59 protein-coding genes and 1 other RNA gene (2 of these 60 cut by a window edge) are annotated in these 54,805 nt (G+C 57.7%); 29 read left to right on the top strand and 31 right to left on the bottom strand.

Annotation, left to right across the window (positions count from 1 at the left end; all coding sequences use genetic code 11):
* A protein-coding gene (locus ACR3FC_RS14095; protein WP_480475837.1) for a hypothetical protein crosses the window boundary here: on the bottom strand, positions 1-21 show its beginning. The gene continues 183 nt to the left of window position 1, outside the view; 21 of the gene's 204 nt are visible here — the first part of the coding sequence; its start codon is at positions 19-21; the stop codon falls past the left edge of the window.
* A gap of 650 nt (positions 22-671) precedes the next feature.
* Between ACR3FC_RS14095 and ACR3FC_RS14090 the strand changes: the two genes are divergently transcribed.
* Positions 672-1,823, top strand: coding sequence for a DcaP family trimeric outer membrane transporter (locus tag ACR3FC_RS14090; RefSeq protein WP_480475835.1), 1,152 nt, complete (start codon positions 672-674; stop codon positions 1,821-1,823).
* Between the two features lie 86 nt (positions 1,824-1,909).
* On the opposite strand, the gene ACR3FC_RS14085 is transcribed toward ACR3FC_RS14090, so the two are convergent.
* The 3 genes from ACR3FC_RS14085 to ACR3FC_RS14075 form a co-directional block, all read right to left on the bottom strand.
* Positions 1,910-2,263 (bottom strand): hypothetical protein, encoded by a 354-nt coding sequence (locus ACR3FC_RS14085; protein ID WP_480475833.1) that lies wholly within the window; start codon positions 2,261-2,263, stop codon positions 1,910-1,912.
* Positions 2,264-2,396: 133 nt separating this feature from the next.
* Positions 2,397-2,882: a DUF6497 family protein gene (locus ACR3FC_RS14080; protein WP_480475831.1), complete on the bottom strand. Its 486-nt coding sequence runs from the start codon at positions 2,880-2,882 to the stop codon at positions 2,397-2,399.
* A gap of 113 nt (positions 2,883-2,995) precedes the next feature.
* A complete protein-coding gene (locus ACR3FC_RS14075; protein ID WP_480475829.1) occupies positions 2,996-4,528 on the bottom strand; it encodes an acyl-CoA carboxylase subunit beta in 1,533 nt (510 codons plus the stop codon).
* 183 nt (positions 4,529-4,711) lie between these two features.
* On the opposite strand from ACR3FC_RS14075, the gene ACR3FC_RS14070 reads away from it, so the two are divergent.
* Both ACR3FC_RS14070 and ACR3FC_RS14065 read left to right on the top strand, forming a co-directional pair.
* Positions 4,712-5,917, top strand: a complete 1,206-nt coding sequence (locus ACR3FC_RS14070) for a multidrug effflux MFS transporter (RefSeq protein WP_480475827.1) — start codon at positions 4,712-4,714, stop codon at positions 5,915-5,917.
* Between the two features lie 63 nt (positions 5,918-5,980).
* A complete protein-coding gene (locus ACR3FC_RS14065) occupies positions 5,981-7,381 on the top strand; it encodes a helix-turn-helix domain-containing protein (RefSeq protein ID WP_480475825.1) in 1,401 nt (466 codons plus the stop codon).
* A 73-nt stretch (positions 7,382-7,454) separates the two neighbouring features.
* Here the strand turns inward: ACR3FC_RS14065 and ACR3FC_RS14060 are convergent, their stop codons facing one another.
* The 6 genes from ACR3FC_RS14060 to ACR3FC_RS14035 form a co-directional block, all read right to left on the bottom strand.
* Positions 7,455-7,694 carry an HP1242/YdcH family protein gene (locus ACR3FC_RS14060; protein WP_480475823.1) on the bottom strand — a complete coding sequence of 80 codons (240 nt, stop codon included), beginning with the start codon at positions 7,692-7,694 and terminating at the stop codon, positions 7,455-7,457.
* A gap of 255 nt (positions 7,695-7,949) precedes the next feature.
* Entirely contained in the window at positions 7,950-9,608 is a 1,659-nt protein-coding gene (gene betA / locus ACR3FC_RS14055) for a choline dehydrogenase (RefSeq protein ID WP_480475821.1), read from the bottom strand.
* A gap of 66 nt (positions 9,609-9,674) precedes the next feature.
* Positions 9,675-11,183: a choline-sulfatase gene (gene betC / locus ACR3FC_RS14050; protein ID WP_480475819.1), complete on the bottom strand. Its 1,509-nt coding sequence runs from the start codon at positions 11,181-11,183 to the stop codon at positions 9,675-9,677.
* Positions 11,180-11,752 (bottom strand): choline-binding transcriptional repressor BetI, encoded by a 573-nt coding sequence (gene betI, locus ACR3FC_RS14045; protein WP_480475817.1) that lies wholly within the window; start codon positions 11,750-11,752, stop codon positions 11,180-11,182. Before betI ends, betC begins: the two co-directional genes overlap by 4 nt.
* 83 nt (positions 11,753-11,835) lie before the next feature.
* Positions 11,836-12,744 carry a DMT family transporter gene (locus ACR3FC_RS14040; RefSeq protein WP_480475815.1) on the bottom strand — a complete coding sequence of 303 codons (909 nt, stop codon included), beginning with the start codon at positions 12,742-12,744 and terminating at the stop codon, positions 11,836-11,838.
* Positions 12,745-12,784: 40 nt separating this feature from the next.
* Positions 12,785-13,384 (bottom strand): LysE/ArgO family amino acid transporter, encoded by a 600-nt coding sequence (locus ACR3FC_RS14035; RefSeq protein WP_480475813.1) that lies wholly within the window; start codon positions 13,382-13,384, stop codon positions 12,785-12,787.
* 87 nt (positions 13,385-13,471) lie between these two features.
* Between ACR3FC_RS14035 and ACR3FC_RS14030 the strand changes: the two genes are divergently transcribed.
* The gene (locus ACR3FC_RS14030) at positions 13,472-14,365 is read left to right on the top strand and encodes a LysR family transcriptional regulator ArgP (protein ID WP_480475811.1); all 894 of its coding nucleotides are present in this window, start codon (positions 13,472-13,474) and stop codon (positions 14,363-14,365) included.
* A gap of 27 nt (positions 14,366-14,392) precedes the next feature.
* A complete protein-coding gene (locus ACR3FC_RS14025; RefSeq protein WP_480475809.1) occupies positions 14,393-15,082 on the top strand; it encodes a nitroreductase family protein in 690 nt (229 codons plus the stop codon).
* A 25-nt stretch (positions 15,083-15,107) separates the two neighbouring features.
* Here the strand turns inward: ACR3FC_RS14025 and ACR3FC_RS14020 are convergent, their stop codons facing one another.
* Together ACR3FC_RS14020 and ACR3FC_RS14015 are read right to left on the bottom strand one after the other, a co-directional pair.
* On the bottom strand, positions 15,108-16,388 hold the full coding sequence (locus ACR3FC_RS14020; protein WP_480475807.1) for an MFS transporter: 1,281 nt from the start codon (positions 16,386-16,388) through the stop codon (positions 15,108-15,110).
* 145 nt (positions 16,389-16,533) lie between these two features.
* Positions 16,534-17,274: a YebC/PmpR family DNA-binding transcriptional regulator gene (locus ACR3FC_RS14015; RefSeq protein ID WP_480475805.1), complete on the bottom strand. Its 741-nt coding sequence runs from the start codon at positions 17,272-17,274 to the stop codon at positions 16,534-16,536.
* A gap of 110 nt (positions 17,275-17,384) precedes the next feature.
* Between ACR3FC_RS14015 and ACR3FC_RS14010 the strand changes: the two genes are divergently transcribed.
* The 3 genes from ACR3FC_RS14010 to ACR3FC_RS14000 all read left to right on the top strand — a co-directional run bounded on the left by ACR3FC_RS14010 (position 17,385) and on the right by ACR3FC_RS14000 (position 21,774).
* Positions 17,385-19,157 (top strand): SLC13 family permease, encoded by a 1,773-nt coding sequence (locus ACR3FC_RS14010; RefSeq protein WP_480475803.1) that lies wholly within the window; start codon positions 17,385-17,387, stop codon positions 19,155-19,157.
* A gap of 16 nt (positions 19,158-19,173) precedes the next feature.
* Complete coding sequence (locus ACR3FC_RS14005) at positions 19,174-19,908, top strand: glutamine amidotransferase (protein WP_480475801.1); 735 nt, start codon at positions 19,174-19,176, stop codon at positions 19,906-19,908.
* Between the two features lie 204 nt (positions 19,909-20,112).
* A complete protein-coding gene (locus tag ACR3FC_RS14000; RefSeq protein WP_480475799.1) occupies positions 20,113-21,774 on the top strand; it encodes an FAD-binding dehydrogenase in 1,662 nt (553 codons plus the stop codon).
* Positions 21,775-21,787: 13 nt separating this feature from the next.
* On the opposite strand, the gene ACR3FC_RS13995 is transcribed toward ACR3FC_RS14000, so the two are convergent.
* The 3 genes from ACR3FC_RS13995 to ACR3FC_RS13985 form a co-directional block, all read right to left on the bottom strand.
* Entirely contained in the window at positions 21,788-22,525 is a 738-nt protein-coding gene (locus ACR3FC_RS13995; protein WP_480475797.1) for a YbaY family lipoprotein, read from the bottom strand.
* Positions 22,526-22,621: 96 nt separating this feature from the next.
* Positions 22,622-24,400 (bottom strand): SLC13 family permease, encoded by a 1,779-nt coding sequence (locus tag ACR3FC_RS13990; protein ID WP_480475795.1) that lies wholly within the window; start codon positions 24,398-24,400, stop codon positions 22,622-22,624.
* 87 nt (positions 24,401-24,487) lie between these two features.
* The gene (locus ACR3FC_RS13985) at positions 24,488-25,303 is read right to left on the bottom strand and encodes a TIGR00282 family metallophosphoesterase (protein WP_480475793.1); all 816 of its coding nucleotides are present in this window, start codon (positions 25,301-25,303) and stop codon (positions 24,488-24,490) included.
* Positions 25,304-25,432: 129 nt separating this feature from the next.
* On the opposite strand from ACR3FC_RS13985, the gene ACR3FC_RS13980 reads away from it, so the two are divergent.
* On the top strand, positions 25,433-25,660 hold the full coding sequence (locus tag ACR3FC_RS13980) for a putative hemolysin (RefSeq protein WP_480475791.1): 228 nt from the start codon (positions 25,433-25,435) through the stop codon (positions 25,658-25,660).
* A 3-nt stretch (positions 25,661-25,663) separates the two neighbouring features.
* Here the strand turns inward: ACR3FC_RS13980 and ACR3FC_RS13975 are convergent, their stop codons facing one another.
* Positions 25,664-26,221, bottom strand: coding sequence for a 5-formyltetrahydrofolate cyclo-ligase (locus tag ACR3FC_RS13975; RefSeq protein WP_480475789.1), 558 nt, complete (start codon positions 26,219-26,221; stop codon positions 25,664-25,666).
* Positions 26,218-27,612: a magnesium transporter gene (gene mgtE / locus ACR3FC_RS13970; RefSeq protein ID WP_480475787.1), complete on the bottom strand. Its 1,395-nt coding sequence runs from the start codon at positions 27,610-27,612 to the stop codon at positions 26,218-26,220. The genes ACR3FC_RS13975 and mgtE overlap by 4 nt, the downstream gene beginning before the upstream one ends.
* 139 nt (positions 27,613-27,751) lie before the next feature.
* On the opposite strand from mgtE, the gene guaD reads away from it, so the two are divergent.
* Positions 27,752-29,038: a guanine deaminase gene (guaD, locus tag ACR3FC_RS13965; RefSeq protein WP_480475785.1), complete on the top strand. Its 1,287-nt coding sequence runs from the start codon at positions 27,752-27,754 to the stop codon at positions 29,036-29,038.
* Here the strand turns inward: guaD and ACR3FC_RS13960 are convergent.
* From ACR3FC_RS13960 to ACR3FC_RS13950, 3 genes are all read right to left on the bottom strand, one after another.
* Positions 29,035-30,369 (bottom strand): 8-oxoguanine deaminase, encoded by a 1,335-nt coding sequence (locus ACR3FC_RS13960; RefSeq protein WP_480475783.1) that lies wholly within the window; start codon positions 30,367-30,369, stop codon positions 29,035-29,037. The genes guaD and ACR3FC_RS13960 overlap by 4 nt on opposite strands.
* Before the next feature lie 114 nt (positions 30,370-30,483).
* On the bottom strand, positions 30,484-31,275 hold the full coding sequence (gene hisN, locus ACR3FC_RS13955; protein WP_480475781.1) for a histidinol-phosphatase: 792 nt from the start codon (positions 31,273-31,275) through the stop codon (positions 30,484-30,486).
* 45 nt (positions 31,276-31,320) lie between these two features.
* Positions 31,321-31,692 carry a helix-turn-helix domain-containing protein gene (locus ACR3FC_RS13950; protein ID WP_480475779.1) on the bottom strand — a complete coding sequence of 124 codons (372 nt, stop codon included), beginning with the start codon at positions 31,690-31,692 and terminating at the stop codon, positions 31,321-31,323.
* A 340-nt stretch (positions 31,693-32,032) separates the two neighbouring features.
* On the opposite strand from ACR3FC_RS13950, the gene ACR3FC_RS13945 reads away from it, so the two are divergent.
* The gene (locus tag ACR3FC_RS13945; RefSeq protein ID WP_480475777.1) at positions 32,033-32,989 is read left to right on the top strand and encodes an NADPH:quinone oxidoreductase family protein; all 957 of its coding nucleotides are present in this window, start codon (positions 32,033-32,035) and stop codon (positions 32,987-32,989) included.
* 6 nt (positions 32,990-32,995) lie between these two features.
* On the opposite strand, the gene ACR3FC_RS13940 is transcribed toward ACR3FC_RS13945, so the two are convergent.
* On the bottom strand, positions 32,996-33,877 hold the full coding sequence (locus ACR3FC_RS13940; protein WP_480475775.1) for a LysR family transcriptional regulator: 882 nt from the start codon (positions 33,875-33,877) through the stop codon (positions 32,996-32,998).
* A 127-nt stretch (positions 33,878-34,004) separates the two neighbouring features.
* Here ACR3FC_RS13940 and ACR3FC_RS13935 point away from each other — a divergent pair, with 127 nt between their 5' ends.
* A complete protein-coding gene (locus ACR3FC_RS13935; RefSeq protein WP_480475773.1) occupies positions 34,005-34,214 on the top strand; it encodes a YjiS-like domain-containing protein in 210 nt (69 codons plus the stop codon).
* Between the two features lie 183 nt (positions 34,215-34,397).
* Positions 34,398-35,174: a Bax inhibitor-1/YccA family protein gene (locus tag ACR3FC_RS13930; protein WP_480475771.1), complete on the top strand. Its 777-nt coding sequence runs from the start codon at positions 34,398-34,400 to the stop codon at positions 35,172-35,174.
* Positions 35,175-35,359: 185 nt separating this feature from the next.
* On the opposite strand, the gene ACR3FC_RS13925 is transcribed toward ACR3FC_RS13930, so the two are convergent.
* The 3 genes from ACR3FC_RS13925 to ACR3FC_RS13915 form a co-directional block, all read right to left on the bottom strand.
* Positions 35,360-35,866, bottom strand: a complete 507-nt coding sequence (locus ACR3FC_RS13925) for a hypothetical protein (RefSeq protein ID WP_480475769.1) — start codon at positions 35,864-35,866, stop codon at positions 35,360-35,362.
* A 216-nt stretch (positions 35,867-36,082) separates the two neighbouring features.
* Positions 36,083-36,250 (bottom strand): 50S ribosomal protein L33, encoded by a 168-nt coding sequence (gene rpmG / locus ACR3FC_RS13920; protein WP_037309480.1) that lies wholly within the window; start codon positions 36,248-36,250, stop codon positions 36,083-36,085.
* 127 nt (positions 36,251-36,377) lie between these two features.
* Positions 36,378-37,085 carry a DUF533 domain-containing protein gene (locus tag ACR3FC_RS13915; RefSeq protein ID WP_480475767.1) on the bottom strand — a complete coding sequence of 236 codons (708 nt, stop codon included), beginning with the start codon at positions 37,083-37,085 and terminating at the stop codon, positions 36,378-36,380.
* A 278-nt stretch (positions 37,086-37,363) separates the two neighbouring features.
* On the opposite strand from ACR3FC_RS13915, the gene ACR3FC_RS13910 reads away from it, so the two are divergent.
* The 3 genes from ACR3FC_RS13910 (at position 37,364) to ACR3FC_RS13900 (ending at position 39,255) form a co-directional block, all read left to right on the top strand.
* Positions 37,364-37,999, top strand: coding sequence for a DUF1326 domain-containing protein (locus ACR3FC_RS13910; RefSeq protein WP_480475765.1), 636 nt, complete (start codon positions 37,364-37,366; stop codon positions 37,997-37,999).
* 14 nt (positions 38,000-38,013) lie between these two features.
* Positions 38,014-38,856: a DUF2182 domain-containing protein gene (locus tag ACR3FC_RS13905; RefSeq protein WP_480475763.1), complete on the top strand. Its 843-nt coding sequence runs from the start codon at positions 38,014-38,016 to the stop codon at positions 38,854-38,856.
* 66 nt (positions 38,857-38,922) lie between these two features.
* A complete protein-coding gene (locus ACR3FC_RS13900) occupies positions 38,923-39,255 on the top strand; it encodes a GYD domain-containing protein (protein ID WP_480475761.1) in 333 nt (110 codons plus the stop codon).
* Positions 39,256-39,261: 6 nt separating this feature from the next.
* Here the strand turns inward: ACR3FC_RS13900 and rnpB are convergent.
* The 5 genes from rnpB to gatC all read right to left on the bottom strand — a co-directional run bounded on the left by rnpB (position 39,262) and on the right by gatC (position 42,976).
* Positions 39,262-39,659: RNase P RNA component class A (gene rnpB / locus ACR3FC_RS13895), an RNA gene on the bottom strand.
* Between the two features lie 124 nt (positions 39,660-39,783).
* The gene (locus tag ACR3FC_RS13890) at positions 39,784-40,503 is read right to left on the bottom strand and encodes an N-acetylmuramoyl-L-alanine amidase (protein WP_480475759.1); all 720 of its coding nucleotides are present in this window, start codon (positions 40,501-40,503) and stop codon (positions 39,784-39,786) included.
* The gene (locus ACR3FC_RS13885) at positions 40,454-41,158 is read right to left on the bottom strand and encodes a hypothetical protein (protein WP_480475757.1); all 705 of its coding nucleotides are present in this window, start codon (positions 41,156-41,158) and stop codon (positions 40,454-40,456) included. The genes ACR3FC_RS13890 and ACR3FC_RS13885 overlap by 50 nt, the downstream gene beginning before the upstream one ends.
* Positions 41,159-41,197: 39 nt before the next feature.
* Positions 41,198-42,685, bottom strand: a complete 1,488-nt coding sequence (gatA, locus tag ACR3FC_RS13880) for an Asp-tRNA(Asn)/Glu-tRNA(Gln) amidotransferase subunit GatA (protein WP_480475755.1) — start codon at positions 42,683-42,685, stop codon at positions 41,198-41,200.
* Between the two features lie 3 nt (positions 42,686-42,688).
* Complete coding sequence (gatC, locus tag ACR3FC_RS13875) at positions 42,689-42,976, bottom strand: Asp-tRNA(Asn)/Glu-tRNA(Gln) amidotransferase subunit GatC (RefSeq protein ID WP_480475753.1); 288 nt, start codon at positions 42,974-42,976, stop codon at positions 42,689-42,691.
* A gap of 228 nt (positions 42,977-43,204) precedes the next feature.
* On the opposite strand from gatC, the gene ACR3FC_RS13870 reads away from it, so the two are divergent.
* Together ACR3FC_RS13870 and ACR3FC_RS13865 are read left to right on the top strand one after the other, a co-directional pair.
* Positions 43,205-43,363, top strand: coding sequence for a hypothetical protein (locus ACR3FC_RS13870; RefSeq protein WP_480475751.1), 159 nt, complete (start codon positions 43,205-43,207; stop codon positions 43,361-43,363).
* Between the two features lie 157 nt (positions 43,364-43,520).
* Entirely contained in the window at positions 43,521-44,084 is a 564-nt protein-coding gene (locus ACR3FC_RS13865) for a DUF4202 domain-containing protein (protein ID WP_480475749.1), read from the top strand.
* Between the two features lie 75 nt (positions 44,085-44,159).
* On the opposite strand, the gene ACR3FC_RS13860 is transcribed toward ACR3FC_RS13865, so the two are convergent.
* Positions 44,160-44,831 (bottom strand): ceramidase domain-containing protein, encoded by a 672-nt coding sequence (locus tag ACR3FC_RS13860; RefSeq protein ID WP_480475747.1) that lies wholly within the window; start codon positions 44,829-44,831, stop codon positions 44,160-44,162.
* A 59-nt stretch (positions 44,832-44,890) separates the two neighbouring features.
* Between ACR3FC_RS13860 and ACR3FC_RS13855 the strand changes: the two genes are divergently transcribed.
* Together ACR3FC_RS13855 and ACR3FC_RS13850 are read left to right on the top strand one after the other, a co-directional pair.
* Positions 44,891-45,583, top strand: a complete 693-nt coding sequence (locus ACR3FC_RS13855) for a metal-dependent hydrolase (RefSeq protein WP_480475745.1) — start codon at positions 44,891-44,893, stop codon at positions 45,581-45,583.
* A gap of 7 nt (positions 45,584-45,590) precedes the next feature.
* Entirely contained in the window at positions 45,591-46,562 is a 972-nt protein-coding gene (locus ACR3FC_RS13850; protein WP_480475743.1) for an adenylate/guanylate cyclase domain-containing protein, read from the top strand.
* 25 nt (positions 46,563-46,587) lie between these two features.
* On the opposite strand, the gene ACR3FC_RS13845 is transcribed toward ACR3FC_RS13850, so the two are convergent.
* A complete protein-coding gene (locus tag ACR3FC_RS13845) occupies positions 46,588-47,046 on the bottom strand; it encodes a nucleoside deaminase (RefSeq protein ID WP_480475741.1) in 459 nt (152 codons plus the stop codon).
* Positions 47,047-47,107: 61 nt separating this feature from the next.
* Between ACR3FC_RS13845 and ACR3FC_RS13840 the strand changes: the two genes are divergently transcribed.
* The 9 genes from ACR3FC_RS13840 to ACR3FC_RS13800 all read left to right on the top strand — a co-directional run.
* Positions 47,108-47,923: a pseudouridine synthase gene (locus ACR3FC_RS13840; RefSeq protein WP_480475739.1), complete on the top strand. Its 816-nt coding sequence runs from the start codon at positions 47,108-47,110 to the stop codon at positions 47,921-47,923.
* A gap of 175 nt (positions 47,924-48,098) precedes the next feature.
* Positions 48,099-49,013 (top strand): 5-bromo-4-chloroindolyl phosphate hydrolysis family protein, encoded by a 915-nt coding sequence (locus tag ACR3FC_RS13835; RefSeq protein ID WP_480475737.1) that lies wholly within the window; start codon positions 48,099-48,101, stop codon positions 49,011-49,013.
* A 30-nt stretch (positions 49,014-49,043) separates the two neighbouring features.
* Entirely contained in the window at positions 49,044-50,234 is a 1,191-nt protein-coding gene (locus tag ACR3FC_RS13830; protein WP_480475735.1) for a toxic anion resistance protein, read from the top strand.
* Between the two features lie 49 nt (positions 50,235-50,283).
* Positions 50,284-51,204, top strand: a complete 921-nt coding sequence (locus ACR3FC_RS13825; protein WP_480476918.1) for a DUF2927 domain-containing protein — start codon at positions 50,284-50,286, stop codon at positions 51,202-51,204.
* 21 nt (positions 51,205-51,225) lie between these two features.
* Positions 51,226-52,371 (top strand): SPFH domain-containing protein, encoded by a 1,146-nt coding sequence (locus ACR3FC_RS13820; protein ID WP_480475733.1) that lies wholly within the window; start codon positions 51,226-51,228, stop codon positions 52,369-52,371.
* Between the two features lie 47 nt (positions 52,372-52,418).
* Positions 52,419-53,522 carry a TFIIB-type zinc finger domain-containing protein gene (locus ACR3FC_RS13815; protein WP_480475731.1) on the top strand — a complete coding sequence of 368 codons (1,104 nt, stop codon included), beginning with the start codon at positions 52,419-52,421 and terminating at the stop codon, positions 53,520-53,522.
* 65 nt (positions 53,523-53,587) lie between these two features.
* Positions 53,588-54,256 (top strand): nitroreductase, encoded by a 669-nt coding sequence (locus tag ACR3FC_RS13810; RefSeq protein ID WP_480475729.1) that lies wholly within the window; start codon positions 53,588-53,590, stop codon positions 54,254-54,256.
* A 40-nt stretch (positions 54,257-54,296) separates the two neighbouring features.
* Positions 54,297-54,734 carry a D-aminoacyl-tRNA deacylase gene (gene dtd, locus ACR3FC_RS13805; protein ID WP_480475727.1) on the top strand — a complete coding sequence of 146 codons (438 nt, stop codon included), beginning with the start codon at positions 54,297-54,299 and terminating at the stop codon, positions 54,732-54,734.
* A protein-coding gene (locus ACR3FC_RS13800; RefSeq protein WP_480475724.1) for a glycerate kinase type-2 family protein crosses the window boundary here: on the top strand, positions 54,734-54,805 show its 5' portion. 1,032 nt of this gene lie beyond the right edge of the window; the window shows 72 of its 1,104 coding nt (coding positions 1-72); its start codon is at positions 54,734-54,736; its stop codon lies beyond the right edge, outside the window. The genes dtd and ACR3FC_RS13800 overlap by 1 nt, the downstream gene beginning before the upstream one ends.

Here is a 54,805-nt window from a genome sequence, read left to right as displayed (position 1 = left end):
GATGAGTTTCGAGAATCGCATTGTGTCTGCCCTTTTAGGTTTCTTGGTTCGTTTAGGGCCAGATGCGCGAAATGCGGCTTGTTATTCAATATCAATGGGGTTGCAGGCAGGTTTTGTGCGGGATTTCGCCACTTTTTGGCTCCGCGGCCCACAAAGAAAAACGCGGACAGGTCTATGTGGGGAACACAAGCCTGCCCGCGCAAGGAAGGGGTACGGAATAGTAGGTGCATGTGCGGCGCAGGCAAAGTAGAGCCGCACGGCCCATTCAGATTGCACGGCACAATCCGTTGGGCAAACACAGTATTGTTTCCCAAGGGCAACTCGGCTGGTTTCTGCCCAAGCCGCAACATGGCGCGCAACTTCGTGCCGACAGCATTCATGGGAATTACCAGCGCGATAGACCCGTTCACCGTCACAGTTTCGTGACGAAAGGGGCCGCTTCCGATGTTTTCTGCGACTGCAACATCACGAATCGCCGCTACTGCACAGGCGAAGGAATTCCCTCGCAGCAGTGCGTTAGATGACAGGTTCAAGACGCCGTGATTCAAGAAGCCGAAAAAGGCACATTTTCTTGAGAAATCAGACGGTTCTATTCTCTTTCTCGTGATTTCCAAAGATTTCTGCTGCGTGAAACGGTCCTTGGGCACACTCGCACTCAAAGGAACACCCACATGACTATGACTAGAAAAAAGGCACTCCTGCTCGCTGCCTCTGCGCTCAGTGTGACTGGCACGTTTGCTTTCGCTCAGGACGCCCAGACCCAGGCCGAACTCGACGCTTTGCGCGCACGGGTCGAGGCGCTGGAAGCCGGCAAAAGCAGCCCCGCCAACGGAGATTTCCGCATCGGCAACACCGTTCTGGACGTTTACGGATATGTGAAGGCCGATTTCTTTTATGACTTCGACTACGATCAGGGGGATACGGCGTTCGTGAATGTCATCGGCGAACCCTCGGCCGCAACCGACGGCACCTTCGGGGCAACCGTTCGCCAATCGCGGATCGGACTGCGCACCACCACCCCAAGCGGGATCGGCGACATTGGCGGACAGCTTGAGCTTGACCTGTTCGGTTCCGGTGGCACGGCTGAATTGCGCATACGCCATGCCAACATCACCATTGGCGACCAGTTCCTGATCGGTCAGTATTGGACAAACTTCCAACCATTGGACACCTACCCGACCACCGTCGAATTCAACGGCCCGGTGGGTATCGCATTCGCCCGTGTCCCGCAGTTGAGATACACTGGGCAGCTTGGCAGCAATGCACAGTTTGCGGTCTCGATCGAAGAGAACGTGAGCGGGTCGAATTCCGATGATCCCGTCCTGACGGCCTCGGCGGAGTATAACGACGGCACATATATTGCCCGTGGAGCCGTTTTGTACGGCAAAGCCAATTCCGGCAATGTCGAAGTGGATCAGACGGGCTTTACGTTGTCGGGCGGCATTCGCCCCTGGCAAGGTGGATTGTTCCAGGTCAACTACGTCACTGGTGAGGCGCTTGGGCCATACCTGATCGGTCTCGGCGATGCCATTGTCGGAGGACAGGCCAACGATGTGGATGGCTATACCGTGGAATTCAGGCAGGACCTCAGCCCGAAGTTGAACGTTGGCATTTCCTATGGTCGCGAGAGTTATGATCTGCCGACCTCGACCGGCACCCTGTCCTTCACCGAGCTGGAAACGATCCATGTCAACGCGTTCTACAAGGCGACAGACAGTCTGACGCTCAGCGCCGAGTATATCTATGGCGAGCGGAACGACGCGCCCACCGGCAGAACCTTTGATGGCAGCCGTGTTCAGCTTGCGGCGCAGTTGAACTTCTGAGACCACACACAAATCCTGCCCGGTTTCGGGCAGGATCTTCCCGAAACCGGCAGTGATTGGCTTATGTACGGCTGCGAATATCACAATCAGTCCATCCCGTCGATGATGTCCGGGAAGGATGCGCGCGCAGCGTCTACGTCGATGACAAGCAAGGCATCATAGCTGGCCGGATCAAAGGGGTCTTCTGCCGGAATGACTTCGCGCCCGAACAGCCAGCTCAAACGCCCGGCATCCAGATTGCCCCGTTCGAACGGCTGGTCACCGAAATGGGTCCAAAGGGCTTCCATGAACGCAATATCAGCGCGCTTGTCCGCAGGTTTACGATCCCGAAACCGCTCCCGCCGCGTTAACGGTGTAACGCCCTTTGGGTTGGCGCGACGAATGGTGAACTGAAAGTCTGTGCCTGAAAGGCGACCGGGAAAACCACGATGCTTCAGCATGAAAGGCCCCCTTGTGTCATACTTGCAGACAAAAGCAATTCGAGCCCGAAAAGGGATGGGTTCATGATGCGCACCTCCAAAGCCGCACAGTTGGTTTGAGATGCTTTGTACTCATGGAATCTTGCGGTCATGGTCAAAGCCCCTCCCAGATACACTTGGACTGCTCCAGCCGGTAGGCCTCAAAAAACTGGGTCGCATCAGGGGCGGCATCACCAAACTCAACCGGGCGATCGGACAAAGAGATCACGACCCGCGCCGGCTGCAATTCATGCTGCGCGACATATGGAACGGCCAGAATCTGGCACAGGTGCTCCATATCCTTCGACGCCACATCATACCCGATCCGCCCCACTGACGCGCCTATTCTGGGCGCGATAAAGCGAAAGCGCAGCCAAAGCTCGCCTGGATTGTTGTCCAGCAGGACATCGCCCAGTTGCACTGGCTGGCCCGAAGGCACCGGCAGCAACGAATCGGAGTCCGCAAAAGCCGGATGATTGAAGGTGAGAACAACCAGACAAATGGCGCAACCCCGGACCCACCAGCGGCGAGCTCCTCCTTCCGGGGTCGCGCGCGCAGTACGATTGGCCTGCGCGGTTCTATGTCTGACGGGTCGGATCATTCAACTATTTGCCGGGTTTTGTCAATTCCGCCTCAATTTGAGGGGGTTTCAGCCTCAGAACCGCTGTGACGGTCAAAGATTGAGCGGGGCAGATCACCCCGCCCCCAGAAGGATCACAGCGGGATATTGTCGTGCTTTTTCCACGGGTTTTTCAGTTGTTTGCCGCGCAAGCTGGCAAATGCCCGGGACACACGTCGGCGGGTCGAATGCGGCATGATCACCTCATCGATGAAGCCGCGCTCGGCTGCCACGAAGGGATTTGCAAATCGGTCTTCGTAATCCTTGGTGTGAGACGCAATCTTGTCCGCATCGTCCAGATCGGCGCGATGAATGATCTCGGTCGCCCCTTTGGCCCCCATGACCGCGATTTCGGCGGTGGGCCAGGCATAGTTGAAATCACCGCGCAAATGCTTCGAGGCCATAACGTCATAAGCACCGCCATAAGCCTTTCGGGTAATCACCGTAACCTTCGGAACGGTCGCCTCACCATAGGCAAAGAGCAACTTGGCCCCATGCTTAATGACACCGCCATATTCCTGGCTTGTTCCCGGAAGGAAGCCAGGAACGTCGACCAGTGTCAGGATCGGGATTTCGAAACAGTCACAGAAGCGTACAAAGCGCGCAGCCTTACGTGACGAGTCGATATCCAGACACCCGGCCAGCACCATCGGCTGATTTGCGACGACGCCAACGGTCTGACCTTCCAACCGGATGAACCCGGTAATGATGTTCTTGGCAAAATCTTCCTGAATTTCGTAGAAATCGCCTTCATCCGCTACTTTGGCGATGAGTTCCTTCATGTCGTAGGGGGTGTTCGGATTCTCTGGGATAAGAGTGTCCAGCGAAGCCTCGATCCGGCCGGGTTCGTCAAAGAACGGGCGCACGGGCGGCTTTTCGCGGTTGTTGAGGGGCAGGAAGTCCACCAGGCGCCGCACCTCGGCCAAAGCTTCGACGTCGTTTTCGAACGCGCCATCAGCGACCGAGGATTTCTTGGTGTGGGTCGAAGCCCCGCCCAGTTCCTCGGCAGTCACCACTTCGTTGGTTACGGTTTTCACCACATCCGGGCCAGTCACGAACATGTAAGAGGTGTCTTTGACCATGAAGATAAAGTCGGTCATCGCCGGGCTATACACTGCACCACCGGCACAGGGGCCCATGATTACACTGATCTGCGGCACCACGCCCGAAGCCATGATGTTACGCTGGAACACTTCGGCATAACCCGCCAGCGAAGCCACACCTTCCTGAATGCGCGCGCCGCCCGAATCGTTGATGCCAATTACCGGCGCACCGTTCTGCACCGCCATGTCCATAATCTTGCAGATCTTTTGAGCATGGGTTTCTGACAGCGATCCGCCAAAGACGGTAAAATCCTGGCTGAACACATAAACCATGCGCCCGTTGATCGTGCCCCAGCCGGTGACGACACCGTCACCCGCAGGCTTTTGTTTTTCCATCCCAAAATCGGTGCAGCGGTGGCTGACGAACATGTCAAACTCTTCAAAGCTGCCCTCGTCCAGCAGAAGTTCGATCCGTTCACGTGCGGTCAGCTTGCCGCGCGCGTGCTGGGCATCGATCCGTTTCTGCCCGCCCCCCAGACGTGCGTGATCACGGCGGGCTTCCAATTCGGAAAGAATGTCTTTCATGACGACTATCCCCTTATAAATTTGCCGGGACCCTACCTGTTTGGGCCGCTCATCCAAAGCTATTTTCGGCAAATTTGCAAAATTTCAGCAACAGTAATTTGGATAACTGCAAAACTGCGAATTTTCACGAGCAATTCTGCGAATGACTGGCAATCCGAAAATCCACGGCTATACATGTGAACCATGCAGTTCAGCTCTGACGCGGTCCACCGCACACCACCCACATTGGCGACGCTTGTTTTACTCTCGGGCCTTTCCGCCCTGAGCATGAACCTGTTTCTGCCCAGCCTGCCAAACATGGCCGAGTATTTCGAAACCGATTACAAGGTCATGCAGCTGTCGATTGCGCTTTATCTGCTGATCAATGCCATTCTGCAAATTCTCATAGGTCCAATCGCGGATCAGGCAGGCAGACGGCCGGTTTTGCTTTGGGGCCTTGGCCTGTTCCTGATGGCAACCCTGGGATGCATCTTTGCCCCCAATGCTACGGTTTTTCTGGCGTTCAGGATGTGTCAGGCGGTTGTGGTCGTCGGTATGGTTCTCAGCCGCGCTGCGGTGCGGGATATGTACGATCAGGATCAAGCTGCCTCGATGATCGGTTATGTGACGATGGGCATGGCCGTGGTTCCAATGATTGGCCCTGCCATCGGCGGCTTGCTGGAAGTGAGTTTTGGTTGGAAAGCGAATTTCTGGCTGCCCTTTGCCGTAGGTCTGCTGACTATGGCACTGACCTATTCGGACTTTGGGGAAACATCGGCAAAAAGCGGCAAGACACTTGTCCAGCAATTCAAGGAATACCCCGAACTTCTAACCTCGCCACGGTTCTGGGGGTACTCACTGGCTTGCGCCTTCTCTTCGGGTTCGTTTTTCGCCTACCTCGGCGGCGCACCGTTCATTGGCACAGAACTCTTCGGCTTGAGCGCGGCACAGGTTGGCATTTATTTTGGCGCACCTGCGGTTGGGTATTTTGTAGGTAACTTTATGAGTGGGCGGTTTTCAGTACGGTTCGGCGTGAACCGCATGGTGCTGTGGGGAAGCCTGTTCAATGCGTTTGGCGTCGCTGTATCGGCATTGCTGTTTTTAGCGGACCGCGGAACCGCACTTAGTTTCTTTGGGTTCATGACATTTGTGGGCGTCGGCAATGGCATGGTCATCCCCAACGCAACCTCGGGCGCGCTATCAGTGCGCCCTCACCTGGCTGCAACCGCCTCGGGCCTGAGTGGCGCCATCATGTTGGGCGGCGGCGCCGGGCTGAGCGCGCTGGCAGGTGCCTTGCTGACGCGTGAAACCGGCGCGATGCCGCTGCTTTGGCTGATGCTGGCAACAGCCGTTCTGGCGATCGTCGCAATTTCAACTGTCGTACGAAGAGAACGGCAATTAGGGCTGTAACCGCTTGCCCCAATGACTTTGCAAAGTTATCCTCGGCAATTGGAAAACTTGCAAAGGCACCCTATGGCCACCCAAAAGCTCTATGCGGGCGCGAAACTGCGCGAAATGCGTACGCGCCCGACTCTGACGCAGCGCGAATTTGCCGCCAAACTGGGAGTTTCACTGCCCTACCTGAACCAGATGGAGAACAACAACCGGCCGATCTCGACCACGGTTGTGCTGGCTCTGGCGCAGGAATTCGGAATGGATGTTACCGAACTCAGCACCGGAGACAGCGAACGTCTTGTTTCAGACATGCGCGAGGCGCTGGCCGATCCTGTTTTTTCGGACATTCAGCCCCCACTGGCAGATCTGCGACTGACAGCTTCCAACGCCCCGGCTCTGGCGCGGGCGTTTATCGAATTGCATAAAACCTATCGGCAGACACATGAACGCCTTGCCTCGCTGGACGAGGCTTTGGGACGCGAAGATGCGCGCATTCAGGCCAGCCCGTGGGAAGAAGTGCGCGATTTCTTCCACTACTGCGACAACTACATCGACGCCGTGGACAGGGCTGCGGAACTGTTTGCCAACCGCGCCGACGGCCCCGGCGGTATCCGGCAAGCCGCCCTGAGCAGCCTTTCAGAGCGTGGAATTCAGGTGGTTTTTTCAGATACGGGCCCCTTGCGCGCTTATGATGTCGACAGCAAAATTTTGCGCCTGTCCTCCCGTGCTGCGCCGCAGACGCAAGTGTTCCAACTTCTGTTGCAGGTTGCGCTGATCAGTCAGGACCAGTTGCTGGAGGCGACGCTGGATTTCGCCAAATTCCAAAGCGACGAAGCCCGCGCCATCGCCAAGATCGGACTTGCCAACTATTTCGCTGGTGCCTCTCTGATGCCTTATACCGCGTTTTTGACCGCCGCTCAGGAAGAGCGTCACGATCTGGAGCTGCTCAGCAACCGTTTCGGGGCGTCGGTCGAGCAGGTTGCACATCGGCTGTCGACACTACAGCGTCCCGGCGCCAAGGGTATCCCGTTCTTCTTCGTCCGGGTTGATCAGGCCGGTACGATCACCAAGCGGCACTCGGCCACACGCCTGCAATTTGCGCGCTTTGGTGGGGCCTGCCCGCTTTGGAACGTGCATCGCGCCTTTGAAACGCCCGGCCATTTCCTGCGGCAGCTGGCGGAAACGCCTGATGGTGTTCGCTATATTTCGCTGGCGCGGGATGTCTCAAAATCTGGGGGCTCGTTTGGCGCTCCGGTCAGACGGTACGCCATAGCGCTGGGATGCGAGGTCCGTCATGCCCCGGCTCTTGTTTATGCTGATAACCTCGACATCAACAATGCCAGCGCCTACGAGCCTATCGGTATTTCCTGCCGCATCTGCGAGCGGCAAACCTGTCACCAGCGTTCGGTCCCGCCGCTGGAACGCCGTCTGAGCATCGACACCCATATTCGCGGCACCCTGCCCTATGAAGTGACCTGATCTTAGTCTGATTTATTATCCCACCGGTGTAGCGTCTCTGGTCACGACGGGGGCAGAGCCCCCGTCACTATGTTTAAGCCTTGGACAGGATCGCCCAAATCTCATCCTTCAGCGCCGCGCGCTTTTTGCGCAGGTCAACCTCAGCCAATTCTTCCATGGGCTCGACATTGGTTTCAGCGCGGTGAACTTCGCGGTTGACCTCATGATATTCATCGGCCAGCCGCGCAAAATGCGCATCCGTTTGCTTGAGCTGGCTCATCAGTTCAACTTTGTCCGGAAACTCTTCGGCCAGTTCATGCGGGGTGTGAGACATCTCTGTTCGCTCCTTCATATGTCGTTGCAAATCAGTGATAGAAGCGTGACCGAGCTTTCGCTTTGACCGGGATCAACTACCCGCAATAATCCCGTGAGTTTCAATACAACGCCACGCGCCATCCTGCCGTGCAGAGGGCAAGTTGTTCTGAAACGTGGCTCAGGCTTATCTGGACAAGAACACTGAACTTTTTGCTAATATACCCCCGGCAAGCGCCGAAAATTTACGCATTCAACCGGGGGCAGTTCAGAAGGATTAACGCTGCGCGGTTGCCCAGCCCGGGTGAATCCACGGGCGGTCATTGGCCTTGGGCAACGGGTCTTTGCCCAGCAGGGAATCCGATACTTTCTCGCCTACCATGATCGAGGGCGCGTTGAGATTGCCGTTGGTGATCTGCGGGAAAATCGAACTGTCCGCGACGCGCAGCCCGTCCACACCGATGACGCGACCCTCAGGATCGACCACCGCACCTTTGTCATCCGCACGCCCCATCCGGCAGGTGCCGCAGGGGTGATAGGCGCTTTCGGCATGTTCCGCGATAAAGGCGTTCAACTCTTCATCCGTTTGCAAAGAGGCACCCGGTTGAATTTCCTTACCGGCGTAAGGTTTGAACGCATCCTGCCCAAAGATTTCACGGGTCAGTCGGATACAGGTGCGGAAATCCTCCCAATCCTCTTCGTGGCTCATGTAGTTGAACTTTATCACCGGTGCGTCTTCAGCCCTGCCCGACCGCAGTGTGACCGCACCCCGCGAGGGCGAGCGCATCGGGCCGACATGTGCCTGGAATCCGTGCCCTTCAGCCGCAGCCTGCCCATCATAGCGGACCGCAATTGGCAGGAAGTGATACTGGATATCAGGGTATTCCACCCCCGGTTTCGACCGGATAAAGGCCGCGCTCTCGAATTGGTTCGACGCCCCTAGCCCCTTTTTTGTAAACAGCCACTGCGCCCCGATCAGGCCCTTGCTGAACAGGTTCCAGTGTTTGTAAAGCGTGATGGGTTGCAGCGAGGCCTGCTGAATATAAAGCTCCAGATGGTCCTGAAGGTTCGCACCCACCCCCGGACGATCTGCTACAATGTCGATCCCATGTTCCGCCAGATGCGCGCCCGGGCCGATACCGGACAGCATCAGCAGCTTGGGCGAGTTGATCGAGGACGCAGCCAGAATGACCTCGCGCCGGGCCTTGATGATCTCTTTCTTGTCGCCACGGATCAATTCCACGCCAGTGGCGCGACCGTTTTCCATAACAACCCGAGACGCAAGGCCCCGCACGATATCGCAATTGTCACGCTTGAGCGCGGGCTTCAGATATGCATTCGCCGCTGACCAGCGCCGCCCTTTCCAGACGGTCTGTTCCATCGGGCCAAAGCCTTCCTGCTTTTCGCCGTTATAGTCGCCGGTGACCTCGTATCCTGCCTGCTGACCCGCATCGACAAAGGCCTGAAACAGTGGGTTCGCACGTGGGCCGCGCGATACGTGCAACGGGCCGTTGGTTCCGCGCCAGGCCGGATCGCCGCCATGACCACCGTCATGCCATGTCTCCATGCGTTTGTAATAGGGCAGCACATCCGCATAGGACCAGCCGTCGGCCCCCATCTCGGCCCAAGTGTCGAAATCGCGTGCGTGACCGCGTACATAAACCATGCCGTTGATCGACGATGACCCGCCGATCACCTTGCCGCGCGGGCAGGCCAGACGGCGGTTGTTCAGATGCGGTTCGGGCTCGGACTGATATCCCCAGTCATAGCGCGACATGTTCATCGGATAGCTGAGCGCGGCGGGCATCTGGATAAACGGCCCCAAGTCGGTACCACCGTGCTCGATCACCAGAACCGAGGCCCCACCTTCGCTCAGACGATATGCCATTGCGCAGCCTGCGGACCCTGCGCCAACGATGACAAAATCTGCTTCCATATTCACAACTCCCCGCCCGCCGGGAAAAACGCCTCCGGCGGGAGTATTTTCAAAAAGACGAAGAGATTACTCGCCGCGTGGGAACCGGGCGTTTTCCTCGACGATGTTCAGATCCATATGATTGCGCATGTAGCGTTCGGACGCTTTTTGCAGCGGCTGATAATCCCATGGGTAATATCCGCCTTGCCGCAGTGCCTCGTACACGACCCAGCGTCGCGCCTGACTGGCGCGGACATCCGCGTCGAAGCGCTCCAAATCCCAGCGGGCCTCGGACTTTGCCCGCAGGGTTTGCAGCGTGCCCGCATGTTCGGGACTGTCTGCCAGATTGGTCAGCTCATGCGGGTCTGCCTCAAGATCAAACAGTTGATCCGGGTCCAGCGCGCATCGATTGTATTTCCACTTGCCATAGCGCAGCGACACCAGCGGCGCGTAAGATGCCTCGGCCGCGTATTCCATAGCCACAGGCGCGGTTCGCGTGCCACCTTGCGCCAATGGCACCAGGTTTTCGCCGTCCGTCCATGGTGCGATTTCGTCCATGTCAACGCCTGCCAGAGCCCCGAGCGTGGGTGTCACGTCGATGGTGGAAACCGGCGTATCGATCCGCCCCGCAGGCAAATCCGGGGACGATATCATCAAAGGTACGCGCGCCGAGCCTTCGTAGAAGTTCATTTTGAACCAGAGGCCACGTTCACCCAGCATGTCACCGTGATCCGAGACGAACAGGATGATCGCCTCTTGCCGTGTCGTTTCGAGCACTTCGAGGATTTCACCGATCTTGTCGTCCAGATAGGAAATATTGGCGAAATAGGCGCGGCGCGACTTTCGGATATCTTCTTGGGTGATGTCGAAGCTACGCCAGTCGTTGGCATCGAAGATCCGCTTGGCGTGAGGATCCTGGTTGTCATAGCCGATATCAGCGATTTCGGGCAGCAGATGCGCGCAATCCTCGTAAAGGTCCCAGTATTTGCGACGGGCGACATAGGGATCATGCGGATGGGTGAAGCTGACCGTCACGCACCATGGGCGGTCATCCTTGCCGCGCGCAAGGTCATACAGTTTGGCCTTGGCGTTATAGGCGACCTCGTCATCATACTCCATTTGGTTGGAAATCTCGGCAATACCCGCGCCGGTCACCGACCCCATGTTGTGATACCACCAGTCGATCCGCTCACCCGGCTTTCGGTAATCCGGTGTCCAGCCAAAATCGGCCGGGTAGATATCAGTTGTCAGGCGATCCTCAAACCCGTGCATCTGGTCCGGCCCGACAAAGTGCATTTTGCCTGACAGACAGGTGTAATAGCCCGCGCGACGCAGGTGATGTGCGTAAGTTGGGATATCGCTGCGAAACTCTGCCGCGTTGTCATAGACGCCGGTGCTTGAGGGCAATTGACCGGACATGAAGCTGGCCCGCCCCGGCGCGCAAAGCGGCGACGCAGTATAAGCGTTGGCAAAGCGGGTCGACCGTTCGGCCAGTTTCTTCAGGTTCGGAGCATGAAGCCAGTCAGCGGGACCGTCGGGAAAGAGGGTTCCGTTCAGCTGATCCACCATCAGGATCAGAATGTTTGGTTTTGTCATTTTTCAGCCTCGAGCAGAGTATCGAGCACGCGCATAGCGTGGTTCACGGCCAGTTGCGGTTCTTCCGGGGCGCTGAGTGCTGCGCGAATATAGAGCCCGTCAATCAGGGCAATCATATTCTCGGCAGCCTCAACCGGATCCAGCATCCTTGGACGCAGGGCATGAACCAGATTCGATCTGATGCGCGCCTGATAGATCTGCCACAATCGCAGCGCGTCACTGTTGGTCTGCGCCAACACATAAAACGTCATCCAGGCGGCAGTCACGTCAGGTGTGAAACACGAAGGGGCAAAACAGGCGTGGATAATCGCCTCTGCCCGATTGCCCGGTTTGGCCGCTTTCAACTGGGCCCTGGCTTCGTCGCTGAAGTCGGCGAGGATCTGACGCATTGCGGCCAGAAATATCTGATCCTTTCCGCCAAAATAATGGTGTGCCAATGCGCTGGACATGCCCGCGCGTTTGGCAATCTGGCTTACGGTTACATCCAGGGATTTCTTGACACCCAGTTCAGCAATCGTCGCTCGAACAATCGCGTCCTTGCGGATCGGCTCCATTCCAACTTTTGGCATCGCTTTCCCCATACAGGTGTCATGCGACCAAGCTAGGATGTTTTTATTGACTCGTCAATCAATGTAAACACTGAGATGTCTTGTTACAGCTTCGGCGCAATACTGGGAGGCGTCAAGTCCCGCCGGTTCAACATGAACTCGCGCCATGAGATGAAGCTTACAGCGCCCAGTATCAGGGTTCCGCCAGCCACAACCCAAAGGTCGACGCTTTCGTGGAAGATTGCTGCACCCACAAGCGTGGCCCAGATCAACTGCAGGAAAGTGACGGGTTGTGTGACGGCCACAGGCGCGGCCTGCAACGCCAATGTCATGAAGTAATGACCTGCGGTCGCAAAGCTGGCCACCAGAAACAGAACCCCGAGTTCTTGCATACTGGGCCGGGTCCAGACGGCAACCGCAAAGGGGATCAAGGCTATGGTTACCCAGATGGACAGATGCGCCACAACAACCGAAGGTGGAACGTCGCGGACAAGAAGCTTGGCCAGCAAATAGGACCCGCTTAGCATCAGGGCCGTTCCGAGCATGGCAAGGTGACCTTGTGAGACTTCGCGAAACCCGGGGCGCAGGATGACCAGCACGCCCACCAAAGCGACCAGAATCGCGGCGACCCTGCGAAAAGCCAACTTCTCACCCAGAAACAGGGCTGCACCCAAGGTGACATAAACCGGCGTCATGTAGTTCATCGCAGTGACTTCGGCCAAGGGAATTTGTGTCATGGCGAAGAACCAAAGCATGACAGCAATCGCGTGTACTACACCGCGCAAACCGAACAGCGTCAGCAGGCGGGGTGTCAGCCGGGTCGCCATGATCGACCGCAAGGCCGGTAACAGAAACACCAATCCCAGCGCATAACGCAGGAATGCGGCCTGGATCGGATTCATCGTCGTGCCCAGAGATTTGACCAATGCGGTCATCACAACAAAGGACAGCCCGGCGGCAAACATCCAGAACATAGCGGCAAGCGGGCGCGACGAAACGGCAAGCGATGTCATGGCTTAGGTTGAACACCGAAACCCTGCCGGGAACAACCCTTCACATGACAACAAGTTTCAGTGCGATACCCAGCATTACGACACCGATCACTGCATCCAGCACCTGCCAGGCGCGCGGGCGCGCAAACACCGGAGACAGAACACCTGCGCCGTATCCAAGTGAAAAGAAGAAGGCAAAGCTGGACGTGACCGCCCCGATGGCAAATCCGACCCGGTCATCATACTGTGCCGAGATGGAACCGATCAGAACCACTGTATCCAGATAGACATGCGGGTTCAGCCAGGTGAAGGCGAGAACGGTAAGCATTGCGGTTTTAAGGCTGGTTCGCGGGCCGTTGCCCGTTTCCATTACCGCGCCACCCCGCAGGGCAGACCCGAAACTGCGCAGCCCATACCACGTCAGAAAAGCGGCCCCGCCAAATCGCAGTACAGGTTCAAACCAGGGGGCTGAATGCGCCAGAGTCCCGAACCCTGTGACGCCTGCAACAATCAAAACCGCGTCAGACATTGAGCAGGTCAGGCACAGAAGAAACACATGTTCACGCCGCAACCCCTGTCGGAGAATAAAGGCGTTCTGTGCCCCGATGGCGAGGATCAGACTGAAACCCAGCGCGAAACCGGCGATCATGGACGTGGGCATGGGACCTCCTGCTATTGCAAGACGTTGACTAAGATCGTCGGTGCGATCTATCAAATTAAAGATGTTATCCCGAGTTAAGCCTGACTAATGTTGCTGGATCCTCTTCACCTGTCCGCTTTGTCTGCCATTCTGCGTCATGGCAGCTTTGATGCGGCTGCGGCAGAGCTGGCGGTGACGCCCTCGGCGATATCCCAGCGGATCAGGGCGCTTGAGGATCGGATTGGAGCCACCCTGATACATCGGAGCACCCCTTGCACCGGAACGCCCGCCGGGCTGCGCATCGCCCGTTACGCGGAAGATGTCGGACTGCTTGAGGCACAGCTGGTTCGAGAGCTTACGCTGGAGCAGGAATCAAGGTCCGCCCGCGTCCGCATTGCCGTACCGGCAGACAGTCTGGCCACCTGGTTTGTTGATGCGATGGCGCAGGTGCCTGACATGCTGTTCGATCTGGTGATCGACGATCAGGATCACTCCGCAGACTGGCTGCGGCGGGGCGAGGTAAGCGCCGCCGTCACCGTTGGCGGCCAGACAGTGACCGGGTGCGACGCGATCCCATTGGGCGTGTTGCGGTACCTGCCAACGGCCAGCCCGGAATTCATCAACACCTGGTTTCGGGACAAAGTGACCGAGGCAGAACTGGGCAAGGCACCCTGCCTGGTTTTCAACCAAAAGGACGGGCTGCAAAGGGCCTGGATTGTTCAACACACTGGCAAACGTCTGTCACCCCCGTCTCATTTCCTGCCTTCTTCACAAGGATTTGTGGACGCGGCGATTGCCGGGCTTGGGTGGGGTATGAACCCCGCGGCTCTGGTGCAGGAGGCTTTGAAACAAGGGCTGTTGCGCCCCATCGTACCTGATGCGCCGTTGGATGTCGCGCTGAGCTGGCAGGTTGGGCGTGTTCTCGCGCCCGCACTCAAACCACTGACCCAGGCTGTCAAAAAAGCTTCAGAACGGATTTTGCTTCCGCCTCAAAGCGACTAAACAAACACGACATTTTCGGAGGAACCGATGTTCTCACGTGACGCTCTTAGCTATGACCCCATTCCCCTGCCGGATCGATGCGACATCAGCGATACAGACATGCTGGGCGCGGCGCAGGCATTTTACGAAAAGATGCGTCAGCGTCATACTGTACGGGATTTCAGCCCCCGCCCCGTTGCCCGTGAGGTAATCGAAACCAGCCTGAGCACCGCGGGTACCGCGCCGTCAGGCGCCAATCACCAACCCTGGCATTTTGCAGCCATCTCGGACCCTGCCCTGAAACACCGCATCCGGGAAGAAGCCGAAGAAGAAGAACGCCGATTCTACGCAGGTGGCGCCGGGGATGAATGGATCAAGGCACTGGAGCCCATCGGCACCAACGCGGTCAAAGAACATCTGACAATCGCCCCCTGGCTGATCGTGGTTTTTGCCCAGCGCTGGGGGCAATTCGAGGATGGAACGCGGTACAAGAACTACTACGTCCCGGAAAGTGTGAACATTGCCACCGGCTTTCTGATTGCCGCGCTTCATCACGCGGGCCTCAGCACCCTGACCCACACCCCAAACCCGATGCGGTTTCTGAACGACGCGCTGGACCGGCCCGCGTCGGAAAAACCAACCATGATTATCGCGGTGGGACACCCGTCAGAAGGAGCGACTGTGCCTGCTGTGGCAAAACTCAAGAAACCCCTGGAAGAGATTTCATCCTTCTTCTGAGGCTTTCGCGACGCTCGCCAAAAACTCAATTCGAGGGCTGTTCCGCCTTTTTTCGTTCTGGTTGCATCATGCGGTAGCAGTTTATACAGGACACCAGACTGGCGACGACGATGAATGCGACGGCCATCGCGACCTCGTGCATATGGGCGACAGCGGCAAGGCCCGCAGACAACAACACCGCGGTTAAACGCGCGAACGCCTTGACCGCCGCCGATCCCCGCACCCGCTGCTCTTTGGGTGCCACATCCAGAAAATAGAGCTTACGCGCACTGCTGGTCCCGGTCACAGCAACGGTGACAACGAACAGTGCAATTGCATGCAAGTGAATCTGATGGTCGATGCCCAAATAGTGGAACACCAAAAGAACACTGCCTGTTGCGGCGACCATCAATGTCCCGACCACCATGACCGCACGATGGGATTTCATGTTGATGATTTGCCACAGAGGGCCCGATACAAGATATCCCGAAGCGGAAGAGACGATCATCGCGGTCAATCCCTGTGTCGAGCTGTGATGCGCTTCGGCTGCGATGAGCGCGAAGAACGGAACGGACAGCGACACAGCAACCAAGGGCAGACGCATGATCATATAGCTCCGGAACCACTGGTATTCGAACATGCCCAGAACACCCTTGATATTCGCCTTAATCGAAATGCCCCTTTCGGACTCCTGCGGTGTCGTCGGCGCGACCTCACGCGCGGTTTCTGTTATCGCCAGCATGAACAGACCAGACAGCAGGAAGAATAAAACCGAAACGCCAATCATGACTGAATGGCGCGAAAAGGGTGGATTATCCTTGGTGATCTGATGCACCAGCAACGCAAGGCCAATGGCACATAGCCCCCCTGCACCAAGCTGTAGATATTGCATGATCATGCGCGAACGCGCCTGAACATGGTCCCCTAGCAGATCCGTAAGCATCAAGGTCTGCACTTCGCTGACAAGCCCGATCACAAGAAATACAGACAGGAAAACCACTGCGATCAATGGGACAGCCCCGGTCGCGGCCGCAGCTATTGCCAGAACCAGACAGGCGCCAATGACCGCTTCGGTCAACGCAATTGCATGTTTCTTCCGGCTTCTTGCTGCAACGGGTTGCGCCAGAAAGAAGTCGGCAATCAAGCAACCGACCATCCGCACCGACACCAGTGCCCCTGCTACAAACATCGGCAACTCGAAGGAAACGGCTAAAAACGGCAAAACAACCGACGGGCTGCCGAGCGTCCAAGCGACCTGAGACAGGATACTTTGCCCGGCCAGGACGGGCACGTTGCGCTTGGTCTGATCGGAAGTTTCGGATGTCATTCGTACTGTGTCTTCGTGTTTTCTGTATTTCCCGCACTTTCAGCCTAAGCGCATCGAATGTTTCAGCCAATAATTCAATAAGACCATCAAAAAACAAAAAACCCGGCCGTGCGACCGGGTTTCAATGAGTTGGTATTGGGTCAGCTTAAAGCTGCGCCATGACCTCGTCGGTGGCTTCGAAATTGGTCGTGACACGCTGCACGTCGTCATCGTCTTCCAAAGCATCTACCAGCTTCATCAGCTTTTGCATGTCTTCCAGGCCCAGTTCCGTCGTTGTGGTCGGTTTCCAGACCAGCTTGGTGGATTCTGATTCTCCAAGCGCGGTTTCCAATGCAGAGGAGACATCGTTCAGATCGGTATCGGCGCACCAGATGATGTGACCGTCATCCGAGCTTTCGACGTCTTCCGCGCCCGCTTCGATGGCCGCCTCGAAAATGGAATCTGCATCCCCTGCGGTCACCGGGTAAACAACCTCGCCTTTGCGTTCGAACATGAAACCGACCGAACCGGTCTCGCCCAGGTTGCCGCCATTCTTCGAAAAGGTCGAACGCACGGTCGATGCGGTCCGGTTGCGATTGTCGGTCATGGTTTCGACAATGACCGCAACACCATTGGGCCCATAGCCCTCGTAGCGGATTTCTTCGTAATCGTCACCTTCACCCGCTTGCGATTTCTTGATCGCGCGGTCGATCACGTCCTTGGGGACCGAGTTCGACTTGGCTTCTTTCACCGCCAGACGCAGGCGCGGGTTCTTGTCGGGATCGGGGTCGCCCATCTTGGCGGCGACAGTGATCTCTTTCGACAGTTTGGAAAACAGTTTGGACCGCGCGGCGTCCTGACGCCCCTTGCGGTGCTGGATGTTGGCCCATTTGGAGTGGCCTGCCATAGTGCGTCCTCGTCATCATGTTTGCGTGTTCGGCGCTCATATAGACGTTTGCGGGGGGCAGGATCAAGAGAGCGGCTTGCGACGACCTCACCGCCTTGTATGGTGACGGCATGACGACAGATCAGATCATTCTTTTCGCGCTTTTCATCACTGTCTTCGGAATGCTGCTTTGGGGTCGGTTTCGATACGACCTTGTGGCTTTTGCCGCGCTTATGATCGGTGTCGTGCTGGGTGTTGTGCCGGTCGATGATGCCTTTGCGGGCTTTGGCCACCCAGCGACCATTATCGTCGCGCTGGTGCTTGTAATCTCTGCCGGTTTGGTCAGGTCAGGTGCGGTATTTCTGATCACCCGAACTCTGGTTGATGCGTCACGGGGGCTGGGCGCGCATATCGCCCTGATGGGCGGGATCAGTGCGATTCTGTCGGCCTTCATGAACAATGTCGCGGCGCTTGCCTTGCTGATGCCCGTGGATATTCAGACCGCGCGAAAAGCAGGTCGGCCCCCGGGCCTTTCCCTAATGCCGCTAAGCTTTGCCACCATTCTGGGGGGCATGGTCACCCTGATCGGCACCCCGCCGAATATCATCATCGCCTCGATCCGGCAGGAAACGCTGGGCGAGCCGTTTCATATGTTCGACTTCGCCCCTGTTGGTGGAATAGCAGCGATCGCCGGTCTGGCGTTTGTCGCGCTGATCGGATGGCGATTGATACCCAATCGCGGCGTGCAACAAGAAACATCCGAGGTTCTGGCCGAATACATTGCCGAACTGACGATTCCGCCGGGCTCTGCCCATATCGGCAAACGGGTCAGCGAACTTTATGAAACGGCCGAAAAATCCGACGTGGCTATCATCGGCCTGATCCGGGATGGAAAACGGCGATATGGCCGGTCAACCCATGCCACACTGAACGATGGCGACGCGCTGGTACTGGAAGCGCGCCCCGAAGCGCTGGACGAATTCCGTTCTGCGCTGAAACTGGATTTCTCGGACACGCGACGGCAGGAGCTGCTGACGGCTGAAGGCGACGGGTTGGAAGTGATCGAAGTGGTTGTTCCGGAAAGTGCGCACATAGCCGGCCGTACAGCGCAGGGTATCGGGTTGGCTTGGCGCCAGAGCACCGTCCTGATGGGCATCTCACGTCAGGGTCGTCAGATCACCGAACAGGTTCGCAAGACCGAGGTTGAACCGGGCGATATCTTGCTGCTGCTTTGCCCCCGTGATCGCAGCGCCGATGTGACCGACTGGCTGGGGTGTCTGCCTTTGGCCGAACGCGGGTTGAACGTGACGGCAAATGACAAGGCCTTGTTGGCCATCGGTCTATTTGCAGTTGCCGTCTTCGCGGCCAGTGTTGGGTTGATTTACCTTCCCGTCGCATTGGGTCTTGTCGTCATAGCCTTTGTGCTGACCAAGGTCATGCCAATCACAGAAATTTATAACCATATCGAATGGCCCGTGGTTGTGCTGCTGGGCTCGATGATCCCACTGGGCAGCGCTTTGGAAACATCCGGCGGCACCGAGTTGATTGCCAATGCGCTGATTCAGCTGACCAATGGTCTGCCCGCATGGGCGATCCTGACCGTACTGATGGTCGTGACGATGACCTTGTCGGATGTTCTGAACAACACCGCCACCGCCATCGTCGCGGCCCCGGTGGGCATCCAGATGGCCCAAACGCTCGGGGTGTCGCCCGACCCGTTCCTGATGACCGTGGCCGTTGCGGCCTCGGCTGCGTTCCTGACGCCTATCGGTCACAAGAACAACACGCTGGTTCTGGGCCCCGGCGGCTATCATTTTGGCGATTACTGGCGCATGGGCCTGCCGCTGGAGGCTCTGATCATCGTGGTTTCCGTCCCCGCCATCCTTGTCTTCTGGCCATTGTGACGGGTAAAGGCTGTTCATGAAACGCTTTTTGATCCTGCAATTGCGCCCGGAAACGGATGCCTCCGACGCAGAATATGCCTCGATCCTGAACCGCAGCGGGTTGTTACCCGAACGCACGCATCGCATCCGTCTGGATTGCGAAGACCTGCCAGAAGGGCTGAAAGTCACCGATTATGCGGGGATTATCGTAGGCGGCGGGCCGGGATGCGTCAGTGATGACCCCGCGACCAAATCCGCGACGGATGCGCGGATCGAAGGAGCGATCCTGGGTTTGATGCCGCAGATTACCGCGCAGGATCATCCCTTCATGGGGTGTTGCTATGGCCTTGGTATTCTGGCCGTGCATTTGGATGGCAACGTGAGCAAAGCCCGGTATGGCGAGCCTGTGGGACCATCCAGGTGCCGCCTGACCCCCGAAGGACAACAAGACCCGTTGACCGCAGAGTTGGACGCCACCTTTGATGCGTTTGTTGGCCACAAAGAAGCGGTTCAAGCCCTGCCCGAGGGCTGCGTTCACCTTGTTGCGTCCGACCCCTGCCCGTTCCAGATGATCCGCTGGGGCCGGAACGTCTATGCCACTCAGTTCCATCCGGAAGCCGATGCCAAAGACTTTGAACAGCGTATCAACATCTACAGGAACCACGGCTATTTCCCGCCCGAAGACGCGCAGAAACTGATCGACCACTGCCATTCGGCGAAGGTCACGCAGCCCGGCGAAATCCTGCGCCGTTTCGTCCAGCGATACGAGTGACCCAACGGCGTGGTTGCCTGCGCCTTTCCGCCTCGCTTAGGCTGATCTGACGCAACTTTGCGAGGGGTTGATTGCGGATCATCAGGTTGCCATTGCCGGCCGCCCTGTTTCGCTGACCCTGCTTTCGGCCGTCTGTGGCATCATGTTGCCTGCCCTGGATCTGCCGTTCACCGCTTTGTTCCGCCGCCGCTGAAAGGAGTGTTCATGACAAACAATACTGCAGATGCGATTATCGTCGGTTCCGGGTTGGCCGGGCTGGCAGCTGCGGCGGAACTGGGCGACCGGGGCAAGAAGGTGATCATTGTCGATCAGGAACCCGAAACCTTTTTGGGCGGTCAGGCGTTCTGGAGCCTTGGAGGCCTGTTCATGGTCGACACACCCGAACAGCGCCGCATGGGTATACGCGACAGCCACGAATTGGCGCTGCGCGACTGGATGGGCAGCGCGCAATTTGACCGTGGCGAAGACGCATGGCCCCGCAAATGGGCCGAAGCCTATATTGAGTTTGCCGCTGGCGAAATGCGGCCATGGCTGCACGAAATGGGCCTGCGCTGGTTTCCGGTCGTTGGCTGGGCCGAACGTGGCGGGTCTTATGCGACGGGGCATGGCAACTCGGTCCCGCGCTTTCATATCACATGGGGCACCGGCCCCGGCGTTCTGGAACAATTTATCCGACGCGTCCGCGACCATGTCAGCGCCGGATTGATCCAGATGAAGTTCCGCCACCAAGTCAGCCATATCATCATGCAGAACGGAACCGCCAAAGGTGTTTCCGGAGAAATTCTGGCCGATGACACCGCCCAGCGCGGTAACAAAACCAACCGCGATGAGGTTGGCGAGTTCGAAGTTTATGCCCCATCAATCATTGTCACGTCCGGCGGTATTGGTGGCAATTTTGACATGGTGCGTCAAAACTGGCCCCGGGACCGTTTGGGTGAGCCGCCCAAAGATATGGTTGCAGGGGTACCCTTTCACGTCGATGGCCGCATGATCGCAATCAGCGAAAAGGCGGGCGGCCATGTCATCAATGGTGATCGGATGTGGCACTACACCGAAGGCGTGCGCAACTGGGACCCGATCTGGCCCGCCCATGGCATTCGTATCCTGCCCGGCCCAAGTTCAATGTGGTTTGATGCCAGGGGCAACCGCCTGGCACCGCCCTGTCTGCCGGGGTTCGACACTCTGGGAACTCTGCGTGAGATCCTGAAAACCGGATATGAATACAGCTGGTTCGTTCTGACCCAGAAGGTGATCAAAAAGGAATTTGCGCTGTCCGGGTCGGAACAAAACCCCGACTTCACTTCAGGTAGCTGGAAAGAGGTAATCCGCCAACGCATTCTGTCCGGTTCCAGCGCAACCGCCCCGGTTGAGGCGTTCAAGGAAAAGGGTGAGGATTTTGTTGTTGCCAACACGCTGACTGAACTGGTCAACGGCATGAACCATCTGGGCGACACTCCGATAGACGAGGCTCATCTGCGTGCCCAGATCGAAGCCCGGGATTTGCAGGTCGACAACCCCTTTTCGAAAGACGCGCAGATGATGGCGATCCTTGCCGCGCGCAATTATCGCGGAGATAAACTGATCCGCACAGCCAAACCGCATAAGTTTCTGGATCCGGCCAACGGCCCGCTGATTGCCGTCAAGCTGCATATCCTGACACGCAAATCCCTGGGTGGATTGCAGACCAATCTGGACAGTCAGATGATTGGATCAGACGGCAATGTCGTGCCGGGCCTGTTCGCTGCTGGTGAAGTCGCCGGATTCGGCGGCGGCGGTTATCACGGCTACAACGCGCTGGAGGGTACATTCCTGGGCGGCTGCATCTTTTCCGGTCGCAATGCCGGGCGTTCAAGGGCTGTCGCCTGACGCACTTTCCCGGTTACTTGCGCATCAGTTTGATCACCGGCTGGCCCTGCGCATCCAGCAGAGCCAGAGCGTTGCCCTGCATCGCGAAGGTCGTGACGTTTTGCAAGGCTTGCAGGAATTGCCGCTCGACCGCGTCCAACGGAGGTGGGCAAGCCATGAGTGTTGCCGCCATGTTGTCAGGAAACGCAATACGATTACCGGAGATCTCGGCCCGACCACTGAACCGGTTGCAGCCGCTGCTTCCTGAAATAACCCCATCCTGACCAAAGACAAGCTCGGGGCGTTTCTCGGATTCGACAGGCGCACCATTCAGGCCCGAGGCGGCCCATTGGGTGTTGTCCAGCGCTTCCGCCCCCTGCCCCTGGACCTGAACCAACAGAAGATCAGCGGCATTTTCTGCCCCATTCGTCAGAACCGGGTAAACGGTATCTGTGGTGAACAGCAGGTTTTGCCCCTGCATCACAGATGCCCGAACGCTATAGCGATGAGCATCCATGATCAGTGCATCGTCATAGGTCAATTTGAACTGTGCGGGCACCCCGCTCAGCGCATACCGTTGCGCGGCAAGCGTGACAGCGGGAGCATCGACCAGCGAGATATCCTGAAGCTCGACATAAAGAGTTGCGTCCGGTGGCAGTGCAATGCGCTCTCGGTATGTGGCGGTCCCTTCAACTGCACCGGCAATGGCGACACCGCTTAACGCTGCCCAAGTTGCTGCACCCACCCATATTGCGCGACTTAATTGCTGCATAGGTCAATTCCTTTTGCAAACCCTCTTCGCAAAAGATCGTGTGCCCTTGGGTCTTTGCAAGATGTGCTTCGACAAAGTGGCAATTCTGCGCCGAAATCACAAAGGCCAGATCAACGGAATAAGCAGGGATGCCAACAATCCGACTGTCAGATTTAGCGGAACACCCACCTTCATGAAATCGGTGAACCTGTAGCCGCCAGGGCCGTAGACCATCATGTTGGTCTGGTATCCGATCGGTGTTGCAAAGGACGCCGAAGCCGCGACCATAACGGCAACCACCAACGGGCGTGGGTCCATTCCGACGGCCTGGGCTAGCCCGATGGCTATAGGCGTGACCACAACCGCAACCGCATTGTTGGAAACCAGTTCGGTCAGCACCGAGGTCAGCAGGTAGATCGCCCAGATGATCAGGAAGGGCGGCAGAGCGCTTAATCCCGGTGCCACGGCCTCGACAATCAGTGAAACCGCACCAGAGCTGTCCAGTGACGCACCGATGGCGAGCATCGCGAAGATCAGCGCCAACAGGCGACCTTCGACAAAGGAGAACGCCTCGTCCGCGTCGATGCAGCGGGTCAGAAGAACCACGGCTACGGCCACAATCGATAACAGCAGGATCGGCGCGACACCCAGCGCTGCAAGGACGACGATCCCGACCAGCGCGCCAATTGCAATTGGCGCATGGCTGCGACGGAAGGCGCGTGCAGAAGGTTGGCTGACATCCACCATGTCCATGTCCGCCGCAAGGCGCTGGATATCTGCCGGGGCGCCCTCCAGCAGTAATGTATCCCCTACCCGAACCACCAGATCATCCAACTGGCGACCGATATTCTGATTGCGACGGTGAACGGCCAGCACATAGACACCATACCGACGCCGAAGTCGCATCATTCCAAGGGTCCGACCCACCAAACGGCATCCGGGTGTGATCAGCACCTCGACCGTCTTGGTCTCGACAGCAGAAACCTGATCCACACGCTTCAGCTCTTTGTTGCTCTGTAGGCTCAGAAGTTCGGTCATCTCGGTGCGCAGAACTACGCGGTCACCGACCTGCAATTCAACGCCCTTCAGATTGCGCCGCAGCGATTCATCGCCCCGGACCACGTCGATCAGACGCACGCCGGGGCGTTTGAACAACTGAACGCCGGTCACTTCACGCCCGATCAGGTTGCTGTCGGGCGGAATGACCGCTTCGGTGAAAAACTTCATTCTGGACCGATCGCTGAGCAGCGAGGCCATGCTATCCCGCTCGGGCAACAATCTGGGGGCGATGAAACGCAGATAGATCATGCCGTAGATCACCAGTGCAATCCCCAGCGGCGTGACCTCGAATATCGAAAAAGCTTTCATCCCCTGCGCGCGGGCCACACCATCCACAAGCAGGTTGGTGGACGTTCCGATCAGTGTCAGTGTCCCGCCAAGAATGGCGGCATAACTGAGTGGAATTAGCAGCTTTGACGCGGGTACGTTCAGCGTGCGGGCGATTTGAACAAAAACCGGGATCATGACCACAACAACGGGCGTGTTCGACACAAAAGCCGAGGCCAGCACGACAAATCCCATCAGCAATCCGATGGCAATACGCGGGTTGACCTGCGCCTGCCTTTGCGCGGTCGACGTGAAGGCGTCCAATGCCCCGGTCCGCACCAAGGCCCCCATGATGATGAACATTGCCCCAATCGTCCAGGGCGCGGGATTGGACAGGACCGCCAGCGCGCTTTGATAGGGCAGGATCCCTGTGACCAGCATCAGTGAGACACCACCGATGGCCACGACCTCGGTCGGATAAACCTCGCGCAGGAACATGACGAACATGCTCGCAACAATCAGCAGCGCCAGAATTGCGCTGCCCGTCTCTGTCAGTGAAAGGAAATTCATTCGTGGTATTCTGTCCGAACCCTGGCCCAAGCGCCTGATGACATGCAGTTTCACGCATTGCGCGTGGCAGGGCAAGCCTGACGTTCGTCAATCAGGCCCGGCTTGTTCCAAACGTCCACCAACGCGCACCATGCGAACAGATTTGGCCTGGCCGTCGCGATCATCCGTTTCGACGAAAACTCCGCTCAGCGTGGCCTCGCCATTGGCAGGGGTAAACCGGGTCTTGGGCATCCCGGTTATGAACCGGCGCATCGGTTCCTGCTTGTCCATACCAATGACCGAGTCATAGTCGCCGCACATGCCCGCATCCGTCAGATAGGCTGTGCCACCTGGCAGAATCTGCGAATCCGCTGTCGGTACATGGGTATGTGTTCCCACCACAAGGCTGGCGCGCTTGTCGCAATAATGACCCATGGCCATCTTCTCAGACGTCGCCTCGCAATGCATATCGACGATGATGGCCTGTGCCTGTCCACCCCGTGGGTGCGACTTCAGGATAGGTTCAATGGCCGAGAACGGGTCGTCGAATGGCCGTTTCATAAAGACCTGCCCCAACACCTGCACCACCAGAACTTTGCGCCCGCCGGGTGCGTTAAACAGCCGGTGCCCCCGCCCCGGCGCACCCTTTGCATAGTTCACCGGGCGCACGATGCGCTGTTCTTTCTCGATATATTGCAGCATGTCTTTCTGGTCGAACGCATGATCGCCCAATGTCAGGCAATCTGCCCCGGCATCCAGCAGCAGCTTGGCGTGATCGCCGCTCAACCCCATGCCGTTCGACGCGTTTTCGCCATTGACCACAACGAAATCCAGCCGCCATTCGTCGCGCAGGCGCGGCAAATGTTGCTGAACGGCCGCGCGCCCCGCGCGCCCCATCACATCACCAAGAAACAAAATCCTCATGATCCGGGTCGTAGGTGCTGTGCTGGGCAATAACAAGGCGGAACCGTGAAATTTAAGTTGAGCCGAACTTGAAATTGCATGCAGGCGTGGCAAAGTCTTAGCCATGCGCTTAAATCAAAAGGACATGTTGTGAAGCTATTGGCAATACTGACATTCGGCCTTGTGGTCGCTTCGGGTGTTATGGCGCAAGGCACAAAGACATCCATGCCCAATCCCGCGGCAACCTTTTGCGTCGAGAATGATGGGGTTTACCAACTTCGGAAGAACGAAGATGGAAGCGTCTTTGGTATCTGCATCCTGAAAGACGGTACCGAGGTGGATGCCTGGGACTATTTACGCAGCCACTTTCAGCAATGAGGCTTAGAACGTCAGCACCCGGCTTTCGGTGATAACCATGTTCAGCGGCTGATCGGTCGGCTCCAGCGGCAGTTTCTGCGCCTCTTGCGCGTCAAAAGCGAAACCGATTGCCAGTGTCGCGCGCTTGCCTCGCAATCCTTCCAGCGTGCGGTCATAAAATCCACCGCCATATCCCAAACGCCCGCCGTTGGCATCAAAAGCCACCAGCGGCACAATCAGGATTTCGGGGTCGAAATAATCATCAACCTCGGGCACTCTGGCACCGAATGGGCCGTCTTTCAGCGGTCCTTCTGGCGTCCAGCGCGAAAATTTCAGAGGTTTTCCAGCGGCTTGTATCACGGGAACACCGACAGGTCCATAAGCCGCAGCTTCAGCCATGGCAGACACCGGGTCGATCTCGGTTCGGATTGGCATGTAGCCTGACAAGGGCACGCCGCGATAACCCGCCAGAACCTCGGACAAACGTCCGGCCGCACCGGGAACACGCGTGTCGAACGCGACCTTGCGGCGCGCAAATGCCGCTTTGCGTGCAGCTGCTTTGATTTCAGTCAGATCGGTCACAATAGCACCACACTGGCAAGCCCAAGAAAGATGAAGAACCCCATGACATCGGTTGTGGTTGTCACAAAGGTTCCTGACGCCAGCGCCGGGTCAATTCCCAGACGATCCAGCACTACCGGTACTACCGTACCTGCAAAGCCCGCGATGATCATGTTCACGACCAAGGCTGACCCAATCACGACACCCAGCCAAGGTGAACCGAACCACAGCATTCCCACGGTCCCCAGTACAATGGCAAAACAGAGCCCGTTCAACATGCCCACCAGCAGTTCCCGCCTGATAACGCGCATCACGTTTGAGTTGGTCAGGTCGCGCGTCGCCAGTGCGCGCACTGCAACGGTCAGCGACTGCGTTCCCGCATTGCCCCCCATGGATGCAACAATCGGCATCAGGATGGCCAGCGCGACAAGCTGGTCAATTGCCGCCGCAAATTGTGAGATCACCAACGAAGCACAGATTGCCGTGCACAGGTTTACCGCCAGCCAGGGCAACCGTCGCCGACTGGTGGCCGCCACACTGTCGGACAGCGAGCTTTCGTCGCTCACACCGGCAAGGCGCAGGATGTCTTCTTCGTGCTCTTCATCCAGAACAACCATCGCGTCGTCGATGGTGATCACACCAACCAGACGCCCGTCGGCATCGACCACGGGGGCCGAGATCAGGTGATACTGGTTGAAGGCATAAGCCACATCCTCCTCGTCCTGATCAACGGGGATGATGTGAAACTCCTCTTCCGCCAGATCGCGCAACGGCACTTCACGTCGGGACGCCATCAGCTTGCCCAATGTCACCTGCGCTGTCGGTTTCAGGCGCGGATCGACCAGAACAACATGATAGAACTGCTCGGGCAGATCGTCATTGGCACGCATGAAGTCGATGGCTTGACCGACGGTCCAATGCTCGGGGGCCATGACGACCTCACGCTGCATCAAACGACCAGCAGAACTCTCGGGGTAAGCAAGCGCCTGTTGCGCTGCTAGCCGCTCGGAATCTTCGAGCGCGCCCAGAATGGCTTCCTGCTGCGGTTCCTCAAGATCTTCCAGAAGGTCAACGACGTCGTCGCTTTCCATCTCGCGCACGGCTTCCGCCAGAACCTCGGGGGTCAGAACGGCGATGATTTCCTCGCGAACCGATTCATCCAGTTCAGACAAGATGTCGCCGTCAAATTCCTTATCATAAAGCCGGATCAGCCGGGCCCGGTCATAAGGATTGATCTGCTCCAAAAGGTCAGCGATATCGGCCGCGTGCAGCGGCTCCATCAGCTCAATCAGCTTGTCGCGATCATCCACATCAACCGCATAAAGAATCGCCGCCACGGTCCGGCGATCCAGCGCATACGCGTCTTCGTCCTGGGGCAGATCGTGTTCGGCTTGGTTATTGCCTGTCGTCATGCGCTGCCCCCTTCTTTCGGCGATTGGCCCCTAAATAGAAGAAGCAGCTACCAGAAAACAATGACAATGCGCCGATTTACCCACTTCTTTCGTCTGCCTATGCTACAGCGCGGTCCCAAACAGGTGGAGAACAGGGCAAATGGCGCAAAAGACGCTTTTGAAAGGGCACGTTCTGAGTTTCACAGGCTCACCCTTTGACGGAGAGCCAACCGAAGCGACCCGGCTGGACGAAGCGGTCGTGATTGACAAAGGACGCGTTGCCGATGTCGGCGCGTCCGATGCGCTGATGCGGCGTCACCCTGATGCCGTCATCAAGAACTATGACAATCACCTGATCATTGCGGGTTTCGTTGACCCGCATGTGCACTACCCGCAGACCGCCATGATCGCCAGTTGGGGGAAGCGGTTGATCGACTGGCTGAACACCTACACCTTCCCCGAAGAGATGAAGTTTGGTGATCCTGAATACGCCTCTGAAATCGCCAACCGTTATCTGGATCTGACTGCCGCCCATGGCACCACGACGATGTGCAGTTTTTGCACCATCCACCCCGAAAGCGTGGATGCCTTTTTCACTGCCGCGCAGCAACGGGGACAGCGCGTGGTCGCGGGCAAGACCTGTATGGACCGCAATGCGCCTGAAGGTCTGCGGGACACGGCCCAGACAGCCTATGACCAATCTGCCGCGCTGCTGGAGAAATGGCACCGTGTCGACCGCCTGTCCTATGCCATCACGCCCCGGTTTTCGCCCACGTCCACCCCAGAACAGCTTGAGGCCATGGGCGCGCTTTGGGCGGAACATCCCCATTGCCTGATGCAAACACACCTGAGCGAGCAGACAGACGAAATCGAGTGGGTCCGCTCCCTGTTCCCCGATGCCCGGGACTATCTGGACACTTACGAAAAGTTCGGGTTGCTGGGGCAGAACGGACTTTATGGGCATGTCATCCATCTGGAAGACCGGGAACGCGATCGTCTGCGCGAGGTTGATGCGTCACTGATCCACTGCCCCACCTCGAACACCTTCATAGGGTCGGGTCTGTTCGACATGAACGGCTTGATCCACGATGGCCACCGGATCGGTCTGGCCACCGACACCGGTGGCGGATCAAGTTTTTCAATGCTGCGCACCATGGCTGCCGCTTATGAAATCGGTCAGTTGCGCGGGTGCCCCCTGCATCCGGCGCAATTGCTGTGGCTGGGTACAGTCGGGTCGGCGCGCAGCCTGCGGATGGATGATTGCATCGGCAACATTGCGCCGGGAATGGAGGCGGATCTGGTCGTGATTGATCTCGCCTCGACCCCGGCCATCGCCCAGCGCGAGGCTTGTGCAAACGATGTTTGGGAGGCAATCTTCCCGACCATCATGATGGGTGATGATCGGGCTGTGGCCGAGGTCTGGATCGGTGGGCGGAAGGCCGCTTAGGCCTGCAACGCCTTGGCAAGACTGTTTTGACGCTCAATCACGCGGGGCAGGTCAATCGTCGTGATATGCCCATCCCGCACGATCTGGCGGCCTTCTACAAACAGGTGCTTTACCTGCATCGGACCGGCCAGAAGCAGTGCTGCCGGGTCCCAACTGCCTGCGCATTCGATACTGCGCATATCCCAGACAGCGACATCCGCGCGTTTTCCCGGCATAAGCCGCCCGCAATCAGGACGCCCCAGCACATCGGCCCCGCCACGTGTTGCAATCTCAAATGCTTCGCGGGCCGACATCGCATCTGCCCCATTAACCACCCGCTGCAACAGCAGTGCCTGCCGGGCCTCAAGCATCAGATTACCGTTGTCGTTACTGGCCGAGCCATCAGCGCCGAGGCCGACCTTTACCCCCGCATCGCGCATCGCCCGCACCGGCGCGATGCCTGATCCCAGACGGCAGTTCGAACATGGGCAATGAGCGACACCGGTTTTCGTACGCGAAAACAGGTCAATCTCGGCCCCGTCCAGCTTGACGCAATGAGCGTGCCACACATCCGGGCCGATCCAACCCAGATCTTCGGCGTACTGACCGGGCCGACAGCCGAACTGAGCCTGTGAATAGGCGATATCTTCATCGTTTTCAGCCAGATGTGTATGCAACATCACGCCTTTGTCCCGTGCCAGAAGGGCGGCATCTCGCATCAGGTCCCGGCTGACCGAGAACGGTGAACACGGGGCCAGACCTACGCGGCACATCGACCCTTCGGACGGATCGTGAAAAGCATCCACAACGCGGATCATGTCGTCCAGAATAGCAGTTTCTTCTTCCACCAGGCTGTCCGGAGGCAGGCCGCCATCGCTTTCACCGATGCTCATCGCGCCACGTGTCGGGTGAAATCGCATCCCCAACTCGGATGCGGCAGCAATCGTGTCCTCCAGCCGCGATCCATTGGGGTAGAGGTACAGGTGATCGGAACTGAGCGTACAGCCTGACAGCGCCAGCTCTGCCAAACCGATCTGGGCCGAGGTGAACATCTCGTCTGGTCCGAACTTCGCCCAAATCGGATAAAGTGTTTGAAGCCACCCGAACAGCAATGCGTCCTGCCCGCCCGGCACCGCGCGGGTCAACGTTTGGTAAAGATGGTGATGAGTGTTCACCAGTCCGGGTGTCACCAGACAGCCCGAAACATCGTGAACCTCGCCTTGTGTCTGCAATCCGTACCCGATCCCCGCAATCTGGCCTTCGCGGATCAGAATGTCAGCCCCGGGGAGTTCCTGCCGGGACTCGTCCATCGTCAGGATCAGGTCAGCGTTTTTGAGTAGGATTTCCGTCATGTCGCGCTCCTGCATCTGCCCGTCTCTTGCAAGGAGTGCGAAGGTCGGCGGAAAACGGGCTTAAGAACCGACCGTGTATTATGTACCCGTCATCGGGATCTGCTACAACAGATTTCAGAACCGACGCAGGATCTGAAGGGCCTCTGCATGAATCTCTGCGTTGGCTGCGGCCAATGTCCTACCGCCCTCATGCGCCGGGCCACCTTGCCAATCGGTCACAATTCCGCCTGCCGCCTGAATAACCGCGATAGGCGCCTGAATGTCATACGAGTTCAGCCCTGCTTCGATCACCAGATCTGCCTGCCCAGCGGCCAACAAGGCATAAGCGTAGCAGTCCATTCCATATCGGGTCAGTTGCACCTGTTCCGATACGGCCTGAAACCCGGCCCGGTCATCCGGGGTGCCGACTTCAGGAAAAGTGGTGAACAGCGTCGCCTCCGCCAGAGATTTCGTCCCCCGGGTTTGCAGCTTACTGGTCCCCAGTGGCCCTGTAAGATGCGCACCAGCTGTCGATCCGACAAAGCGTTCGCCAATATAGGGCTGATCAATCACTCCGATGATCGGCCCGTCTGCTGTGCTGAGCGCGATCAGAACGCCCCAGGTTGGTGTGCCACTGATAAACCCGCGCGTGCCGTCGATGGGGTCCAAAACCCAGGTTCGGCCACTGCTGCCCTTGTGCGCACCGTATTCTTCGCCCAACACGCCATCTTCGGGGCGCAACCGGGACAGCACCTCTCGCATGGCTTTTTCGGCGGCCCGATCCGCCGCGGTGACGGGGTCAAACCCTTCGGTCAGCTTATTCGCAGTTTCCAGATTGGTCTGACGAAAAAAAGGAAGAATGGCCGCGCGTGCCGCTTCGGCCATTTCTTCTGCAATTTCAATGTCGCTTAAACTCGCCGGATGCATGGCACTCTGGTGCGGGCATTACCTGACAAAGTCAAGCCAGTCTGATCAGGCGACGTCGCTGAGGACACGTGCAAGTTCAAACAGGCGGCGGCGCTGGTTTTCCGGAATTGCGTAGTAAGAGCGTACAAGATCCAGGGCTTCTTTATCGCCCATCAGATCAGCTGGAACAGATTTCTTGTCCGAGCTGCTTTTCTCTGCTTCTTCCAGACCTTCGAAGAAGAAGCTTACCGGTACGTCCAAAGCCTCGGCAATGTCCCACAGGCGGGACGCGCTGATTCGGTTGGCTCCGGTCTCATATTTCTGGATTTGCTGAAACTTGATACCAACTTGCTGCGCCAATTGTTGCTGGGTCATCCCAATCAGCCAGCGGCGATGCCGAACGCGTTTGCCCACATGGACATCGACGTGATGAGTCATTGGTATTCTCCTCTACTACACACACATTTGTACGGGATCGAGCGACGTCCGAGATCGCAATACCAACAGGGGCTTCCTTAACCGCCCCCTAATCCGGACTGTGCCGTCCCCCGTTACCAGCACTGATAGTCTATATTGCCCGTTTTGAATTTTTTTTCAAGCTGGTTGAGTCGATCCCCCCTCACAAGGGCTGTGGTTGTATGTGTCAAAAGCCCTGTGCGCTTTTCGCTTGCCCCGGTTGGACATGCGACAGATTTTCAGTCGTTTCAGGACGCCGCGCATAAGGAATTGACATCTTGTACAGCCGACGTGCCAATGCCCGAAACACGTGAGGAGCCACATGAAGGCCTTTTGTATTCGATCCGAGGGAGCAGTTGCCCAGCTGTGCGATGTACCGAAACCCGAGCCGGGTGAGGGTCAGGTGCGGGTGGCGATCAAAGCCTGCGGTTTGAATTTCGCTGATCTGTTGATGCAGAAAGGAACGTATCAGGATACACCGCCTGCGCCGTTTACTTTGGGAATGGAAATAGCCGGTGTCGTGGATGCCATCGGTCCAGGTGTGCCCACCCTGAAACCGGGTGATCGGATCGCCGTCTATTCTGGTCAGGGCGGGCTGGCAGAGTATGGCGTTTTCGACGCCGATCGCGCGATCCCGTTGCCTGACACGACCCGTTTCGAAGATGCCGCCGCGATCCAGATTGCTTATGGTACCAGTCACATGGCCCTTGACCACCGCGCCCGGCTGCAACCCGGCGAGACGCTTCTGGTAACCGGAGCAGCAGGCGGCGTTGGGCTGACCGCGGTTGAGATCGGCAAGCTCATGGGCGCCACCGTCATCGCACAGGCCCGCGGCCCTGAAAAGCTGGCCGTTGCCCGTGCGGCGGGGGCCGACCACCTGATTGATACCTCAGAGGATCTAAGGGATCGGGTCAGATCGCTTGGCGGCGCGGATGTCGTCTATGATGCAATCGGCGGCGATGTGTTCAAGGCGGCCTTCCGCGCCACCAATCCCGAAGGCCGCCTGCTGCCCATCGGATTTGCCGGCGGCGATGTTCCGCAAATCCCTGCCAATCATCTGCTGGTCAAGAATCTGACTGTGATCGGTTTTTACATTGGCGGGTATCTGAAATTCCGGCCAGAAGCCGTGCGCGAAAGTTTTGACACTCTTTTCCGCTGGCACGCCGAGGGCCGTATCAATCCGCACATTAGCCACGTCTTGCCTCTTGATGAGGTCGCGCAGGGCATGCGGTTGCTGAAAGAGCGGAAATCGACAGGCAAAATCGTGATCACCCCCTGACCACAATCAGCCCACTACGGCACGCAGCTGCGTCCCCCCAAGAAGGCGGAAGTTCTGACGTACCAGTTGTGCCAGCGCTTCGACAACCGCGTCTCGACCCGGTTCGCCACCATACAGGTTGATCATATGCGCAGGCAGGTCCGGTAACGCACCCCCGCTTTCGATCTGTTCAAGATGTGCGGCTTCGGTACCTTCCAGTGCCGCATACACTGCCAGATCAGCACTGACTGTGGCCTCGATTGTGCGGTCGTTTTCAGTTTCCACCGACAGTTCCCAGGGAATACCGGCTGCATCCAGCGCAGAGATCACCTGTGGTCGAAACAAGCAGCGACGTCCAAGTGCCAAAGGCAGCGGACGCTTGCGCCAGGCCGATCCACCCGGCGCACCTATCCAGCGCAAGGGCAGCTCTGCAATGGTTTCCGCACCGTCCACCGACGACGGTTCCGTGGTCAGGATCACGTCACATTCGCCGCGTTTGTACATGTCTTTCAACTGCAAGGAATAAGACGAGACCAACTGAACTCGGACCCGTGGGAAATCCGCGTTGAACCGTTGCAGGACCCGTGGGATGGCCGGGTAAACTATGTCGTGAGGAACCCCCAATACCACCTCACCCTCAAAGGCCTGATCGGTCAGTTTCGAGATGACCTCATCATTCAATGCGATCATACGGCGCGCATAGGCCAGCAGTTGCTCGCCAGACGCGGTCAGGGCAATCGTTCTGCCACTGCGGTCCAACAACTGAAGACCAAGCAACTCTTCCAGCCGTTTCAACTGCATCGAGACCGCAGATTGCGTCAGATGCAGAAATCCGGCAGCGCGAGTCACCCCACCCTGATCCGCCACCGCAACAAATGACCGAAGGGTTGTGATGTCCAGATTCCGCATCTTCACGATTCCTTATGTGTTTCATCAAAAATATTCGTTTTAAAAATATGTCATACTCCCCCATATCAATCAAGGAAATTGATGAAGACGAGATAAACCATCGAGAATGCACGAAAGGACAATAAATATGACCCAAATTGCCATTCATCACCATTGCAATCCCAAGAAGCAATCGCTCGGCACTATCATCAGGCGTGCTGTTTCCCTGAAGCGTCAACGCCGTCGGCTGGCGCGACTTGATGATCGCGCCCTTCAGGACATCGGAGTCTCTAGATCAGAGGCTGATGCCGAAGCCAGACGTTTCGTCTGGGACGCGCCGGAATTCTGGCAGAAATGATGCAAATACATATCTTTAGTTCATGAGTGGCGGTCACGTGTTGCGGATCGCCACTTTTGTTGCGTAAATTAGTAGGTTTTCCGCGGTAAATACTTGAAACACAGCCCTGAGTTGCCGATATTTGCCTAGAACGCTTCCCTCATAGCAGGGGGGCTGAATAATTATGTAAAGGGAGACCCTTTGATGGCACAATTCGACACGATCCGGACGGCGGCCGGCGCGCGCGCTGCCGAGATTGATGAGGGCCTGCGCGCCCATATGAACAAAGTCTACGGCACTATGTCCGTCGGCATGCTGATTACGTTCGCAGCAGCCTGGGCCATCGCGGGCCTGGCAACCACAAGCGATCCGTCAGCCGCGGCGGCACAGTTGAATGCCGATACCTATCTGACATCGCTGGGCTATAGCATTTACGCGTCGCCCCTGCGCTGGGTCATCATGTTTGCACCTTTGCTGTTTGTTTTCGGCTTCAGCGCCGGGATCAACCGCATGTCGGCAGCCGCCGCACAGCTGGTGTTCTACGTTTTTGCTGCGGTGATGGGCATTTCGATCAGCTGGATCTTCCTTGTTTTCACCGGTGAGTCGGTCATCCAGGTCTTCCTGATCACCGCAATCGCGTTCGCGGGCCTGTCCCTGTACGGTTACACAACCAAGAAAGACTTGTCCGCCATGGGCACTTTCCTGATGATGGGCCTGATCGGCCTGATCGTCGCGATGGTTGTGAACATCTTTCTGGCGTCTTCGGCGGTTGCCTTTGCAATCTCGGCCATCGGCGTTCTGATCTTCGCGGGCCTGACCGCCTACGACACCCAGAACATCAAGACCACATACCTGCAAATGGCCCACAGTGGCGATCAGGAATGGCTGGGCAAGGCTGCTATCATGGGTGCATTGAAACTGTACCTGGACTTCATCAACCTGTTCATGTTCCTGCTGCAATTCCTGGGCAATCGCGAGTAATTGCATACCATTGGTATGGGGAAAGGCCGGTCATCAGACCGGCCTTTTTTCGTTTTGAACCAACTGGTGATAGAGCTTGTCCGGCGCACAAGTTCTACCGGAAAAGGCAGCGATGTACGCGCGCCCGGTCAAGAAAAAGCCCCCGCTAGATCGGCGAGGGCTTGATACATCAGAAGGTAAAAGACTTAGCTACAGTTCAACGGTACTGCAAAGCCCGAACTACGCTCGGACGTGCCTTTGCGGAACACATCGCCAGCAGGTAGACACCCGGTGAAACGCTCGGCCTCTTGCGCAAAACCAACGCCGACCGAGTTGTCGACCTTAACGCTGTTCGTCGGCGTACGAAGGACACCATACAAGGTTCCGTTGACACTGACGGTGCTCAAGAACAGATTCGTATCGCTGCCCTGTAGCTGGACCGCATTGCCCGGCGTCTGCCCGCCATTGTCGATGGCAACGGACGCCACCTTGGATGGATCCACTTCATCAACCAAGAGAGTGACGGTCTGAAGCTCTGCCAGTTCGGCAGGGACGTTCGTTTCGGGCGGCAGAAAAGCGACGGCTCCGGGAACGTCGGAAATCGTGCGGGGTTCGCCATCGATTCCGGTAAACCCGACACCTTTGCGGTTGAACGGGTCTTCACAGGCCGCCAAAGTCAGAACGGCTATTGTGGATAACAAGATTTTTTTCATGGCGGTCAACATTTTGTGGCGGTTTGCTCAAGCGTACTTGCAGGTCGGCACAAAAAGCAAGCCACAGGCCATGCGATTGCATCGGTGGCTGATGCGCTCCTGCAACGGCCCCAAGTGGGCAAGTTGATGTTTCTGGCAACCAACCACCGGAATTCAGCACGAAAAAAGGCTCTGCCAAGCAGAGCCTTTTTGGAAAGTCCAAATGGAACGGAAAGATTACTTGATCTTGCCTTCCTTGTACTCGACATGCTTCCGAACGACCGGATCGTATTTACGAATGGTCATTTTCTCGGTCATGGTGCGTGCGTTCTTTTTGGTCACGTAGAAGTGGCCCGTGCCCGCGGTCGAGTTCAGACGGATCTTGATTGTCGTCGGCTTCGCCATGGTTATCTCCTGCGTCCGGAAAGGCAGGGGCCTTTCGGTTGAATTCCTATGAGCGTGCGCTTTTACGCGCTACGCCGTGCATGTCAAGGCCAATCGGACAATCCCAGCCCAGGAATCGGGCACAGGTTCAACCCGGTAACGTTGGTGCGCCCATATAGTTGTGAATCTGGTCTCTTTCACCGTCCGAAAGGCCCAGCGCAGTGGACAATTGCCGCAAATATGCGGCCTCACGATCATTGTCCAACCGTATTGCCGCCAGAGATGTCGCATAAATCTGCGTTCTGAGAGGCGCCCCAGAATCAGCTGCCAGACCCATTACGTCGACGGGTGCGTTCAGTTGTTCCTGCACAAATGCGCGTTCTTCGTCGCTGATGTCATCGCCCAGTTCACCCAGGATCGTTTCTTTCTCGTGTTCATCCAATTCGCCGTCTGCCTTGGCCGCCTGGATCATTGCCCGCAACATAAGCTTGGCCTGAGCTTCCATCGCGGCACCGGCTGGTGTTCCGCCAAACACCGTCTCCATCATGTCGGTAGTTTGCTGGCTACCAGTTCTGGCCGCCCCCTGCATCGCATTCAAAAGCCCGCCAAGACCGGCGGCACCGGCGGTACTGCCACCCAACCCCATCTTGCCCATCATGTCCTGAAGGCCTGTCGCACCTCCGGGAAGGCCGAACTGTTCGGCCATCTTGCCGAGTTGATCCATGCCAAGGCCACCGCCTGCGCCTTGCATCATGTCCTGCAAGCCAGCCATTCCGCCCATTTTCTGGTATTTTTCCAGCCCCTTCGCGGCTGCGAAACCAACTGCAACGGACGCAAGTGTCTTCATAAAGCTCATGACAATCCTCCCGGTTTTTAAAAATATGCCCCAATTCTATCAGAGGAATGCAAAGGCGAATACCACGTTCAACCCCCACGGGATTCTGGACTGTATTTCCAAGCCGGTGAGGACCGGACGGCAGTGACTAAGTTTGTACATATCACGATATCGTGATAGGTTTACCGCGACTGATACGTCCAAGAGGCCGACTTCAGGCTCGACGGCCAAGGCAGTGTAAACAGGTAATGCCCGCGCGGAGCAGTGTTGTTTTACGCAGCTTTTCTTGGGGGGCTATCATGACAGAGTGGGTTATTCAGGGCGAAGAACTGGCCAATTGTAATTGCAATTTCGGTTGCCCCTGCCAATTCAGCGTTCTTCCATCTCATGGCAATTGCGAGGCAGTGGTCGTTTTCGACATCGAAAGCGGACATTATGGCGATACTGATCTGGCAGGTTTGCGGGCAGCAGGTGTTTATCACTGGCCGGGACCGATCCACGAAGGCAATGGTCAGATGCAACTGATCATTGACGAAAGTGCTACAGCCGAACAGCGCGCAGCATTGCAGGCCATCATGACCGGCGAAGACACCGATGAAATGGCGACCATGTGGTACGTTTACAGTGCGATGGCACCGACGAAACATGAAACGCTTTTTGTACCGATCGAATTGAACTGGAACCGCGATAATCGCAGTGGCTATGCCAGGGTTCAAGGGGTCTTCGACGTCGAGGTCAGCCCGATTCCTCATATCGTATCGGGCGCTGCGCACAGGGCATCGATCCAGTTGCCGAACGGCTTTGAGTACCGCCACGCCGAGGCTGCCTCGGGGTCGGCCAAAACAACGGGTGGTGAGATTAGTCTTACCTTTGACGCCACGCACGCTCATCTCGCACATCTGAACCTCTCCGGTCACGGTGTTCTGGGCGCGTAGCCGGAGACCCTCTCATGACCAGACAGAGTGCGACAGCCCCTGCCGGGGCGATTGAGCGGCTGTTGAGGCAGGACAATGCAATCGTGTTGGGCAGCGTCCTTCTGATCATTCTTGCAGCCACCTGGTACACAGTTTCCGGCGTCGGGATGAATATGTCTGCGGTCGAAATGACCCGCATGGCAGGCCCGGTTGGAGAGCCCATGCAGATGGGTTCCGCAACCGTCTGGAGCTTCGGTTACACCCTGCTCATCTTCCTGATGTGGTGGATCATGATGATTGCCATGATGACCCCAAGTGCCGCGCCAGCCGTGCTTTTGTTTGCCGCAACAAAGCGAATGGGTTCTGAGAAAGACCGTGCGGCAAAGTTCAGCCTGTGTTTCCTGTTGGGCTATCTGGTGACCTGGGGTGCGTTCAGCCTGGCTGCAACGGCAATGCAGTGGGAGTTGGAACATATCGGGCTGTCGAACGGGCCGATGATGACAATCCGCTCCGGCCTCTTCGCGGGATGTGTTCTGCTGGCTGCCGGGTTTTACCAGTTTTCGAGTTTAAAGAACGCGTGTCTTCGTTACTGCCAAAGCCCCGCAAGGTTTCTGGCCGGTCACAACCGGCCCGGCCCCTTCGGCGCGTTCAGAACCGGAGCCTTGCACGGCACACATTGCCTTGGGTGCTGCTGGGCTCTGATGTTGCTGCTATTCATCGGGGGGATAATGAACCTCTATTGGATTGTCGGTATCGCCGCTTACGTGGCACTGGAAAAGCTTCTACCCAGGACCAGGTGGTTGGTGCCAGTGTCAGGTGTGACACTGATCGGCACAGGTCTTTGGTTTATCATGGCACCGTTGATTTTTGACATTTGACACGTGACAGCCTTCGGGGTCGGCTGACTGAAAGGCCCTGTAATTTTCGTTAATACGGAGGTTCCAATGCCCATTTTCATTACCTATGCGACTTACTCGCAGGCTGGCGTCAAAGGCATGTTGCAAAAGCCCGAGAACCGCACCGGCCCGGTGAAAGCATTACTGGAGAAAGTCGGCGGTCGACTGTTGTCCTTCTATATGACGACCGGCAGCAATGACGTGGTCGTGATCAGCGAAGCGCCAGACGGAACAGATGCTGTGGCGGTCGGCATGGCAGTCGCGGCATCGGGTGCGGTCACGAACATAGAAACGGTTCGCGCCTGGACCGCGGACGAGTTCGTTTCGGTCACTGAGAAAGCCGCAAGGTTGACGGGGACGTACACGCCGCCCGGAGGATAAAAGGATACGCGCGGAGGGCCTGTAAGCCGGATCTTGTTCCGGGGTTTCCCCCTTCGATGACCATTCCTCTAGGCCGTGCATTGCTGCACGGCTCAAGCTGCCAACCCGGTCCCTCTCGGCCAAGACGCGCTTAGCGGCGGTATCGGCTTGCGCCGACCGGCCCGCGCGGGGACCCTATTTGGCATTGCTCCCGGTGGGGCTTGCCGTGCCGCCACTGTTGCCAGCGGCGCGGTGGGCTCTTACCTCACCGTTTCACCCTTACCCGGGGCCGAGGCCCTGGGCGGTCTGATTTCTGTGGCGCTTTCCGTCGGGTTGCCCCGCCCGGGCGTTACCCGGCACCGTTGTCTTGTGGAGTCCGGACTTTCCTCTCGGGCGTACGCCCCAGCGGCCATCCGGCCCTCCGCGCCTGGGCTGGGTAGGCTTTGTGGTCTGCGGCGTCAAGAGCTGACGGATCAGAGAAGGGGCCAGCCCCTTCTCGGCCTGCGGCCAATTCAACCCCGGGATATTTTTGGCCAGATGAAGAGCGGATCAGGTTGTTATGTCCGACGGGGTGAGCGCATTCATATCCGCCATGTCCAGCGGACCTTTCGCCCAGGGTCGAAATCGCAATCGGACAGCGGCCAGCAGTTTTGCATCGTCCACGGGGGCGGTGAAACCTGCCATCCGAGCAGAGGCGCGAAATGCTTCTGCATCAGGTGACATCGGATCAACTCCTGTGCCGCGCGGTTTGGCCAGCGCTTGCCTTTCGAGCCTGTTCCAGTCAAAGCGCGGCCCAGGGTCGGATTTGCGCCCGGGCGCCATGTCGGAATGTCCGATAACTCCGGACGGAGTAATGGACCAGCGGGTCATGATCAGGGGCAACAGCTGTTCCAACACCGCCATTTGCGGCTGCGAAAACGGATGTTTGCCGGTGTTATCCAGTTCGATCCCAACCGAGCGCGAGTTGATGTCGTCCTTGCCGCCCCATTCCCCTGCCCCGGCATGCCAGGCGCGATCTTCTTCCCGCACCATTTGCCAAAGGGTGCCGTCATTGCCGATCAGGTAATGGGCCGAAACCTCGGAAGCCGGGTCGCACAGGCGATCCAGAGCCGCCAGTGCACTGTCCATGGCCGTATAGTGGATCACGATCAAGAATGGCACCAACCCGCCCCGGCGCTTGCCGAAATTCGGAGACGGATGCCAGATCGGCGTCAGGGCGTCAGTTGTTAACGGCACTGCGGAACGGGCTGGGGTCCCAGCCACAGGCATAGCCGTCGCCGTCTGGGTCCAGACCCTTGCGGTCACGTTGCGGACCGCCGTTGGACAGGAATTCGATCTGAGCCTGATCCGGTGACGGGAATTGCGCACAGTTCCGCTGTGCCTTGGCTTGCAGGTTGAAACCGGAGCGGCTGTAGAGTTGCGTGCCCACCGGATTGGAGGTGCTTAGCGCATATTGTACGATATTCGGCTGGCCGCTCGCCGTGCGCTCAGGCACGGCGGTTGGTGCGACAACTTCGTAGGTCTGGCGGTTTTGTTCAATCCGCGCGGCATCGGATTGGATGCTGCGCCTCTCGGACACGGCCGCGAAGTCCTGCTCGTCAGAGATCGCACTGCTGCTGGAGCCGGAAGCCGGCGACGCGGGGACCGCGGATTGCCCAGACGTGCTGGCCAACGCTGCGGCAGTCTGGTTGGCGATGTCCGCATTCTCACCCGTTGCAAAGGTTGATGCTCCTGACGCGCCCAGTGGTTGCTGGGAAACATCGACCGGAGCCAGCAGCGGATTGACCGCTCCACCCTGGCCGGCCAATTGAGCCTCGCGCCGCGCCTGATATTCAGGCGTGTTGAAACCCGTGCTGGTCAACGGCGCGACATTGGTGCAGGCCGCAGCCAGTGTCAGGGCCGGGACCAAAAGCAAAACACGCATTGTTTGGCTCCGTTTTTGGTAATCCACTTTCCCGAAGGCTTACCACCATTTGCCGGGCTTGGCCACAAATCCGGCTGCGTTTTCCAGCGCATAAGCGGTGTTGAGCAAGTCACCTTCTTCCCACGGGCGCCCGATCAGCTGCAACCCCAATGGAAGACCTTGTGCATCCAGGCCTGCGGGGACCGAGATACCGGGCAAGCCAGCGAGGTTCACGGTAACTGTAAAGACGTCGTTCAAATACATTTGAACAGGGTCCGCCTCGGTCATTTCCCCCAGACCGAACGCCGCCGAAGGGGTTGCCGGTGTCAGAATGGCATCGATGCCCGCGGCAAACACGTCTTCGAAGTCTTTCTTGATCAGGGTCCGGACCCGGCGCGCGCGGTTGTAATAGGCATCATAGAAACCTGCGGACAGCACATATGTGCCGACCATCACGCGGCGCTGCACCTCGGGGCCAAAGCCTTCGGCGCGAGTCTTTTCGTACATCTCAGTGATGCCATCGCCCTGCGCCAGCTGTGCGCGGCGGCCATAGCGAACACCGTCATAACGGGCGAGGTTCGAAGACGCCTCGGCCGGGGCAATCACGTAATAGGCGGGCAGCGCGTATTTGGTATGCGGAAGCGAGATATCGACAATCTCGGCACCCGCGGCTTTCAGCATCGCTGCGCCATCGGCCCAGAGTTTTTCGATCTCGGCGGGCATGCCGTCCATACGGTACTCTTTCGGGATACCGATCTTCTTGCCCTTGATGTCACCAGTCAGCATGGCCTCGAAATTCGGGACGGCCAGTTCGGCACTGGTCGAATCCTTGGGGTCATGCCCGCACATGGTTTCCAGCATGATTGCTGCATCACGTACGTTCTTGGTCATTGGTCCTGCCTGATCCAGCGAGGACGCAAAGGCGACGATGCCCCAACGAGAGCAACGACCATAGGTGGGTTTGATGCCCGTGATGCCAACAAAGGCCGCAGGCTGGCGGATCGAGCCTCCGGTGTCGGTACCTGTCGCCGCCAGGCACAAATCAGCAGCCACGGCAGACGCAGAGCCGCCAGAGGAGCCACCCGGTGTCAGATGCGCATCATCGTTGCCACGGCGCCACGGGCTGACCGCATTGCCATAGGTCGAAGTTTCGTTGGACGATCCCATGGCGAATTCGTCCATGTTCAGTTTACCCAGCATCACCGCGCCTGCGTCGGCCAGTTGCTGTGAAACAGTGGATTCGTATTCCGGCTTGAACCCTTCCAGGATTTTCGACGCCGCCTGCGACGGCACACCCTTGGTGCAAAACAGATCCTTGATACCGATCGGCAGGCCACACATCGACGGTGCGTCGCCACGCTGGATCCGCTCATCCGCGGCCTTGGCGCGTTCCATCGCAATTTCCGGCGTCTTGTGGACAAAAGCGTTCAGCGCATCTGCCTCGTCAATGGCTTTCAGGCAGGCGTCAGTCAGCTCGACAGAAGTGACGTCACCGGAACGCAGGGCATCGCGTGCCTCGGCCAGACCCAGTTTGTTCAGATCGCTCATGTCTTACTCCACCACTTTAGGGACTGCGAAGAACCCTTCGCGGGCATCAGGGGCGTTGGCCAGAACCTTGTCCTGCTGGTTGCCGTCGGTCACCTCGTCCTTACGGCGTTTCAGCCGCATCGGCGTGACCGAGACCATCGGCTCGACACCTTCGACATCCACTTCGTTCAGCTGTTCGATGAACCCGAGGATGGTGTTGAACTCGGATGCCAGCGCCGGGAGCGCGTCATCCTCGACCTTGATCCGGGCCAGTTTGGCCACTTTGGCGGCGGTGCTTTGGTCAATCGACATCGGCTTCCCTCATCTACGTTATGGGGCGTTTACCTGTCTGTCGCGGCAGTCGCAAGACCGCTGCACCACAGGCCGTGGCGAGTTTTTGATCCCCCACATGACACCCGCCATTCAAAACCGAATAAGTGGTATGCAAAAAAGTAAACTGATTAGTTCAATATTGATCTTGAAAACTGAACTATACTGTTCATTTCTAATTGTGCGACACAACGCAAACCGGAGAAAACCATGAAACCCCTGATGATTGCCGCAGTCTTGTCCGCCACCTTTATGGCCGCACCGGCCATGGCCTTGGGTATCGACACAAGCAACCTGACACGCACGTTGACCTTCCCGTCGCCTGTGACGGAACCGGTCACACAGGACAAGGTTAAGCCTGCAAAGTGACGCGCAGGTTCCGGCCGGGTCGGATTTCCCCTCTCTGACCCGGCCAAAGCGCATATTCGAGGGTGCACAGCCCAATCCGAGTCGTTAGCATTGCTGCAAATACCAAAATGGAACTGCATAAGGCACTTGCGGTTCTGACAAGCAAGTGGAGCAGCTGATGAACACGCAAAAACAAGCGGTCTTGGATGCCATCGATGCGGCCAACGCAAATGACCCCAACCGCGATGATGGCCGCCCCGAAGCGCAGCTTTACGGCGAGCGGATGAGCGCAGAGCTTGACCGACTGTTTCCGGGCGCGTCCGACGCCTTGCAGATTGCGGCGCGTGGTCAACATGTGGAGCGGTGGAAACTTGCCCGCGATGAATTCCCGGAAGGTCGGGCGGGTTATCTGGCCTGGCGCAAGGCGCAAGGTGTGCATCACGCGGATGTGGTAATGAGTTTGATGACCCAAGAAGGCTATGACGCCGAGCAGGCCGAAGCCGCGGGTCGCATGTTGCGCAAGCAAGGCATCAAACGCGATGCAGAGGTGCAGGCGCTGGAAGATGTGATCTGCTTTGTATTTCTGAAATGGTATTTCCAGCCCTTTGCGGCGAAACACTCAGCCGAGAAAATCCAAAGCATCGTTGAGAAGACTGCCCGCAAGATGTCGCCCGAGGGCCGCGCACGGGTTTTGTGCGAATTCGACCTGCCGGATCATCTGGCCGCGGCCTTTCAAGACTGAGAAAAGGGCCGCGCCGTTTCACCGACAGAATCATAAGTCTGAAGGATGGTCACGACAGGCCTCCACGACATATGCTCATGATCCACGAGTTTGGGTGAAGCGGCCCCTGATGAGGGCCGCACGATACACTTCGATCATCCAGCCCAGCGTAATGGCATTCAGGATATGCCACATGAAATGTGTCCCCACCGGCCATTGAGCACAGAGACGCATATCGAGGGCACGGAAGGCAATCGACAGGATCAGGATCAACGCCCCGATTTTCAGCCCTTTGGCCAGAATCGGATCACGGTCGCGCAACGCAACAGCATAGATCAGGATCAGCAAAGCGACCGGCGCATAAACCGCCGACCCTCCAAGCCCCGGAACCTGTTGGAAAAGTGGGACAGCAGCAGCAGCATAGGGAAGAAAAAGAAGCATTCCCCCGAACGCCAGCCCCAAAGGCATCCTCCAGATGTTTTTGTTCACCGCAAAGATATAGACCAAAATGAACGACAGTATGGGCGCGACATCCGCCAAAGCCGCCCATACCTGCGCATGCGTGTGAAACAGGTAACTGCCAAACCCGATGATCGCCAGAAGCGCCACCAGAACCTTGGCCAGCGGCATGTTCTGATTGCGCACGCGCCGCCACATGACCCATGCGCAAATCAGAAAAGCAGCGTTTGTGACCGCGTTAACGGGCTCGGCCCAGTAGGCCGGAGACAACCGCTCGCAATACCCGTCTATTTCACGAAACCAATCCATGGAAATTTACTTATCCGATGTTAGGCTGCCGCCAACAGAATGATTGGGAGGAAATAATTATGAACATTATCTGGTTGGGCCATGGAAGTTTCCGTATCGAAACCCAGGGACAGGTACTGCTAATCGACCCCTGGCTGACCGGCAACCCGGTCTTGCCCGAGGAACAGCATGACGCCGCCGTTGATGGCGCCACCCACATCCTTCTGACCCATACACATTTTGACCATGTCGTCGACGTTCTGCCTTTGGCCAAACACCTGAAGATTCCGGTTGTGGGACAATATGACCTGATGGGGTACTGGGCCGAAGCCGAAAGCATCGAGACCATTGGTTTCAACAAGGGCGGTACGGTCAACCTGAACGGGGTCAAGGTAACAATGGTCCCGGCCTCTCACAGCTCGACATTTTCGACACCGGATGGCCTGCGCACGGGCGGCAGCGAGGTCGGCTTCATGATCAGTACCGAGGGCCGCATGGTCTATGTATCAGGTGACACGGATATCATGGCGGATATGGACTGGATGGGGGATTACTACAAACCCGATATCGGCATCCTGTCCGCAGGTGGGCACTTCACCATGGATATGAAAGGCGCCGCCTATGCAGCCAAACGATACTTCAACTTCAAAACTGTGATCCCCTGCCACTACAAGACCTTCCCGATTCTTGAGCAATCCGCTCAGGCGCTGGCAGGTGCTTTGCCGGGTGTAGACGTCATCGAACCGCAGGTTATGCAGGCGATAAAGCTGTAGGGATGATATGACCAGCGACATTGTCCCTTCACCTGAACTGATCGCAGTTGTACGGCGATGGAATCAAGCCGTTCATGACAAGGATCGGGCTGTGCTGGTCAATATGTTGTCATCCTCGGAACACCTGCGGTATCAGGGCTCGGCGGATGAAGAGGCATGGTCCGGGCAGGTGTTTCGCCGTGGCTTCGCGGATCACACCAAGGAAATCCCGGACTATGACTGGCAGGAACATTCGCTGGAAGCTTTTGAATGTGGGGATGTGGGCTGGGCATTTTGCGAAGCGACGCTGACCTTTCATTCGAACGGCAATTCAGCCTGGCACCGCTTTACATTTGTACTGCATCTGGAAGACGGCGTCTGGAAAATGGTGCAGCTGCATGTGTCCAACCCAACCTCGAACATGGAAAAGATCGGCATCGAACATGCGGCGTTGAATGCACTGATCGAAGCCGCAAAGCAGGAGTTCACACAGGATCAGACCGAGGGAACCGCCTCGGTCATGTTCACTGACATTGTCGGGTCGTCAGATATCACCCGGCAATTGGGCGACAAGAAATGGGCCCAGCTTATTTCCGGTCATTTTGATCTGACTGAAAACCTCATCCACGCCCATCAGGGACGGCTGGTCAAATCCCTTGGGGATGGCACGATGTCGATCTTCCCGACGGTCCAGGATGCGATTCAGGCAGCAATCGAGCTGCAAAGAAAGAACGCGTTGGCAAATTCCGAAACACCTCTGGGTCTTCGGATTGGAATTCATACCGGCGACGTCATACAGAAAGATGAGGATTTCTTCGGGTCCGTCGTCAATAAGGCCGCGCGCGTGACAGACGTAAGTGGCCCGAATGAAATTCATGTCACCGACGTGACCAGATTGCTGGTCAGCCCGGAAGGCGGTCTGAGGTTCAGCTCACCAAAATCGGTCGCACTGAAAGGGTTCGGCGGGCAGCAGACAGTGTATCGCCTGGACTGGAACTGACAGTGGTTGTTCTGTCAGATCCCGGTCATTTTTCTATTCGTTTTTCCGCGAAAAAACCCAGCAGCAGGGTTTCACATTCTTTGGCCGCTATGCCGTCATAGACCTCGGGCTTGTGATGCGCTTGCGGGTGGGAAAAAACCCGCGCGCCATGGGCCACGCCGCCGGATTTGGGATCGGACGCCCCATAGTAAACGCGCCGGATGCGCGCGGCCGCCAGTGCTGCTGCACACATGGCGCAGGGTTCCAGTGTCACATAGATATCATGTCCGGGCAGTCTTTCAGATCCGGCATTGGCACAGGCCGCGCGCAAAGCCAGGATTTCTGCATGCGCCGTTGGGTCGTTCGACTCACGCGTCCGGTTTCCTGCCACCGCCACAACAGAGCCGTCCGGCCCGACAATGACCGCGCCAACGGGCACTTCCCCGCGATCCGCTGCAGCGCGCGCCTCACTCAGTGCCTGTTCCATATGCGATTTGAACATCATGCCCCTGACTGCATCAGAAACCTGCCTTTCGCAAGCGCGCGGGATAGGGTATGGCCCAGACATGAACAAGACCCCTCCTCCCGGCGACCGGATCGCCAAAGTCCTGGCCCGCGCCGGCGTCGCGTCGCGGCGCGAGGCCGAACGCATGATCGAAGCTGGCCGCGTGGCCGTAAATGGCAAGGCCATCGACAGCCCCGCCCTGAACGTAACAGAAAAAGACAAGATCGTTGTCGACGGTAAACCGGTCTCGGAACCGGAACCCTCGCGCTTGTGGCTGTATCACAAGCCTGCTGGGTTGGTCACAACAACCCGCGACGAAAAAGGGCGCGATACGATTTTCGACAAGCTGCCCGAAGACATGCCGCGGGTGATGAGCGTTGGCCGGCTTGACCTGAATTCCGAAGGTCTGCTGCTGCTGACTAATGATGGTGCTATCAAGCGCAAGCTTGAACTGCCCGCGACCGGCTGGTTGCGCAAATACCGTGTGCGGGTAAACGGCCGCCCGAAAGACGAAGATTTCGAACCGCTGCGCAAAGGGCTTGTGATTGAGGGAGAGCGGTTCCAGCCGATGACCGTCACGCTGGATCGCCAGCAAGGGGCCAATGCCTGGCTGACCATCGGTCTGCGCGAAGGAAAGAACCGTGAAATCCGCCGCGCGATGGAAGATATCGGTTTTAATGTGAACCGTTTGTTGCGGGTTTCTTACGGACCGTTCCAATTGGGCAATCTGAAGCCGGGCGAAGTCGAAGAAATCCGCCGCCGCGTTATGCGCGATCAACTTGGCCTGGATTCGGATGCCAAACCCGAAGCGGCCCCCAAACGCCCGACGCGACCACAAAGAAAACGCCCGCCCATCGGCAAGAATCCCCGCAAGTGATGCAGGTTCGGCAACCTTCCCCCTAGCGCCAAGCATGCGTATCCCCTAAATTTTCTGTGATTGCTGCTATTTGGGGAGCGTGATGTCCGGAAGCGGAGTGCAAAAATTCGCCTACGCCGTATTGCTGGTGCTTTTGTTTGGCGTGTGCACAGGCGTGCTTGGGGGCTTGTAACGCATGGCAAAGCGATTTGGCGGCAAATACAGCCCTCAGGACAAGGCGTCCGGTGACACTCTTCAGCCCCGTGGACAATTCGATGGCGCGCGGGTCGAACCTGCGGGTGCACGGGCCAATGTCCTGTTCATACCGGCGATCCCATTGGTATTTCTGTCGCTGAACGACGGCGCGATTGGCATGACCATTGGTCTGATCGCAGCTGGCCTGCTGACGGCAGCTGCGTTTTTGCTGCGCGAAGGTCTGCGGGCCGAAGCCGCGTTTAACGCCCGTAAAACCGCCCGCCGACCTGCTTTTCCGCGTAAAATCTTTGCCAGCCTTCTGACAGGTCTGGGTGCCGCTTTTGCGTCGTACCGGACCGAGTTTCTGAATGCGGAAACGGCATCACAAGTCAGCCTGCTTGCCCCCGTCTTGTTCGGCGCGGCAGCAACCGTGCTGCACTCGGCCTCCTTCGGGTTTGATCCGATGAAGGACAAAGGCATGGAAGGAATTGACACCTTTCAGCAAGATCGCGTTGCCCGGGTCGTTGAGGATGCGGAAAACCGTCTTTCCGAGATGACGGACGCCATCAAACGCGCGGGTGATCGCCGGATCGAAGCCCGTTTGGAACGGTTTCAGGACACTGCACGTGACCTTTTTCGAACGGTTGAGGAAGACCCCCGCGATCTGGCGGGCGCGCGAAAATACATGACGGTTTATCTACAGGGCGCGCGTGATGCGACGGTCAAGTTCGCCGATGTCTATGCCCGGACCCGCGATGCGCAGGCGATGACGGACTACGTCGCGCTGCTGGATGACCTAGAACAGAATTTCGCCGCGCGTACGCGCAAAATGCTATTGGATGACCGCAGTGATCTGACGGTCGAAATCGACGTGCTGCGCGAAAGACTGCAGCGCGAAGGCGTCCGGTTGGACTGACCGGCCATTATTTGAGCGAGGAACATCCCCATGTCCGATGAGATCAAGAACAAGGCGGCTCAGGCCGAAACACTGGTGCAGGAACTCACCGCAGTTGCCCTGCCCGAACCAAAGGCCGAGGTTATCTCGCTTGAAGAAGCCGACGAACCAGTGAGTGCCGAGATCCGCAAGCGCATGGACGAGATCGACATGAGCAACACCAATTCGATTGTTGCTTTCGGATCTTCCGCTCAGGCCGAATTGCAGGAAATCAGTCAGGCCATGCTGGCGGATGTGCGCAACAAGGATGTAGGCCCCGCAGGCGACAGCCTGCGCAATATCGTGACCACGATCCGCGGGTTTTCGGTCAGTGAGCTGGACGTGCGCCGCGAGCGCAGCTGGTGGGAAAGGCTGCTGGGCAGGGCCGCGCCATTTGCGAAATTCACCGCTCAGTTTGAAGAAGTTCAGGGGCAAATCGACCGCATAACCGACGATCTACTGGGGCATGAGCATACACTGCTCAAGGACATCAAATCGCTGGACCTGCTGTACGAAAAAACACTGGGCTTCTATGATGAACTGGCGCTGTACATCGCGGCGGGTGAAGAAAAGCTGACCGAATTGGACAGCCACGACATCCCCGAAAGGGAAGCTGCCGTTCAGGCCGCGCCAGAAGAAGAACAAGTGATGAAAGCACAGGAACTGCGTGACATGCGCGCCGCGCGTGACGATCTGGAGCGCCGCGTGCACGATCTGAAACTGACCCGTCAGGTCACGATGCAGTCGCTGCCTTCGATCCGGCTGGTGCAGGAGAACGACAAGTCTCTGGTCACAAAGATCAACTCGACGCTGGTGAACACCGTGCCGCTGTGGGAAACGCAACTGGCACAGGCCGTTACCATTCAGCGCAGCGCCGAAGCTGCCGCCGCGGTGCGCGACGCCAACGATCTGACCAACGAACTTTTGACCTCGAATGCTGCCAATCTGCGCCAATCGAACAAGATGATACGCGAGGAAATGGAACGCGGCGTGTTCGATATCGAAGCTGTCAAAAAGGCCAACGCAGACCTGATCGGCACCATCAACGAAAGCCTTGCCATTGCGGATGAAGGAAAAGCCAAACGTGCCGCGGCCGAGGCCGAGCTGCAGAAGATGGAGGTGGAACTGCGCGACACTTTGGCGTCTGCCAAGGCCCGACGGGACGGGACCGGCGACAACGCCGGTACGGCAGTTCCAGGCTAAAGGCGGGAGTGGCGTGAAGGCCTACGAATATCTGAAAAAGGCGCTGGGGATGGCGGCGGTTTTGGCTTTGGCCAATTGCGATGAAACACTGACTTCCTCGATTCCACCGCAAGCGCGCCCAGCGCCTGTTTCTGTTGCGGCGAATGCCTATGTACCGCCCTCTGCCGCAAGTCAGGATTTGGCGCGGTTTTACCAGCGTGTCGAACGCGACCTTTTGGTGCGGGGGTTATTGCGGACAGACGGGGGCGGTCCTGATACACCTTATGACGCCCAGGATCTGGCGCGAAATTTCGAAACGATTGCGTTCTACAGCGAATATCCGACCCAAAACGTTTCCATCGGTTCGCGCCAGACAGACGGGCAGCTCAGCCGGTGGTCGGGGCCGGTGCGCATCCAGACCGAGTTTGGGCCTTCCGTGCTGCCCGCCGTACGGCAACAAGATGCGGAACGGGTTCAATCCTTTGCGTCGCGCCTGGCGAGGCTGACGGATCATCCGATTTCCGTGGTCTCCCGAAACGCTAACTTCCACGTCTTCTTCGCGGGCAAGGACGACAGCGCCTATGTGGTGTCCCGACTGAAACAGCTGATCCCGAATATCAGTCAGGCTTCGCTTGATCTGGTCGCAAATCCGAGATCGAATTTCGATTGTTTTGTTTTTGCCTCGGCGACAACGGCCTCTCCGTATAAATATGTGCGCGCCGTTGCGTTGATCCGGGCCGAATTGACTGATCTGGTCCGTCGCAGCTGTATCCACGAAGAAATCGCACAGGGGCTGGGATTGTCGAACGATAGCCCGGCAGCACGCCCATCGATCTTCAATGATGATGACGAGTTTGCCCTGCTGACGAGCCATGACGAAAAACTGCTGACAATGCTTTATGACAAGCGGCTTGAGCCCGGCGTGACAGTCGATCAGGCCCGCCCCATCGTGCATGTCATTGCCCGGGAATTGATGGGGCAGCCGCTCTGACCCAAGGACAGGAGAACCCAAATGGGAATATTCGATTTTCTGACCGGAGAATTCATTGACGTCATCCATTGGGTTGACGACACTCGCGACACCATGGTCTGGCGGTTCGAGCGTGAAGGCCATGAAATCAAATACGGTGCCAAGCTGACGGTGCGGGAAGGTCAGGCGGCAGTATTTGTGCACGAGGGGCAGCTGGCGGATGTGTTCACGCCAGGTCTCTATATGCTTGAGACTAACAACATGCCGATCCTGACCACGTTACAGCACTGGGATCATGGCTTTCAGTCGCCGTTCAAGTCCGAGATCTACTTTGTCAACACGACCCGGTTCAACGACCTGAAATGGGGGACCAAGAACCCGATCATGCTGCGCGACCCCGAGTTTGGGCCGACCCGCATTCGTGCCTATGGCACCTATACCGTGCGCGTAAAAGACCCGGCCAGGTTCCTTGTGGAAATCGTTGGAACCGACGGCGAATTCACCATGAACGAGATCAGCTTTCAGGTCCGCAACATCATCGTGCAAGAATTCAGCCGCGTGATTGCGGGATCTGGCATTCCCGTATTGGACATGGCAGCAAACACGGCTGATCTGGGCAAACTGATCGCGGCCGAAGTTTCCCCGGTGCTGGAAGGCTATGGGCTGGAAATGCCAGAATTCTACATCGAGAATATTTCGCTTCCGCCAGCGGTCGAGGCCGCGTTGGACAAGCGGACCTCGATGGGATTGGCCGGAGATCTGGGTAAATTCACACAGTATTCCGCGGCGGAGGCGATGACGGCTGCGGCCAGCAACCCCAACCAAGGCGGTGGCATGGGCGCAGGTCTTGGCATGGGAATGGGCATGGCAATGGCACAGCAGATGTCAAACATCGCAGCAGGCCAGCCAAGCGGCCCGTGGGGAGCGCCCGCCCCCGCTGCCCCGCGACCGGCAGCCTATGTGGCCCCGCCGACGCCACCGGTCGAGCATGTTTGGCATATCGCCGTAGATGGGCAGACCAGCGGCCCGTTTTCCAAAGCCAGGATGGGCAGAATGGTCAGCGAGGGCGATCTGACGCGCGACACCTATGTCTGGACCGCGGGCCAGGACGGCTGGAAGAAGGCCGGAGACGTGCAGGAACTGGCGCAGTTGTTCACCATTCTGCCGCCACCGCCGCCGGGGGCCTGACCAAAACGCGATACTCCTCCATCTGTCCTGACACTATTGGGTAATGTATGACACACGCCCCTGACCTTGCAGAGCACCGCTTCCCCTGCCAGCAATGCGGCGCAGATTACCGGTTCAGCCCTGGCGATGGTACGCTGACATGTGATCATTGTGGTCATTCCGAACCCATCGGATCGGGTCCCTGGCAAGGTGCCAGCCTGCGCGAACTGGATTTTGACGCGGCCATTGCGGATCGTCTGCCTGACAGCGAGCTGGAACAGACCCGCGTTCTGTCCTGTCCGAACTGCGCGGCGCAGGTTGAATTCGACCCCAATACGCACGCTGCGGAATGCCCGTTCTGTGCCACGCCGGTGGTAACCGACACCGGTGTGAACCGGCATATCAAACCGAAGGGCGTTCTGCCTTTTGCTTTCGACGAGCGCGAGGCGCATAAGGCGATGAGCGATTGGCTGGGGCGGTTATGGTTCGCGCCAAACGGGTTGAAGGATTATGCCCGCAAGGGCCGCAAGATGCAGGGCATCTATGTGCCTTACTGGACCTTTGATGCCGACACCAAGTCCACCTACCGTGGTGAGCGCGGCGTGATTTATTATGAAACCCACACCGTGATACGGGACGGTAAACGGGTTCAGCAACAGGTGCCAAAAGTGCGCTGGTCGCCCAAATCAGGTCGTGTTGCGCGGTTTTTTGATGACGTTCTGGTGCTGGCCTCGCAGTCGCTGCCCAAGGCTTACACTGACGCGTTACAGCCTTGGGATCTGCCGGCACTTGAACCTTACCAGCCAGAATACCTCGCCGGGTTTCGCGCCGAGGCGTATACGGTTGAACTCAAAGAGGGCTATACCGAGGCCCGCGCGCATATGGCGCGCGTGATCGAACGGGATGTTCGCTTCGATATTGGGGGTGACAAGCAGCGTATCCACGCGGTGGACACCGAGGTGCGCGATGTCACCTTCAAACATATTCTGCTGCCGATCTGGATGGCGGCTTACAAATATCGCGGGCAGACCTATCGATTTGTGGTGAACGGTCGAACCGGGCGGGTTCAGGGGGAACGTCCCTGGTCAGCCATCAAGATCACGATTGCCGTTGTTCTGGGCCTGCTTGTTGCCGGGGTTGTCGGGTATCTGGCAGCCAACGGGCAGCAATAGCAACTGCTTGTACATCTCGCGCGGCATGATCAGCCTAAGGGTCGGAACATAACAACGAGGCGCTAGTGTCATTTGCAGAACTGAATAACCTTCTGGAGAAACGCCATTCCTGCCGGGCCTTCCTGCCCGACCCTGTACCAAAGGAGCAGATCGAACAAATCGTGGCCAGCGCGGCCCGGGTCCCAAGCTGGTGTAACGCGCAGCCGTGGCAATTGGTGATCACAAGCGGCGCAGAGACCGACAGGTTCCGCGCGGCGATGCAAAACGAAGCTGAAACAGGCGCACCGGCCCCCGATCTTCCGTTTCCCGCGTCATATTCAGGCGTCTATCAAGACCGCCGCCGCGCGTGCGGTTGGGCGCTTTATGAAGCAGTCGGTGTGGAACGCGGGGACCGGGCAGGATCGGCCCAACAAATGATGCGCAATTTCGCTCTGTTCGATGCACCGCATTGCGCCATCGTCTCAAGCCCGGCGGAACTTGGGCCATATGGCGCAATGGATTGCGGAGGGTTTGTTACGGCTTTTTCGTTGGCAGCGCAGGCGTTGGGCGTGGCAACCATTCCTCAGGCCGCATTAGCTGCGTATGGCCCGTTCCTGCACAGATATTTTCAGATCCCGGAAGACCGCCTGATCCTGTGCGCAATCTCCTTTGGGTATTCAGACAGAAAGCATCCCGCAAATAACTTTCGCACAGATCGTGCCGCGCTGGGTGACTTTGTCGACTGGCGCGGCTAAACCATCGCTCAGGCAAGATAATCGCCAAGGGGGGAACCGCGTGCGCGCATTGCTGCAAAGAGTTTCGCAAGCCAAAGTATCGGTCGATGGCAATGTCATTGGCGCATCCGGTCCGGGGCTTTTGATTCTTGTCTGCGCCATGCAGGGGGACGATGAAGCCCAGGCTGAAAAACTGGCCCGAAAAACCGCCAGACTCAGGATCTTCAAGGACGACGCGGGCAAGATGAACCGCTCGCTTCTGGATGTAAAAGGGTCAGCCTTGGTGATCAGCCAGTTTACATTGGCGGCAGATACAACAAGCGGTAACAGGCCGGGGTTTTCAACTGCAGCACCGCCCGAACTTGGCGAGCATCTGTATAACACCTTCGCAAACTACCTTGCTGCGCAAGGTGTAGCGGTGGAAACTGGACAATTCGGGGCCGACATGGCCGTTGAACTTGTCAACGACGGACCGGTCACAATCTGGGTGGAGACTTGATGGATACTGAAAAGCAAGCCGTTCAACTTTGGCGCGCCGGGGTTGAGGCCGTTGATGGATACACCGCCACC

This window comes from Ruegeria sp. AF3, from assembly GCF_056536285.1.
The sequence above is the reverse complement of the archived record's forward strand: the minus strand, read 5'-3'. Positions and strand labels throughout refer to the sequence as shown.

What these genes read in the sequence shown, in the direction of transcription:
- ACR3FC_RS14090 (WP_480475835.1), top strand. Translation starts at nt 672, where the DNA reads ATGACTATGACTAGAAAAAAGGCACTCCTGCTCGCTGCCTCTGCGCTC.
- ACR3FC_RS14085 (WP_480475833.1), bottom strand. Translation starts at nt 2,263, where the DNA reads ATGCTGAAGCATCGTGGTTTTCCCGGTCGCCTTTCAGGCACAGACTTT.
- ACR3FC_RS14080 (WP_480475831.1), bottom strand. Translation starts at nt 2,882, where the DNA reads ATGATCCGACCCGTCAGACATAGAACCGCGCAGGCCAATCGTACTGCG.
- ACR3FC_RS14075 (WP_480475829.1), bottom strand. Translation starts at nt 4,528, where the DNA reads ATGAAAGACATTCTTTCCGAATTGGAAGCCCGCCGTGATCACGCACGT.
- ACR3FC_RS14070 (WP_480475827.1), top strand. Translation starts at nt 4,712, where the DNA reads ATGCAGTTCAGCTCTGACGCGGTCCACCGCACACCACCCACATTGGCG.
- ACR3FC_RS14065 (WP_480475825.1), top strand. Translation starts at nt 5,981, where the DNA reads ATGGCCACCCAAAAGCTCTATGCGGGCGCGAAACTGCGCGAAATGCGT.
- ACR3FC_RS14060 (WP_480475823.1), bottom strand. Translation starts at nt 7,694, where the DNA reads ATGTCTCACACCCCGCATGAACTGGCCGAAGAGTTTCCGGACAAAGTT.
- betA (WP_480475821.1), bottom strand. Translation starts at nt 9,608, where the DNA reads ATGGAAGCAGATTTTGTCATCGTTGGCGCAGGGTCCGCAGGCTGCGCA.
- betC (WP_480475819.1), bottom strand. Translation starts at nt 11,183, where the DNA reads ATGACAAAACCAAACATTCTGATCCTGATGGTGGATCAGCTGAACGGA.
- betI (WP_480475817.1), bottom strand. Translation starts at nt 11,752, where the DNA reads ATGCCAAAAGTTGGAATGGAGCCGATCCGCAAGGACGCGATTGTTCGA.
- ACR3FC_RS14040 (WP_480475815.1), bottom strand. Translation starts at nt 12,744, where the DNA reads ATGACATCGCTTGCCGTTTCGTCGCGCCCGCTTGCCGCTATGTTCTGG.
- ACR3FC_RS14035 (WP_480475813.1), bottom strand. Translation starts at nt 13,384, where the DNA reads ATGCCCACGTCCATGATCGCCGGTTTCGCGCTGGGTTTCAGTCTGATC.
- ACR3FC_RS14030 (WP_480475811.1), top strand. Translation starts at nt 13,472, where the DNA reads ATGTTGCTGGATCCTCTTCACCTGTCCGCTTTGTCTGCCATTCTGCGT.
- ACR3FC_RS14025 (WP_480475809.1), top strand. Translation starts at nt 14,393, where the DNA reads ATGTTCTCACGTGACGCTCTTAGCTATGACCCCATTCCCCTGCCGGAT.
- ACR3FC_RS14020 (WP_480475807.1), bottom strand. Translation starts at nt 16,388, where the DNA reads ATGACATCCGAAACTTCCGATCAGACCAAGCGCAACGTGCCCGTCCTG.
- ACR3FC_RS14015 (WP_480475805.1), bottom strand. Translation starts at nt 17,274, where the DNA reads ATGGCAGGCCACTCCAAATGGGCCAACATCCAGCACCGCAAGGGGCGT.
- ACR3FC_RS14010 (WP_480475803.1), top strand. Translation starts at nt 17,385, where the DNA reads ATGACGACAGATCAGATCATTCTTTTCGCGCTTTTCATCACTGTCTTC.
- ACR3FC_RS14005 (WP_480475801.1), top strand. Translation starts at nt 19,174, where the DNA reads ATGAAACGCTTTTTGATCCTGCAATTGCGCCCGGAAACGGATGCCTCC.
- ACR3FC_RS14000 (WP_480475799.1), top strand. Translation starts at nt 20,113, where the DNA reads ATGACAAACAATACTGCAGATGCGATTATCGTCGGTTCCGGGTTGGCC.
- ACR3FC_RS13995 (WP_480475797.1), bottom strand. Translation starts at nt 22,525, where the DNA reads ATGCAGCAATTAAGTCGCGCAATATGGGTGGGTGCAGCAACTTGGGCA.
- ACR3FC_RS13990 (WP_480475795.1), bottom strand. Translation starts at nt 24,400, where the DNA reads ATGAATTTCCTTTCACTGACAGAGACGGGCAGCGCAATTCTGGCGCTG.
- ACR3FC_RS13985 (WP_480475793.1), bottom strand. Translation starts at nt 25,303, where the DNA reads ATGAGGATTTTGTTTCTTGGTGATGTGATGGGGCGCGCGGGGCGCGCG.
- mgtE (WP_480475787.1), bottom strand. Translation starts at nt 27,612, where the DNA reads ATGACGACAGGCAATAACCAAGCCGAACACGATCTGCCCCAGGACGAA.
- guaD (WP_480475785.1), top strand. Translation starts at nt 27,752, where the DNA reads ATGGCGCAAAAGACGCTTTTGAAAGGGCACGTTCTGAGTTTCACAGGC.
- ACR3FC_RS13960 (WP_480475783.1), bottom strand. Translation starts at nt 30,369, where the DNA reads ATGACGGAAATCCTACTCAAAAACGCTGACCTGATCCTGACGATGGAC.
- hisN (WP_480475781.1), bottom strand. Translation starts at nt 31,275, where the DNA reads ATGCATCCGGCGAGTTTAAGCGACATTGAAATTGCAGAAGAAATGGCC.
- ACR3FC_RS13950 (WP_480475779.1), bottom strand. Translation starts at nt 31,692, where the DNA reads ATGACTCATCACGTCGATGTCCATGTGGGCAAACGCGTTCGGCATCGC.
- ACR3FC_RS13945 (WP_480475777.1), top strand. Translation starts at nt 32,033, where the DNA reads ATGAAGGCCTTTTGTATTCGATCCGAGGGAGCAGTTGCCCAGCTGTGC.
- ACR3FC_RS13940 (WP_480475775.1), bottom strand. Translation starts at nt 33,877, where the DNA reads ATGCGGAATCTGGACATCACAACCCTTCGGTCATTTGTTGCGGTGGCG.
- ACR3FC_RS13935 (WP_480475773.1), top strand. Translation starts at nt 34,005, where the DNA reads ATGACCCAAATTGCCATTCATCACCATTGCAATCCCAAGAAGCAATCG.
- ACR3FC_RS13930 (WP_480475771.1), top strand. Translation starts at nt 34,398, where the DNA reads ATGGCACAATTCGACACGATCCGGACGGCGGCCGGCGCGCGCGCTGCC.
- ACR3FC_RS13925 (WP_480475769.1), bottom strand. Translation starts at nt 35,866, where the DNA reads ATGAAAAAAATCTTGTTATCCACAATAGCCGTTCTGACTTTGGCGGCC.
- rpmG (WP_037309480.1), bottom strand. Translation starts at nt 36,250, where the DNA reads ATGGCGAAGCCGACGACAATCAAGATCCGTCTGAACTCGACCGCGGGC.
- ACR3FC_RS13915 (WP_480475767.1), bottom strand. Translation starts at nt 37,085, where the DNA reads ATGAGCTTTATGAAGACACTTGCGTCCGTTGCAGTTGGTTTCGCAGCC.
- ACR3FC_RS13910 (WP_480475765.1), top strand. Translation starts at nt 37,364, where the DNA reads ATGACAGAGTGGGTTATTCAGGGCGAAGAACTGGCCAATTGTAATTGC.
- ACR3FC_RS13905 (WP_480475763.1), top strand. Translation starts at nt 38,014, where the DNA reads ATGACCAGACAGAGTGCGACAGCCCCTGCCGGGGCGATTGAGCGGCTG.
- ACR3FC_RS13900 (WP_480475761.1), top strand. Translation starts at nt 38,923, where the DNA reads ATGCCCATTTTCATTACCTATGCGACTTACTCGCAGGCTGGCGTCAAA.
- ACR3FC_RS13890 (WP_480475759.1), bottom strand. Translation starts at nt 40,503, where the DNA reads ATGCCTGTGGCTGGGACCCCAGCCCGTTCCGCAGTGCCGTTAACAACT.
- ACR3FC_RS13885 (WP_480475757.1), bottom strand. Translation starts at nt 41,158, where the DNA reads ATGCGTGTTTTGCTTTTGGTCCCGGCCCTGACACTGGCTGCGGCCTGC.
- gatA (WP_480475755.1), bottom strand. Translation starts at nt 42,685, where the DNA reads ATGAGCGATCTGAACAAACTGGGTCTGGCCGAGGCACGCGATGCCCTG.
- gatC (WP_480475753.1), bottom strand. Translation starts at nt 42,976, where the DNA reads ATGTCGATTGACCAAAGCACCGCCGCCAAAGTGGCCAAACTGGCCCGG.
- ACR3FC_RS13870 (WP_480475751.1), top strand. Translation starts at nt 43,205, where the DNA reads ATGAAACCCCTGATGATTGCCGCAGTCTTGTCCGCCACCTTTATGGCC.
- ACR3FC_RS13865 (WP_480475749.1), top strand. Translation starts at nt 43,521, where the DNA reads ATGAACACGCAAAAACAAGCGGTCTTGGATGCCATCGATGCGGCCAAC.
- ACR3FC_RS13860 (WP_480475747.1), bottom strand. Translation starts at nt 44,831, where the DNA reads ATGGATTGGTTTCGTGAAATAGACGGGTATTGCGAGCGGTTGTCTCCG.
- ACR3FC_RS13855 (WP_480475745.1), top strand. Translation starts at nt 44,891, where the DNA reads ATGAACATTATCTGGTTGGGCCATGGAAGTTTCCGTATCGAAACCCAG.
- ACR3FC_RS13850 (WP_480475743.1), top strand. Translation starts at nt 45,591, where the DNA reads ATGACCAGCGACATTGTCCCTTCACCTGAACTGATCGCAGTTGTACGG.
- ACR3FC_RS13845 (WP_480475741.1), bottom strand. Translation starts at nt 47,046, where the DNA reads ATGATGTTCAAATCGCATATGGAACAGGCACTGAGTGAGGCGCGCGCT.
- ACR3FC_RS13840 (WP_480475739.1), top strand. Translation starts at nt 47,108, where the DNA reads ATGAACAAGACCCCTCCTCCCGGCGACCGGATCGCCAAAGTCCTGGCC.
- ACR3FC_RS13835 (WP_480475737.1), top strand. Translation starts at nt 48,099, where the DNA reads ATGGCAAAGCGATTTGGCGGCAAATACAGCCCTCAGGACAAGGCGTCC.
- ACR3FC_RS13830 (WP_480475735.1), top strand. Translation starts at nt 49,044, where the DNA reads ATGTCCGATGAGATCAAGAACAAGGCGGCTCAGGCCGAAACACTGGTG.
- ACR3FC_RS13825 (WP_480476918.1), top strand. Translation starts at nt 50,284, where the DNA reads ATGGCGGCGGTTTTGGCTTTGGCCAATTGCGATGAAACACTGACTTCC.
- ACR3FC_RS13820 (WP_480475733.1), top strand. Translation starts at nt 51,226, where the DNA reads ATGGGAATATTCGATTTTCTGACCGGAGAATTCATTGACGTCATCCAT.
- ACR3FC_RS13815 (WP_480475731.1), top strand. Translation starts at nt 52,419, where the DNA reads ATGACACACGCCCCTGACCTTGCAGAGCACCGCTTCCCCTGCCAGCAA.